The organism is Marinoscillum sp. MHG1-6 (assembly GCF_024714475.1).
In the GTDB taxonomy this organism is placed as follows: Bacteria; Bacteroidota; Bacteroidia; order Cytophagales; family Cyclobacteriaceae; genus JAMZMI01.
Genome location: NZ_JAMZMI010000004.1, coordinates 57,672 through 115,342 on the forward strand (window position 1 = coordinate 57,672; position 57,671 = coordinate 115,342).

Annotated in this window: 57 protein-coding genes (2 of these 57 cut by a window edge); 29 read left to right on the forward strand and 28 right to left on the reverse strand. The window is 41.4% G+C overall.

Annotated features, from left to right (window positions below; translation table 11 throughout):
- The 3 genes from NXR94_RS10320 to NXR94_RS10330 all read right to left on the reverse strand — a co-directional run.
- On the reverse strand, positions 1-157 hold the start of the coding sequence (locus tag NXR94_RS10320; RefSeq protein ID WP_258104550.1) for an enoyl-CoA hydratase-related protein. 635 nt of this gene lie to the left of the window's left edge; only the first 157 of its 792 coding nucleotides appear in the window; its start codon is at positions 155-157; its stop codon lies off the left edge, out of view.
- Between the two features lie 10 nt (positions 158-167).
- Complete coding sequence (locus NXR94_RS10325) at positions 168-1,769, reverse strand: carboxyl transferase domain-containing protein (protein ID WP_258104551.1); 1,602 nt, start codon at positions 1,767-1,769, stop codon at positions 168-170.
- A 212-nt stretch (positions 1,770-1,981) separates the two neighbouring features.
- Positions 1,982-3,904: an OmpA family protein gene (locus NXR94_RS10330; RefSeq protein WP_258104552.1), complete on the reverse strand. Its 1,923-nt coding sequence runs from the start codon at positions 3,902-3,904 to the stop codon at positions 1,982-1,984.
- A gap of 239 nt (positions 3,905-4,143) precedes the next feature.
- Between NXR94_RS10330 and NXR94_RS10335 the strand changes: the two genes are divergently transcribed.
- Both NXR94_RS10335 and hrpB read left to right on the forward strand, forming a co-directional pair.
- Positions 4,144-5,460: a WD40 repeat domain-containing protein gene (locus NXR94_RS10335; protein WP_258104553.1), complete on the forward strand. Its 1,317-nt coding sequence runs from the start codon at positions 4,144-4,146 to the stop codon at positions 5,458-5,460.
- Between the two features lie 56 nt (positions 5,461-5,516).
- The gene (gene hrpB / locus NXR94_RS10340) at positions 5,517-8,003 is read left to right on the forward strand and encodes an ATP-dependent helicase HrpB (protein WP_258104554.1); all 2,487 of its coding nucleotides are present in this window, start codon (positions 5,517-5,519) and stop codon (positions 8,001-8,003) included.
- 16 nt (positions 8,004-8,019) lie between these two features.
- On the opposite strand, the gene NXR94_RS10345 is transcribed toward hrpB, so the two are convergent.
- From NXR94_RS10345 to gndA, 3 genes are read right to left on the reverse strand one after another with little or no spacing between them, the layout of a single operon-like run.
- Positions 8,020-9,924: a DUF294 nucleotidyltransferase-like domain-containing protein gene (locus NXR94_RS10345; RefSeq protein ID WP_258104555.1), complete on the reverse strand. Its 1,905-nt coding sequence runs from the start codon at positions 9,922-9,924 to the stop codon at positions 8,020-8,022.
- A complete protein-coding gene (locus NXR94_RS10350) occupies positions 9,921-10,601 on the reverse strand; it encodes a 3'-5' exonuclease (protein ID WP_258104556.1) in 681 nt (226 codons plus the stop codon). Before NXR94_RS10350 ends, NXR94_RS10345 begins: the two co-directional genes overlap by 4 nt.
- 30 nt (positions 10,602-10,631) lie before the next feature.
- On the reverse strand, positions 10,632-12,029 hold the full coding sequence (gene gndA, locus NXR94_RS10355) for an NADP-dependent phosphogluconate dehydrogenase (protein WP_258104557.1): 1,398 nt from the start codon (positions 12,027-12,029) through the stop codon (positions 10,632-10,634).
- A 149-nt stretch (positions 12,030-12,178) separates the two neighbouring features.
- Between gndA and zwf the strand changes: the two genes are divergently transcribed.
- The 11 genes from zwf (at position 12,179) to NXR94_RS10410 (ending at position 23,294) form a co-directional block, all read left to right on the forward strand.
- The gene (gene zwf, locus NXR94_RS10360; protein WP_258104558.1) at positions 12,179-13,696 is read left to right on the forward strand and encodes a glucose-6-phosphate dehydrogenase; all 1,518 of its coding nucleotides are present in this window, start codon (positions 12,179-12,181) and stop codon (positions 13,694-13,696) included.
- 33 nt (positions 13,697-13,729) lie between these two features.
- Complete coding sequence (gene pgl, locus NXR94_RS10365; protein WP_258104559.1) at positions 13,730-14,437, forward strand: 6-phosphogluconolactonase; 708 nt, start codon at positions 13,730-13,732, stop codon at positions 14,435-14,437.
- A 68-nt stretch (positions 14,438-14,505) separates the two neighbouring features.
- The gene (locus NXR94_RS10370) at positions 14,506-15,333 is read left to right on the forward strand and encodes a translation initiation factor IF-2 N-terminal domain-containing protein (RefSeq protein ID WP_258104560.1); all 828 of its coding nucleotides are present in this window, start codon (positions 14,506-14,508) and stop codon (positions 15,331-15,333) included.
- Positions 15,334-15,392: 59 nt separating this feature from the next.
- Positions 15,393-16,139 carry a hypothetical protein gene (locus NXR94_RS10375; RefSeq protein WP_258104561.1) on the forward strand — a complete coding sequence of 249 codons (747 nt, stop codon included), beginning with the start codon at positions 15,393-15,395 and terminating at the stop codon, positions 16,137-16,139.
- A gap of 555 nt (positions 16,140-16,694) precedes the next feature.
- Complete coding sequence (locus NXR94_RS10380; protein ID WP_258104562.1) at positions 16,695-17,114, forward strand: hypothetical protein; 420 nt, start codon at positions 16,695-16,697, stop codon at positions 17,112-17,114.
- Between the two features lie 2 nt (positions 17,115-17,116).
- Positions 17,117-18,298 carry a hypothetical protein gene (locus NXR94_RS10385; RefSeq protein ID WP_258104563.1) on the forward strand — a complete coding sequence of 394 codons (1,182 nt, stop codon included), beginning with the start codon at positions 17,117-17,119 and terminating at the stop codon, positions 18,296-18,298.
- 56 nt (positions 18,299-18,354) lie between these two features.
- Complete coding sequence (locus NXR94_RS10390) at positions 18,355-19,248, forward strand: hypothetical protein (RefSeq protein WP_258104564.1); 894 nt, start codon at positions 18,355-18,357, stop codon at positions 19,246-19,248.
- A 13-nt stretch (positions 19,249-19,261) separates the two neighbouring features.
- Positions 19,262-19,669, forward strand: coding sequence for a hypothetical protein (locus NXR94_RS10395; RefSeq protein ID WP_258104565.1), 408 nt, complete (start codon positions 19,262-19,264; stop codon positions 19,667-19,669).
- Positions 19,666-20,913: a ComEC/Rec2 family competence protein gene (locus NXR94_RS10400; RefSeq protein WP_258104566.1), complete on the forward strand. Its 1,248-nt coding sequence runs from the start codon at positions 19,666-19,668 to the stop codon at positions 20,911-20,913. Before NXR94_RS10395 ends, NXR94_RS10400 begins: the two co-directional genes overlap by 4 nt.
- Before the next feature lie 446 nt (positions 20,914-21,359).
- On the forward strand, positions 21,360-21,623 hold the full coding sequence (locus NXR94_RS10405) for a hypothetical protein (protein WP_258104567.1): 264 nt from the start codon (positions 21,360-21,362) through the stop codon (positions 21,621-21,623).
- A gap of 72 nt (positions 21,624-21,695) precedes the next feature.
- Positions 21,696-23,294: an ABC-F family ATP-binding cassette domain-containing protein gene (locus NXR94_RS10410; RefSeq protein WP_258104568.1), complete on the forward strand. Its 1,599-nt coding sequence runs from the start codon at positions 21,696-21,698 to the stop codon at positions 23,292-23,294.
- Here the strand turns inward: NXR94_RS10410 and NXR94_RS10415 are convergent.
- Complete coding sequence (locus tag NXR94_RS10415) at positions 23,291-23,803, reverse strand: DUF2911 domain-containing protein (protein ID WP_258104569.1); 513 nt, start codon at positions 23,801-23,803, stop codon at positions 23,291-23,293. The two genes, NXR94_RS10410 and NXR94_RS10415, sit on opposite strands and share 4 nt — an antisense overlap.
- Positions 23,804-23,922: 119 nt before the next feature.
- On the opposite strand from NXR94_RS10415, the gene ppgK reads away from it, so the two are divergent.
- Together ppgK and NXR94_RS10425 are read left to right on the forward strand one after the other, a co-directional pair.
- The gene (gene ppgK, locus NXR94_RS10420) at positions 23,923-24,675 is read left to right on the forward strand and encodes a polyphosphate--glucose phosphotransferase (RefSeq protein WP_258104570.1); all 753 of its coding nucleotides are present in this window, start codon (positions 23,923-23,925) and stop codon (positions 24,673-24,675) included.
- Positions 24,672-25,607: a D-2-hydroxyacid dehydrogenase gene (locus NXR94_RS10425; RefSeq protein WP_258104571.1), complete on the forward strand. Its 936-nt coding sequence runs from the start codon at positions 24,672-24,674 to the stop codon at positions 25,605-25,607. Before ppgK ends, NXR94_RS10425 begins: the two co-directional genes overlap by 4 nt.
- Here the strand turns inward: NXR94_RS10425 and NXR94_RS10430 are convergent.
- The 5 genes from NXR94_RS10430 to NXR94_RS10450 all read right to left on the reverse strand — a co-directional run bounded on the left by NXR94_RS10430 (position 25,604) and on the right by NXR94_RS10450 (position 30,521).
- Positions 25,604-26,206: a hypothetical protein gene (locus NXR94_RS10430; RefSeq protein ID WP_258104572.1), complete on the reverse strand. Its 603-nt coding sequence runs from the start codon at positions 26,204-26,206 to the stop codon at positions 25,604-25,606. The genes NXR94_RS10425 and NXR94_RS10430 overlap by 4 nt on opposite strands.
- A gap of 8 nt (positions 26,207-26,214) precedes the next feature.
- The gene (locus NXR94_RS10435; RefSeq protein ID WP_258104573.1) at positions 26,215-28,650 is read right to left on the reverse strand and encodes a leucine-rich repeat domain-containing protein; all 2,436 of its coding nucleotides are present in this window, start codon (positions 28,648-28,650) and stop codon (positions 26,215-26,217) included.
- Positions 28,640-29,434, reverse strand: coding sequence for a hypothetical protein (locus NXR94_RS10440; protein WP_258104574.1), 795 nt, complete (start codon positions 29,432-29,434; stop codon positions 28,640-28,642). The genes NXR94_RS10435 and NXR94_RS10440 overlap by 11 nt, the downstream gene beginning before the upstream one ends.
- 38 nt (positions 29,435-29,472) lie before the next feature.
- Complete coding sequence (locus NXR94_RS10445) at positions 29,473-30,000, reverse strand: hypothetical protein (protein WP_374988005.1); 528 nt, start codon at positions 29,998-30,000, stop codon at positions 29,473-29,475.
- A 68-nt stretch (positions 30,001-30,068) separates the two neighbouring features.
- A complete protein-coding gene (locus tag NXR94_RS10450) occupies positions 30,069-30,521 on the reverse strand; it encodes a nucleoid-structuring protein H-NS (RefSeq protein WP_258104576.1) in 453 nt (150 codons plus the stop codon).
- A gap of 332 nt (positions 30,522-30,853) precedes the next feature.
- Between NXR94_RS10450 and NXR94_RS10455 the strand changes: the two genes are divergently transcribed.
- Complete coding sequence (locus tag NXR94_RS10455) at positions 30,854-31,231, forward strand: hypothetical protein (RefSeq protein ID WP_258104577.1); 378 nt, start codon at positions 30,854-30,856, stop codon at positions 31,229-31,231.
- Positions 31,232-31,246: 15 nt separating this feature from the next.
- On the opposite strand, the gene NXR94_RS10460 is transcribed toward NXR94_RS10455, so the two are convergent.
- On the reverse strand, positions 31,247-32,101 hold the full coding sequence (locus tag NXR94_RS10460) for a S1 RNA-binding domain-containing protein (RefSeq protein ID WP_258104578.1): 855 nt from the start codon (positions 32,099-32,101) through the stop codon (positions 31,247-31,249).
- A gap of 130 nt (positions 32,102-32,231) precedes the next feature.
- Here NXR94_RS10460 and NXR94_RS10465 point away from each other — a divergent pair, with 130 nt between their 5' ends.
- A complete protein-coding gene (locus tag NXR94_RS10465; protein ID WP_258104579.1) occupies positions 32,232-32,669 on the forward strand; it encodes a peptidylprolyl isomerase in 438 nt (145 codons plus the stop codon).
- 4 nt (positions 32,670-32,673) lie between these two features.
- Positions 32,674-33,024: a DUF5615 family PIN-like protein gene (locus tag NXR94_RS10470; RefSeq protein ID WP_258104580.1), complete on the forward strand. Its 351-nt coding sequence runs from the start codon at positions 32,674-32,676 to the stop codon at positions 33,022-33,024.
- Here the strand turns inward: NXR94_RS10470 and NXR94_RS10475 are convergent, their stop codons facing one another.
- Positions 33,025-34,560 carry a DEAD/DEAH box helicase gene (locus NXR94_RS10475; protein ID WP_258104581.1) on the reverse strand — a complete coding sequence of 512 codons (1,536 nt, stop codon included), beginning with the start codon at positions 34,558-34,560 and terminating at the stop codon, positions 33,025-33,027.
- A 149-nt stretch (positions 34,561-34,709) separates the two neighbouring features.
- Between NXR94_RS10475 and NXR94_RS10480 the strand changes: the two genes are divergently transcribed.
- On the forward strand, positions 34,710-35,987 hold the full coding sequence (locus NXR94_RS10480; protein ID WP_258104582.1) for a sterol desaturase family protein: 1,278 nt from the start codon (positions 34,710-34,712) through the stop codon (positions 35,985-35,987).
- A 49-nt stretch (positions 35,988-36,036) separates the two neighbouring features.
- Here NXR94_RS10480 and NXR94_RS10485 read toward each other — a convergent pair whose 3' ends face one another.
- Complete coding sequence (locus NXR94_RS10485; protein WP_258104583.1) at positions 36,037-36,453, reverse strand: ubiquinol-cytochrome c reductase iron-sulfur subunit; 417 nt, start codon at positions 36,451-36,453, stop codon at positions 36,037-36,039.
- 134 nt (positions 36,454-36,587) lie between these two features.
- Here NXR94_RS10485 and typA point away from each other — a divergent pair, with 134 nt between their 5' ends.
- Positions 36,588-38,366 (forward strand): translational GTPase TypA, encoded by a 1,779-nt coding sequence (gene typA, locus NXR94_RS10490; RefSeq protein ID WP_258104584.1) that lies wholly within the window; start codon positions 36,588-36,590, stop codon positions 38,364-38,366.
- A 53-nt stretch (positions 38,367-38,419) separates the two neighbouring features.
- Here the strand turns inward: typA and NXR94_RS10495 are convergent, their stop codons facing one another.
- From NXR94_RS10495 to NXR94_RS10520, 6 genes are read right to left on the reverse strand one after another with little or no spacing between them, the layout of a single operon-like run.
- Complete coding sequence (locus NXR94_RS10495) at positions 38,420-38,908, reverse strand: DUF6495 family protein (protein ID WP_258104585.1); 489 nt, start codon at positions 38,906-38,908, stop codon at positions 38,420-38,422.
- Entirely contained in the window at positions 38,908-40,380 is a 1,473-nt protein-coding gene (locus tag NXR94_RS10500) for a TolC family protein (protein WP_258104586.1), read from the reverse strand. Before NXR94_RS10500 ends, NXR94_RS10495 begins: the two co-directional genes overlap by 1 nt.
- Positions 40,373-41,725, reverse strand: coding sequence for an ABC transporter permease (locus NXR94_RS10505; RefSeq protein WP_258104587.1), 1,353 nt, complete (start codon positions 41,723-41,725; stop codon positions 40,373-40,375). Before NXR94_RS10505 ends, NXR94_RS10500 begins: the two co-directional genes overlap by 8 nt.
- 13 nt (positions 41,726-41,738) lie before the next feature.
- Positions 41,739-43,112: an efflux RND transporter periplasmic adaptor subunit gene (locus NXR94_RS10510; protein WP_258104588.1), complete on the reverse strand. Its 1,374-nt coding sequence runs from the start codon at positions 43,110-43,112 to the stop codon at positions 41,739-41,741.
- Between the two features lie 47 nt (positions 43,113-43,159).
- Entirely contained in the window at positions 43,160-44,071 is a 912-nt protein-coding gene (locus NXR94_RS10515; RefSeq protein ID WP_258104589.1) for an aldose 1-epimerase, read from the reverse strand.
- A gap of 14 nt (positions 44,072-44,085) precedes the next feature.
- Positions 44,086-44,688, reverse strand: coding sequence for a pseudouridine synthase (locus NXR94_RS10520; RefSeq protein WP_258104590.1), 603 nt, complete (start codon positions 44,686-44,688; stop codon positions 44,086-44,088).
- Positions 44,689-44,754: 66 nt separating this feature from the next.
- Between NXR94_RS10520 and NXR94_RS10525 the strand changes: the two genes are divergently transcribed.
- Positions 44,755-45,420 (forward strand): uracil-DNA glycosylase family protein, encoded by a 666-nt coding sequence (locus NXR94_RS10525; RefSeq protein ID WP_258104591.1) that lies wholly within the window; start codon positions 44,755-44,757, stop codon positions 45,418-45,420.
- Here the strand turns inward: NXR94_RS10525 and NXR94_RS10530 are convergent.
- From NXR94_RS10530 to NXR94_RS10540, 3 genes are read right to left on the reverse strand one after another with little or no spacing between them, the layout of a single operon-like run.
- On the reverse strand, positions 45,417-46,148 hold the full coding sequence (locus NXR94_RS10530; protein WP_258104592.1) for an MBL fold metallo-hydrolase: 732 nt from the start codon (positions 46,146-46,148) through the stop codon (positions 45,417-45,419). The two genes, NXR94_RS10525 and NXR94_RS10530, sit on opposite strands and share 4 nt — an antisense overlap.
- A gap of 35 nt (positions 46,149-46,183) precedes the next feature.
- The gene (locus NXR94_RS10535) at positions 46,184-47,686 is read right to left on the reverse strand and encodes an ATP-binding cassette domain-containing protein (RefSeq protein WP_258104593.1); all 1,503 of its coding nucleotides are present in this window, start codon (positions 47,684-47,686) and stop codon (positions 46,184-46,186) included.
- On the reverse strand, positions 47,687-48,307 hold the full coding sequence (locus NXR94_RS10540) for a histidine phosphatase family protein (protein ID WP_308706267.1): 621 nt from the start codon (positions 48,305-48,307) through the stop codon (positions 47,687-47,689).
- Positions 48,308-48,368: 61 nt separating this feature from the next.
- Between NXR94_RS10540 and NXR94_RS10545 the strand changes: the two genes are divergently transcribed.
- The 7 genes from NXR94_RS10545 to NXR94_RS10575 all read left to right on the forward strand — a co-directional run bounded on the left by NXR94_RS10545 (position 48,369) and on the right by NXR94_RS10575 (position 54,738).
- Entirely contained in the window at positions 48,369-48,833 is a 465-nt protein-coding gene (locus NXR94_RS10545) for a hotdog fold thioesterase (protein ID WP_308706268.1), read from the forward strand.
- A 3-nt stretch (positions 48,834-48,836) separates the two neighbouring features.
- Positions 48,837-50,030: an isochorismate synthase gene (locus NXR94_RS10550; protein ID WP_258104594.1), complete on the forward strand. Its 1,194-nt coding sequence runs from the start codon at positions 48,837-48,839 to the stop codon at positions 50,028-50,030.
- Entirely contained in the window at positions 50,027-51,712 is a 1,686-nt protein-coding gene (gene menD, locus NXR94_RS10555; protein WP_258104595.1) for a 2-succinyl-5-enolpyruvyl-6-hydroxy-3-cyclohexene-1-carboxylic-acid synthase, read from the forward strand. The genes NXR94_RS10550 and menD overlap by 4 nt, the downstream gene beginning before the upstream one ends.
- Before the next feature lie 53 nt (positions 51,713-51,765).
- Entirely contained in the window at positions 51,766-52,593 is an 828-nt protein-coding gene (gene menB, locus NXR94_RS10560) for a 1,4-dihydroxy-2-naphthoyl-CoA synthase (RefSeq protein WP_258104596.1), read from the forward strand.
- A 17-nt stretch (positions 52,594-52,610) separates the two neighbouring features.
- The gene (locus NXR94_RS10565) at positions 52,611-53,645 is read left to right on the forward strand and encodes an AMP-binding protein (protein WP_258104597.1); all 1,035 of its coding nucleotides are present in this window, start codon (positions 52,611-52,613) and stop codon (positions 53,643-53,645) included.
- Positions 53,635-54,312: a hypothetical protein gene (locus NXR94_RS10570; protein ID WP_258104598.1), complete on the forward strand. Its 678-nt coding sequence runs from the start codon at positions 53,635-53,637 to the stop codon at positions 54,310-54,312. The genes NXR94_RS10565 and NXR94_RS10570 overlap by 11 nt, the downstream gene beginning before the upstream one ends.
- Positions 54,313-54,390: 78 nt before the next feature.
- On the forward strand, positions 54,391-54,738 hold the full coding sequence (locus NXR94_RS10575; protein WP_258104599.1) for a DoxX family protein: 348 nt from the start codon (positions 54,391-54,393) through the stop codon (positions 54,736-54,738).
- A 4-nt stretch (positions 54,739-54,742) separates the two neighbouring features.
- On the opposite strand, the gene NXR94_RS10580 is transcribed toward NXR94_RS10575, so the two are convergent.
- A complete protein-coding gene (locus NXR94_RS10580; protein WP_258104600.1) occupies positions 54,743-55,786 on the reverse strand; it encodes a PA0069 family radical SAM protein in 1,044 nt (347 codons plus the stop codon).
- A 39-nt stretch (positions 55,787-55,825) separates the two neighbouring features.
- A complete protein-coding gene (locus NXR94_RS10585; RefSeq protein ID WP_258104601.1) occupies positions 55,826-56,377 on the reverse strand; it encodes a rhomboid family intramembrane serine protease in 552 nt (183 codons plus the stop codon).
- A 115-nt stretch (positions 56,378-56,492) separates the two neighbouring features.
- Here NXR94_RS10585 and NXR94_RS10590 point away from each other — a divergent pair, with 115 nt between their 5' ends.
- On the forward strand, positions 56,493-56,753 hold the full coding sequence (locus tag NXR94_RS10590) for a hypothetical protein (protein WP_258104602.1): 261 nt from the start codon (positions 56,493-56,495) through the stop codon (positions 56,751-56,753).
- A gap of 54 nt (positions 56,754-56,807) precedes the next feature.
- Here the strand turns inward: NXR94_RS10590 and NXR94_RS10595 are convergent, their stop codons facing one another.
- Together NXR94_RS10595 and NXR94_RS10600 are read right to left on the reverse strand one after the other, a co-directional pair.
- Positions 56,808-57,272, reverse strand: a complete 465-nt coding sequence (locus tag NXR94_RS10595) for a hypothetical protein (RefSeq protein WP_258104603.1) — start codon at positions 57,270-57,272, stop codon at positions 56,808-56,810.
- A 63-nt stretch (positions 57,273-57,335) separates the two neighbouring features.
- Positions 57,336-57,671, reverse strand: partial view of an endonuclease/exonuclease/phosphatase family protein gene (locus tag NXR94_RS10600; RefSeq protein WP_258104604.1) — the 3' portion only. 681 nt of this gene lie beyond the right edge of the window; 336 of the gene's 1,017 nt are visible here — the last part of the coding sequence; its start codon lies off the right edge, out of view; its stop codon occupies positions 57,336-57,338.

Below are 57,671 nucleotides of genomic sequence, written 5' to 3' on the forward strand. Positions count from 1 at the left end.
TAATTACACGGACCCGGTCATCGTTGTCAAGGAGATTGAGCGCATTCAGTAGCTCCTCGATAACTAATTCGTTGAATGCATTTCTCACCTCAGGGCGATTCAACCAAATTGTGGCTGTCCCATTATGCTGTTCTACCTCAATCAATGAATTGTTCATGATCGTTAGTTTACATCCTAAAAACGCCGTATTTGGTGTCTCCAATCGGCTTCTGCATAACCACCCGAAGGCAATGCATCAAGGTCTTTCGAGTGTCTACCGGGTCAATGACTCCGTCGTCCCAAAGGCGTGCTGTGCTATAGTAGCAAGAGCCCTCGGTGTTGTATTTATCTGTAATGCTGTTTTTTAATGTTTGCTCTTTTTTGGAGTCCAGCGTTTCATTCTTCGCAGCTAATTGGTCCTTTTTAATTGTTACCAAAACATTGGCCGCCTGTTCCCCACCCATTACTGAAATTTTGGAATTGGGCCACATAAACAGAAAGTGGGGATCATAGCCACGCCCGGCCATAGCATAATTTCCGGCACCGAAAGATCCTCCAAACACCAGCGTGATTTTGGGAACTTCTGTATTGGCGACCGCATGGATCATTTTAGCGCCATCTTTTGCCAATCCATTTTGTTCATAATACTTACCCACCATGAAGCCCGTAATGTTCTGAAGGAAGATCAATGGAATCTTACGAGAGCTACATAATTCAACGAAATGCGCACCTTTAAGGGCCGACTCCGAGAAGATGATGCCATTGTTACCAATAATCCCTACAGTTTGTCCTCCTATTTTTGAAAAGCCACAAATCAATGTCTTTCCGTAACGTGCTTTAAATTCCTGGAATTCTGAGCCATCCACAATTCTTGCTATCAGCTCACGAGAATCCATGACCCTTCTGGCGTCAGAATGCACCATACCATAAAGCTCCTTAGCATCGAAAAGAGGTTCCTTAAATTCAGGTGTTTCCTGCGACTTTGATGCGGGAATATTCGAAAAAATGGACCTACAAATACGCAAGGCGTCTTCATCGTTATTGGCCAGATAGTCTGCCACGCCTGATTTCGACGTATGCATCTCTGCCCCGCCAAGATCCTCGGCAGTGACATCTTCTCCGGTGGCAGCTTTAACTAGCGGAGGCCCGCCAATGAAGATCGTTCCCTGATTCTTTACCATGATGACTTCATCGCTCATGGCCGGGACATAAGCGCCTCCCGCAGTGCAAGAACCCATAACAACAGCGACTTGTGGTAACCCAAGTGCTGACATACGGGCCTGGTAATAGAAAAACCTTCCAAAATGAAAACGATCAGCAAATACATCTGCCTGATCAGGAAGGAAAACTCCCCCGGAATCTACCAGATAGATACAGGGAAGCATATTCTGCAATGCGATCTCCTGCGCACGCAGGTGTTTCTTAATGGTATATTCGATGTAAGTGCCACCTTTCACAGTGGCATCGTTGGCAATAACCACAACATGATGCCCTTGCACAATACCTAAGCCCGTAACAATTCCAGCTGATGGAAACTCATTGTCTTTTATGTTGATTGCAGCAAGCGTAGATAATTCAAGAAACTCTGTTCCCGGATCAATAAGGTGTTGGATACGTTCACGGGCAGTTAGCTTACCGCGTGATTTGTGTCGGATAGTATTTTCGTCTTTATCACGCTCTAATACCTGTTTTTTGTAAGTAGTAAATTGCTTAAGATAACGACGATAGGCCTTTTCGTTAGCTTTATACTCATCGGATTTTGGGTCAATCTTTGTCTTAATTGTTTCCATGCTCTTAGGGGTGTCGAACTTGAAACATCCTTAGTGTTTGACGCCAAGCTACGTGAATTTTTTAGAAACATAGCTCACTGCGTACACTTTGTGATGAATGGTATTCAATTAAACAGAAATAACTGACAAGAGGTTTCAGAAGCATTTTCGGAGAAACAAAAAAAGCGCAGCAGATGCTACGCTCTTAGGTATCTTAAAAGAAATATTATTTCCTAAAACTCTACAATTTCAAACTCCGTCCTACGGTTTTTCGCTTTTCCCTCCGCAGTACTATTATCTGCGATTGGTGTTGTTTCACCATATCCTTTGTACTTCAATCTCTCAGCAGGAACGCCCGCCAGCACCATATAATCTACCACTGCCTTAGCGCGTTGTTCTGAAAGCTTTAGATTCAATTCATCGGAACCAACATTATCAGTATGCCCTCCAATCTCAATAACCATTGTAGCATTCTCTTCCAAAAGCGTCACAGCCTTATTCAATTCGACATAGCTAATTGGTTTCAAGGTCGCTTTACCACTTTCAAAGAAGATGTTATTCAAGACCACTTTAGTTCCTTTCTTAATAGGCTCCAATGAAATGTCCATGGAGATTTCTTCATAGTTGGCATCTGAAGGAATATCAAAACTCTGAGAATAGAAGAAGAAGCCTTTACTGTTAGTAGAGACACTATAACTCCTTCCGGCTGGTAATACAATAAGGTACTCACCGGTCACAGAGTTACTTTTATTAATGGCAATGAGCTCTCCGGAATTGATATCCTCGATTAATACTACCGCTCCCAGTGGTTCGTTCGTTTCAGAATTGGATACGATACCCTGGATAACCACAGTTGGTTTAGGTTTCAGGTGATCAGGAAGCTCTACCTGATAGATGTCGTAATTTCCCGGATCAATCCTGGAAGAAGCAAAATAGCCTATACCCTCTGCCGAGATACTGAAATTGGTATCATCACCTGAAGAGTTTACTGGAGCACCCAGGTTGACCGGCTTGGACCATTTACCATTCTCAAACACACAGTAGAATATATCAGCGTTACCATATCCGGGGTGACCATCAGTAGAATAATAAAGGGTTTTACCATCCGGGGCCAGGTAAGGGCTTTTTTCATTTAGCGGTGTATTTACAGTGCTTCCAAGGTTTTGAGGAATTCCCCAGTCTCCCAGGTGATTTTTCTCTGACATATAAAGATCAGATCCACCATAACCACCTGAACGGGCAGAAGTAAAGATGATCCTCGTTCCATCTGAGCTAATGGTCGGTTGTGAATCCCAATCGCTGCTATTGATGACATTCCCCATATTGGTAGGTTCACTCCATTCAGTACCATTCAATTGAGTGATATACAGATCACAATTACCTACGCCCTGCTTTTCATCACCGCATCTTACGTAAACCATGGTTTGTCCGTCACCAGTAAAAGCTGATCCGAAATCATCTCTCAGGGAATTCAATGGTTGTGGCAAAAGCTCCGGAACACCCCATGAGCCATCTGTCATGGTAGAAACATATAGATCTTCTCCCCAATGCGCTGTCTGAGTGGTGTCTGAACGGTAATCAAACCCGCCTTTTCTTACACTTGTAAAATATAACTTGGTTCCTGTTGGGCTTACCTGAGGCATGTAGTCACCATATGAACTGTTGATAGCACTAACCTCCCGCGGCGTATCCATCGTTGTAGCCTGTTCCCTGATCTTCGGGCTTTTGGTAGCATATTCTACCCTGTTTTTTGCCATGTGTTCATTCATGGTAGTGTTAGGGCCCTTTGGTAAGCGTTGCATATAGTTGGACAGACACCATTGAGCATCTGAGAATCTACCAAGAGCGATCAAAGGCTTGCTCGCTTCATAATAGAATGTGTAGTCATAATTCGGATTGATTTTGGCTACCATCTCAAAAGCTTTGGCAGCATCTTCATATCGGCCCTTATAATTGCAGGCCATACCTAGAAAGTAAAAGGATTTCACGTCCCGTTGATTATAACGTGTAGCTTCCTGAAACTTCTGAATAGCCTCATCAAGGCGATATTGTTTATAATATTCCATGCCCTTGTTAAAGGCTTCCTGGCCCTGAGCAAAACAGACAGAACCGACCAGTAACATTAAGAAACTAAAAATGGCTAGCTGAGTTTTCATATTTGGTAGTTGGTATAGTGGATTAAATTGAATCTTTACTCTGGAAGTAAAACTTCATGAAATTATGAAAAATACCAGTAAATCAGGAAGTTCAGACTAAAAAATATTTAGTAATTCGGTTATCAATGAAATTTTGATTGGTAATTACCATCTTAATTGAAGGTTTTTATACCAACATTCTGAAGCCCATCTGGTTTAATTATTCCAAGTTATAAGCTATCTTTATATAAAGCCTAATCATGTACTTCATACTCAACAGAGCCCCTTTCAGAATGCTCCTCATTCTGATTATCACTGTTTTCAGTTTGAGGCTCACCGCACAGGATTCATTAAAAATCTACAAGGAAAAGGTCAAGTTACTGGAGCTGACAGAGCTTGTTCAGTCTATGACCCAAAGGTCATTACTCATCCCCGGCTATCAGCCCGAACTAAAGGCTTTGGTAGCTCGGCAGGCATTCAATTTTTGGCAGCAGAATGAAGAGGAAAAGTTGGTTTCACATTTGAATGTGTATGCATCCTTACATCAGGCTAATAAATTCCTTGAATATGATTCATCAATAATGTCCTACGGTTACAACCAGATATTAGGACATAGCCAGATGGTGGTGTCATTGGAGAAAGGTAGTGATCCTAACTACTTCTACTCCGCCGGATCTGATGGCCGAGTATTAAAATGGAACATTAATAGACCAAAAGGAATACCCACCACGATATACGAAGAGCAGGATCTCATCAGGTCAATTGATGTGAGTGATAATGATAAATGGCTGATGGTTGTGACGAAGAATAGTGGCGTGGTCATTGTAAACCAAGAAAGTAGTGCCGAAATTGATCAAACCATCCGGGACATGGAGTTGGTTCAGGCTGCAACCTTTTTACCCAACAAAGATGCTTACCTGACAGTCAACAAGAAGGGTGAAGTAAAAATCAAAGGCTATGAATATCCGGATGAGGCTGTGGGACAAATTGCATCTAAAGTACTTTCTGTAGTCATTAGCCCCGAGGATTACACCGCCTATTTAGGAACTGAGGCAGGTAATGTTGCCAAAATTCAGGAATCAACCGGAAATGGAGATCTAAGTATCATGTTTCCAAAAGCTTATGCGATCAACGCCCTCGATATTAGCCCAGATCACAAGTTACTGGCTATTGGGCGGGAGTTAGGTGATGTGGTGATTTGGGACATTGAAGCCAAAGAGCCGCTCCGAATAATCTCAGGTCACGAATCTGCGGTTACGGATGTTGAATTTAGTCCTGACAACACAATGCTGGTCTCTGCCAGCCGGGATGGAACAGCAAGAATTTGGGATATTCAAAACACAAGAAAATTGCCAATTGTGCTGGACGATCATGAGGACTGGGTGATGACCGTGTCTTATAGTCGCGATGGAAAACAAATCATCACTGGTAGTAAAGATAATTTCATCCGAATATGGCAGGTAGATCCCGAAGTACTGGCAGATCGCATATGTGATGCGCTAAACAGAAACCTTACCGAAGAGGAATGGAAAGAATATGTAGGTCAGGACATACCCTATCAGAAGACCTGTGAATAATCAATCGGAATCAGGTAAAAGGATGTAATTTCGCGATTTTACCAAGTATCCCAAATTTGTCCTACAACCCTTACGAAATTGAGCTTCCGGTAACGGAAATTATAGATGATGTTAAGCTTCATCTGAAAAGCGAGAATACCCTGATAGTTAATGCTCCTCCGGGTGCCGGTAAGAGTACCCTGCTCCCTCTGGCTTTAAAGGATGAGTCCTGGTTAAAAGACCAAAAGATATTAATGCTGGAACCCAGGCGTCTGGCAGCAAGATCAATCGCTTCAAGGATGTCTGACTTGTTGGAAAAACCTGTTGGGAACGAGGTTGGCTATAGAGTAAGGTTTGATAACAAAGTCTCTGATAAGACACGTATCGAAGTATTGACCGAAGGTATTCTTACCAGGATGCTACTCTCAGATAATAGCCTGGATGGTGTGGGAATGGTCATCTTCGATGAATTTCATGAAAGAAGTATTCACGCTGATGTAGCCCTTGCTTTTTGCCGTGAAGCACAGCAGGTACTCAGACCTGATTTAAGAATTATGATCATGTCAGCAACGCTGGATACCCCTACCTTGACCAGAACACTTAATGCAAAAAATATAACAAGTGCTGGCAGGCAATATCCGGTTGAAGTCATTTACTCGAAAGAAGAGCAGGACACTATTATGCTGGTGGAAAACTGTGCCCGAACAGTGGTCAAAGCCAGCAAGGAAAATGAAGGCGATATATTGGTTTTTCTACCAGGAGAAGGAGAAATACGAAAAGTAGAATCCATCTTAAGATCAAACCTAAAAGGTTTCGCCATTCATCCGCTGTATGGCCAACTTCCCCAAAACAAGCAGTATGCAGCTATTATGCCGGACAGAAATGGCTTGAGAAAGGTGGTTCTGGCTACTTCTATTGCCGAGACAAGTTTAACAATAGAAGGGATCAAGGTAGTTGTAGACAGCGGCTATGGACGAACGTCCAAATTTGACCCTAAATCCGGTTTGTCAAGGTTAGAGACCGTTCAAATCACCAAGGACTCGGCAGATCAGCGAGCCGGCCGTGCCGGCCGATTATCAGAAGGAACTTGCTATCGCATGTGGAGCATGGGAGCTCATCATAAATTCGTTGAGCACCGCACGCCGGAAATCATGGAAGCTGACCTCACCCCTCTCGTGCTTGACATGGCTCAATGGGGTGTGAAGGACATCAGTCGGCTTACCTGGCTTGATCAACCACCCAAAGGAGCACTAGCGATAGCATCAGAACTACTTCATGATCTCGGAGCCCTCGAAAATGGCCGAATAACAGAACACGGAAAAACCATTAACAAACTACCATGCCATCCTCGAATTGCCCATATGCTGGCCCTGGCCGAAGAAGAAGATCAAATTCCTTTAGCAGCAGATTTGGCTGCTCTATTGGAAGAACGTGATCCTATGGATCGCGACACAGGGATAGATATAAACCTTAGAATTGAGTTGTTGAGAAGGTTAAGGGACGAAGCAAGGCTGAATAAAAAGTTTGCTCGCATTGAAAAGGTGGCAAAAAGCTATCGAGATATGTTCAATGTTAAACCAGATAATGAAGCAGTGGATCCGTATGAAACTGGCATCATACTTTCATATGCCTATCCTGAACGAATTGCCTGTGCCAGACCGGGAAACAATGCTCAATTTCAACTTTCAAATGGAAAGCTCGCTATGGCTGGCCATCGTGATGATCTCGCTCATGAAGCATGGCTGGCAGTTGCACATATGGATGCTAGAGATGGGATGGGAAAGATATTTCTGGCCGCACCACTCAACCCAAGAGACCTCGCTCCTTTGGTGAAAGAAAAAGAAAATATTACCTGGAATAGTAAAAACGGTGGTCTCATTGCAAGTAAGGATCTATGCATTGGGAGAATTGTTCTAAAATCTACTCCACTACCTGATCCTGATCCTTCTCATCTTAAGAAGGCTATTTCTGAGGCGATTCGTAAAGAAGGTGAACGGCTTCTTGACTTTAATGAAGATGTGCATCAATGGCAAAGCCGAGTCATGTCTCTTCGCAAATGGAACCCACAGGAAGGTTGGCCGGAGGTAACCACTACCTCCCTGCTTCAAAGCAATGAAGAGTGGCTGTTCCCCTACCTTGATAACATCAAGAAACCTGAAGACCTTAAGAAAATTGATCTTACGAAAGTATTACATCACCACCTTTCATATGAACTCCAACAAAAGCTGGATGACCTTGCTCCGGAGTATATTCTGGTGCCAAGTGGTTCAAAAATACGGCTGTTGTATCGTATGGATGCTGAACCTCCAATTCTATCTGTCAGGCTGCAGGAAGTATTCGGGTTAGAGGACACTCCTAAAGTCAATGGAGGAAAAAAGGGTGTACTGATGCACTTGTTGTCCCCTGGATTTAAACCGGTCCAGGTGACTTCAGACTTAAAAAGCTTCTGGGATAACACTTATTTTGAGGTTAAAAAGGATTTAAAACGAAGATACCCCAAGCATGCATGGCCGGATGATCCATGGAAGGCAGAAGCTGTCCGCGGCGTCAAACGCAAAAAGTAAAAATGGCAGTCTACAATTAATTACCAAAAAGGCTTCGCGCAAACACGAGCTTCATCCTCTTCTGGAAGTTCTCAATCACCTTGAAAATCTCTGTGACGGTCACCACCTCAATCTTTGTAAGTGAATCGGGACCGACAAAGTTGTGTGGAGCTGTATGATCCTGAATGATCTGCATGGCCTGATACTTCAGCCTCATTCCCATGAGATAGTAGTAAGACTGCATCAGTTCCTCAAAATCTTCGGGAGAAAACACCTTTCTTTCTTTTAATTCAAGCAGCCGTTCACCTGTATTGGTTTTGAGGATTTTATGCTTCAAAGCAAAAGCTCTCACCAAATCTACAATCGGAGTCATCGCTTTCTTGATATCAAACACCTTTCTATCATCCTGTTCGATGGTTCGTATACTTCGAAAAAAGTTTAACGGCGGCTCATATTTCAATGCATTATTGGCCAACTGGACAAAAAACAAGTCATTCGGATTATCCAGTTTTTGCAATATGTATTCCTTCAGGTCATCTAGCAGTTGGGGGTCTCCATAGATCAGCCGACAATCAAAGAAGGTAGAAAAGTTCATAACTGCCTGTGCATTAGGTTGATCGATCCACTCGTCATAGTTGCGCTTCCAATGCGAAAGGGAATGAGTCCATTTCGGATTTTGTGCCATAAGATCACCCTGGCAATAAGTGAAACCAATTTCATTCAGCTGAGCAGAGACCAAAGAGGCAAAATGCAGAAAATACTTCCTGGTTTTCTCCCGAAACTCGTTGGCCTTGTCTTCATAAATGATCGCATTGTCCTGATCAGTCTTTAGTGTTTGCTCTCGACGGCCTTCACTACCCAAAGACATAAATACAAATCGAGCCGGGGGCTCTCCTACCTCATTAATTACATTTTCGATGACTTTAAGAGCAATCGTATCAGTAACTGAAGTGATCACCTGGTTGACAAGCTCAGATTTGACCCCTCGGCTAAGCAAGCCATACACAATCTCTGGCACCTGTGCCCATTTTTGCTTGAGTTCCTCCGTCGTGCGGGTGAGTCTTACAGATTGGATAAAAACAAATGGAGATTGCGCCTGATCAGAAATCAATTTATTTCTACTGACCATCCCGATGTCTTTCCCATTAGCCTGAACCACCAAATAGCGAATCTTGTTGGCAAACATCATCAAAACCGCTTCATAAATGAAGGAGGTCTGACTGATACGATAGATGGGACCTTCCATGATTTCTTCAACGGCTATTGAAGATGGCCTTTGCTCACTTACAATTTTGTTTCGAACGATGATATCGGTGATGTAGCCAGCTAATTCACCTTCATTTTCAACAAACAAGCAGCTCGTTTTATTTTCCTCCATCAGACGAGCGGCATCATGAGTTGGTGTATTAATCGGGCACGTTACGATTGGAAGCAGGTTGACACTTTCGATTCTTCTAACAAAATAGCGATCAAAAATCAGGTTGTCGGAGTCAACTACCTGCCGCGAAACATAACTGGAAAATCGCTCCTGAAGCATTTCCTTGCCAAAGGATGACAGGAAGTAATCATAAAAAGCAGTATTGGCTTTACAGAGGTTCCTGAATATTTGACCTGATAATTGATAGACCGTGGTGTTTTTCCTGACTTCTACACTTCGAATTGATTTACCATTATTGAGCAAAATTGAGAATGCTCCATAACAACTGGACGATTCCAGAGAATCTTCAAGTTCCTTTTTTCCATAACTATTGTAAAAGAATGTATTGTATCCACCCTCTTTGATAATATCCAGACCTGTCAGCGGAGTTTTGTGTTGCTCATAGATAACCTCCTTCTGCTCAAAGTACTTTAGCTTCAATTGCTTGCTTAGTTCCAAAAGGGTGTTGTCATCAAGATTATTGAATGGTTCTGTAAGCTTTAAGAAGGTGAATGCCTCATTCATAAAATCATCCAAAAAATTAAAATAAGTAACACTACAAAAGGCAGGCCGCAACCAAGGCTGCTTTTCCCTGGATTGGACTTAGTTTCTTGAGAAAATTGCCCTATCTCCAATAAGCGCTGTTCTGCGAGTTGAAAATAGCATTTTACCGTAGCCTGAACGTCCAATAAGGCATCATGGGTTCTATCGATCTTTGAAACAAAAAGTCTGTTGTAGAGTTCCTCTAGCTTCAGATACTTTCCTTTTTTGAAAGGGTTCATAGCCTTACTGGCAATCATCGTACAGAAACTACGTGCATCAGCTAGAATATTTTCAAGTCCCGAACGAATCATAGCGACCTGAAGCATTTTGTGATCCAACTCCACAAAATGTCCAACCAAAATGGGGTTGTAATAATTATAATCGGCTATAAACCTTTCAATTACCAGGCGACGTGGCTTGCCTTTAATTCGGAGCTCATCGAGGGTAATTCCATGAATTTTCTGAGACTCGATGTCAATAGAAATCCCCTCTTCATATACAAAATGGTTTTCTGTCTTAATGAGGTTCCTTTCAAAGTCGTAGATCTGCCAGGCTATCTGAATCAGATAGGGCCACTTATCTAGCCTGGTTATGGGGGATTTAATTGATGAAGGCATACCTGATGTTTCGACATCAACAAAAAGCAAGTACCCCTTCATCAATATTATTTTATATGTGGTTGAAACTTATCACCACTCGGTATGGAAGATGCCTTCCATATCCACTCTTTCATAGGTGTGAGAACCAAAATGGTCTCTTTGAGCCTGGATCAGGTTAAGCGGTAATCTTCCGGAGCGGTAAGAATCGAAATAGCTCAAACTTGCTGATAGACCTGATGCCGGAATACCTCCTGCAACGCTATAGCCAACTACTCTTCTCATAGCACCCGCATTCGCATTAAGCTCTGAAGCAAAACCTTCATCCAACAATAGGCTACTCAAATCATTGTTCTTAGAAAATGCTTTTCTCATTTCCTCCAATAACCCGGCACGGATGATGCATCCACCTCTCCAGATTTTGGAAATAACTTCCAGGTTGCAGCCATAGCCATATTCCTTAGAAGCAGCGACCAGCTGGGTCATCCCCTGCGCATAAGTGATGATGAATGCGAAGTATAAGGCATCTTCTACATCCTCAACAGTCAAGCCTACGGAAGGGATGGCCGGAGACTCATATAGCTTTTCAGCAGCTACACGATCATCCTTCAACGCAGATATTTCTCTCATGGAAACAGAAACATCGATAGTTGGAACAGGAATGCCTAAATCCATGGCATTCTGTGACGTCCATTTACCTGTACCTTTTTGTTTTGCTTTATCCAGGATCAGATCAACCAGATGCTTTCCGGTCTTATCATCCATCTTAGTGAAGATTTCTGAAGTGATCTCAACCAGGAATGATTTCAACTTTCCCTGATTCCATTTGGTGAAAGTCTCATGAAGCTGCTCGTTGCTCAGACCTAAGCCTGTTTTCAACACCGTGTAAGCCTCAGAAATCAACTGCATCAAGCCATATTCGATGCCATTATGAACCATTTTTACGTAGTTTCCAGCAGATTTTGTACCCATGTAATCAACACATGGTTCACCATTCACTTTAGCAGATACAGCTTCGAAAATTGGTTTTACCAGTTCATAAGCCTTCTGATCTCCACCTGGCATAATGCTGGGACCAAATCTTGCTCCTTTTGCTCCTCCTGATACCCCGGAACCAATGAAGTAGATCCCTTTTTCATTGAGGTAATCCCCTCTTCTATCTGTGTCGGTAAAAAATGAATTACCGCCATCTATAATAAGGTCACCTTCATCTAACAATGGTAACAGGTCCTCAATAACTGCATCTACAGGTCCTCCCGCAGGAACTAACAACATAATTTTACGTGGAGCGGAAAGGTTTTCAATAAACGCTTTCTTATCAATGGTGCCATCAACCGGCTTGCCTTCACCTTCCTGCTTTAATGCAGCAACTTTTTCCGGGTCCGTATCAAGGCCGAAGGCAGAAAAACCATTATCCGTTACATTCAAGATAAAGTTTCGTCCCATTACACCAAGACCTACCAGGCCAAAATCATAAGATCCTTTACTCATTGTTTTTATAAATTATTATCCTAACTATGCGCTTCTAAGTAGTTTTACTGAGAAATCAGGCTCGAAGTTTAACAATATCTTCGGCTTTTCCACCTGATTTCAACCAATTATCAAAATATTTGCAAGATTTTTATCGAATCAGACAATTTATGGCAAATGTAAAAATAGAGGATCAGATATTAGTCATTTTTGGCGCTTCTGGTGATCTGACCTTAAGAAAATTGATACCAGCTGTCTTTAATCTGTACAAAAGAGGTTATTTGACAGAGAATTATCGCATCCTTGGTGTGAGCCGGACAAGTTACACAGACGAGGAATATCAGAAGATTGGTGTATTGGACAACCCGCACCTGGCCAAGGAAGATGCGGACGAATTGTTAGATTTTTCCAAACACGTCCAATATGAGTCTATAAGTACTTCTGAGCTTGCCGGATATGAGAAGTTAAATGATCGACTCCAACTTATTTTCAAGGAAACAGGTACCACTAACTGTATTTTCTACCTTTCTACTCCTCCTAGCCTTTATGAAGTGGTAAGTAAGAATCTCGCGCAGGTTGGACTTAGCGATGAGTCTAAAGGATGGAAAAGGTTAATTATTGAAAAGCCTTTCGGTTATGATTTGGCTACAGCCAAAGACCTGAATGCCAAGCTACTAGAATGCTTTGAGGAAAATCAGATCTATCGTATCGACCACTATCTTGGTAAGGAAACGGTTCAAAACCTATTAGTAACACGTTTTGCCAATAGCATATTTGAGCCGCTTTGGAACCGAAATTATATTCACAGAGTGGAGATTACCTCAGGGGAAAGCGTAGGTGTTGAGAAAAGAGGTGGCTACTATGACAAGTCAGGTGCGCTAAGGGATATGATCCAGAATCACCTCCTTCAGTTGGTTTCACTTGTGGCGATGGAGCCTCCTGCCAGAATGGATGCTGATTCGATCAGAAACGAAAAGACTAAACTTTTTCAATCCTTAAGACCACTAACGGATGAGGATATCAGAAAGAATGTAATTCGCGGACAGTACACCGGTTCGTCTTACAAGGGAGAAAAATTTGCCGGATATAGAGAAGAAGAAGGTGTTGATCCGCAATCACGCACAGAGACCTTTGCGGCCATTAAGTTCTTTATTGACAACTGGAGATGGGCGGACGTTCCTTTTTACGTAAGAACGGGGAAGAGACTTCCAACTCGGGTATCAGAGGTAGTTATACATTTTAAACCTAGTCACCACCACCTTTTCAGCAATAGAAGACTGGCAAACAACCAAAACGTATTGGTATTCAGGATTCAGCCTAATGAAGGTGTTTTGCTTAAGTTCGGTCTGAAGGTTCCTGGCGCCGGCTTCAATGTCGAGACGGTAAACATGGACTTCCTCTATGATGAGCTTACAGATTCTTATGTTCCTGAAGCTTATGAAAGATTGCTTTTGGACTGTATGCAGGGAGATGCTACCCTTTATGCTCGTGGGGACAGTGTTGAAGCAGCTTGGGATTTTGTAGACCCTATTTTGAAGGCCTGGAAAACAGAGGATATACCGGTATATGGTTATCCGGCAGGAACATGGGGACCAGAGGCCGCAATCAACATGATCGAAGGTGAAAACATGAGTTGGAGAAACCCGTGTAAGAACCTGACCAATGATGGCGTCTACTGCGAACTATAATCACCAAAATTTCTATTCTCGAAATCATTAATAATGAATAAATACATTTTTGATTCATCAGCAGAGGTTGCCAAGGCCTTTGCTGATTTTTATCTGGAGCATTCAAATGATGCTCAACCTTATCACGTCGCATTGTCAGGCGGCTCCACTCCTAAAATCCTGTTTGACCTGATTGCAAAGGACTACGTAGATAAGTTTTCCTGGAGTAACATTCACTTCTGGTGGGGTGATGAAAGATGTGTAGCACCTGACGATGATGACAGCAATTATAAAATGACCAAAGAGCGCTTGTTGGACAACATCGATATTCCGGAAGCCAACATTCATAGAATATTAGGTGAAAATGATCCTGCAGGTGAAGCTGTGCGCTATGGACAGGAAATTGAGCAATTCCTTCCTCAAACGAATGGATTGCCAAAATTTGACCTGATCATATTAGGTATGGGACCTGATGGTCATACGGCCTCCATATTCCCTCACGAAATGGAACTTCTGGATGCGGAATCAGTTTGCGCCGTAGCGACTCACCCTGAATCCGGACAAAAGAGAGTGAGTTTGACAGGTAAGGTGATCAATAATGCTGCACAGATAGCATTTCTGGTAACCGGAGCCAACAAATTCGAAAAGGTTGATTCCATTTTTGAGAAAAAAGAAGATCACAAACTTTATCCTGCTGCGTATATTCGGCCATCTAATGGTGAGTTAAGTTGGTTTTTGGATCAGGCCGCTATCGGAAAATAAGGGCTTACCTTTTTCAAAGCCTCGAGGGTGATTAATTTTGCTCCAACATTTAATTACTTCAAGAACGAATGAGGCTAGGTCAGTTAGCAAGGAAATTTGACGTTACTCCGCAGGAAATCATCAGTTATCTAAAAACAAAAGGGATAACTGCAAACCCACACCCCAACTCAAAGCTTGACGAAGAAGCTGAGGCGTTGGTTTTGGAGCATTTCGATATTTTACCTGAACAACCCATTGAGATGGAATCGGTGGATACTGCAGCTGATGAGTCGAATGTTCCAGAAGACCTGGATGTGCCTATTTCACATGAGACCATTGACGAAGTTGAAGACAATCCTGAAGAGGATTTAACGGTCACGAGTGAAGTTGTCTCAGAACCTCAAGAAGAAGTTACTTCCCCTATCAGAACGGCTACAGTAGGCGAAATTCTTGAATCTGAAGAAGAGGGTTCTGAATTGGATGTGCACTTGATCAAAGCACCGAAAGTTGAGCTCGACGGTCTGAAAGTAGTCGGTAAGATTGACCTACCTGAGCCTAAACCAAAATCTGAAACTCAAGGCGCCGAGCAAGAAGATAGGCCCGGAAGAGAACAACGGCAAAGGGGTAACAGAAAACCCAGACTTTCTGAAGAAGAACGCGAAAAGCGCCGCCTGAAAAACAAAGAGTGGAAGAAAAAGCGTGAAGCCTGGCAAGCCAAAAAGCAAAAAGAAGCCGAAGAGGCCCGCATCAAAGCTGAAAAAGAAGCACATTATCGAACCAAAATAGCCCAAAAGGCCACCAGTCCCTCAAAAGGCAAAAAAGCTACAAAAAAGAAGAAGAAAACCGGGGAAGCTGTTCCTGAACGACCTCAACCCAAGACTGCACTTGGAAAATTCTGGAGGTGGTTAAACACCTAGATTGATCAAATTCTCTACAGCCCTTTTAAATCGGTCCGGTTTATTGATAATTTTATAGAATGAATTGGTTTTTCTCGCTTATATGGACCGCTGTACTTTTCTGCTTTTTTTTGTTCCCTGAACTGTCTAACGCGCAAAACACTTCCTATTTTGTTGGAATAAAGGAACAGGGAGAACTAGTCGCGGAGACTATAGAGCTGAGAAATCCGGGTACTGAAATCGAACATTTACTTGTCAATGGAGAAACTGAAATCCCTATTGAAGAAGTAAACTATTTTCAGTCTCACGAAGGCTTTTTTTTGGTAAAGCAGATTGAACCGCTTGGATACGTTAAGTTAAAAAACATTATACAGGGACCAGTTTCTGTATATCACCTGTCTACAAGGTATTTCAGGCCAGGCCTTCAAGGTGGTCTCCCCATAGGGTATCATGATATTTCAGAATATTATTACCTGAAAGACGCCGAAATGATATCCCTCACTCCTCAAAACTTGAAAAGAGACCTTGCCAGTGATGAGCAAACTGTCAAAGCAATTAAGCGACTTCGGAGGCGTAAGCTTACCAAGGTGGTTTTAGCTGCTGCTGGTGTTTCCCTGATGGTAGTAGGAATAAATAAAATGTTTACTTCAGAAATCACGAACGGAACTTACAAGCAATTTCAGTTTTCGATGAATCCTCCATTTCTTATTGGGCTTCTAATGGTGGCAGTCCCACTCACCGCAATGAACAACAAAGATGAACCTACAGTTTTCGATATTATTGAAGACTACAATTCACGAAAGGCAGCTTCTTCGGAACAGAATTAATTTCCGTGTAAGCAGGAAAGCAAGTCTCGCTATTTCATCTCTCCTTCTAACTTAAGACAAGGAATGGGAAAGGGTGTTAGTTCCTATTTATTGGCATCAATATCGATTCCTTGATCAGGAATTACCCATTTCATATACCTATTTTTTTATTAGGAGAACTCTATGAATTTAATTGTTGAGTGGCAACCTGCCTTATCCCACCTAACTAAAAACCTCAATTTTATCTTGATTAAATGCAATAATTTATAGTTAAAAATGCCATAAAAGGTCATTAACAAGGTAAAATACCATTTTTTAGGTATTCAAAATACCTCTGAAAATGGCTACATTACTCATAATTAATTCCGTTTTATATCATTTGATATAATTGGAATGTTGAACCTAGTCCCGATCGCCTATGACCTCTTTGTCCGGATTATTCAGAATTGACTCCTCTCCTCTTGAAGAATACCTCTCAAAGTATTTGGGTGGCATCTGGGATTTCTCAAAAAGCCTTACAAGGAAAATAATAATGCCTTCACCGAGTGGTCAGGGTGTCAACCAAACTAAAATAACATGCCAAATGAAATTACTTTCAACCCTACAGGGGAAAAACTTAATGTTGATATACAAGTCACTGGGCTTGTGATAGTGTCTTATTCTTTAAGACTTTGGAGTGTCTCTCCCCCTGAAGAAAAGGTAGTCCAGGAGGAAATCGGAAATAACCTGCAGTCTCATGATGACTTCTTCTGGCTGAGAAATAAATCTCAGGATCATCTCCCCGAGGAAGTAGCAAAAAATAATGGACGAATAGTAGAACTTATCTCAACTGTTAATACCAATAAGGATGAAGTTGAGTACACCATTAAGATGGTCTTTTCACAAGGTGATAACCGAGATCAGCAGACTCCTCTAGAAGATGTTTTTATTAAGAGGACTATAAAGAAGTCCGATGGTCATCATCCTTCTCTCTACGCAATATTAAAAGCTCAATGAATATGAAAAGATCAGTTTTATTCATATGGTGCGCCTTGCTTGGATACGAAGTAATGTCACAAGACTTTGAAAAGAGTTGGGGAAAGTATGAAGTCGACACCTTACTGTTGGATTTTGTTGTGCCGGATGTTCCTGCTTTTAAGGCGTTAGGAACAGACCCCAGTAACATATTAAGGCCTTCTGATGTTCAAAAGTTTGCCATCGCCTTTGATCCTTTTTTTGACGGTTCGAATGCTGTTATCCCAGACAACTTTGCCGTCGACTTTGCACCATGGAAACTGCTATCAGGTGGCTGGACACTTGAATCCTATAGAGAAAATTGGATTAAACGTGTAGCCTACAATTCAAGCTTCAGTATAGGTACGCTCAAGGATAATGAAAGTGGTGAATTTAAAGCGGCCTTGGGCTATCGAGTAAAAATAGCTGGCAAAAATGCTGACCTACTCACCTCCGAGTACATAAATGAAGTTTATGTAAAACAGGCTACAGAAACTGAATTGGCTAAGTGGGCATATGATCAATGGAGAAAGATGAAAGATCTGTCAATGATCGAAGTAAGTAATCTCGACTCTGCCGCATTAGCTGAGAGAGAACAATATTTTGAGGACAACCTTAACCTATTTGCTTATCTCAAGGATAAGAAACTCACTTTAAAAGATTATAACAAATCGGATTCTTTAAAAGCCGAATTCAAGAAGAGCAATTATGAATTCGTGAATGTCTCGAAAATGATTAGTGATTTCAATAATTCCGGCTGGAATGCCACAAGGACTGACCTTGCAGTGGCCATGGTAGGTGTCTCTGCCGATTCATTGGTCAAAAACATTCAATATGCCAACCTCAATCTTTGGGTGACCCAATCTCTAAGATTAGGCAAAAAAGGACAGCTATTGATCGGTGGTAATCTGAATGTGCCAGATGCAGGTAATGCCGAATTTACGCTTAGCGCTAGGGCCTATGTGGGAAACAATAAGTTCAGAGCTTATTCCGAATACCAGTTTATCAACCAAAATGATGTGAATGAACCTTCAGCACTTATCAATCTCGGTGCGGAGTTCAATTTCATATCCAATTTCTGGTTTCAGTTCTATGCGGGCGTTGAGGATGTATTGGGTGAATCAGGTGTATCTCAATTCAGATCCTCTTTAAATCTTAAGTATTCCTTTAATGAAACCGCGAAGTAATCTTAAATCATAGAAACCTTGTCAGCAAGGATGAATCCGTCTTAAAACAAATAAATATGGACGCCGAAGAAATCAACCTCAAAAAAAGAGAGCAAATTTTCAGCTTTCTTAAGTTTTTCCTTGGAACATTTATCCTGGGGGCGGCTGCAGCCTTATCCACTCACTTCCTGAAAGAGGGAGAACTCAAGTTAAAAATCAGCGAGGCAGAACAGAGCAATAACAAGGATTTTGTAGATCGATACATGCAGTACCTGGATAAGAAAAATCGCCAGTCTTTTGTGCTTTTCATGTCCAAAGTAAGCGCTATCTCTGAAGAACGCACCCGCTATGCGGACCTATATAATTATCTGGATAGTCTCTATACTATTGAAGAGCTGGAGAGCAATAGAATTGATAGTCTAAAGAGCTTAAATGAAAAGATCTTCGAAAGGTTCAATGATGTGGCCATGACATTAGAAACTGCCGCACTATCTTCTGAAGAACGAGAACAAAAGGAAGAAGAGTACAACGAACTCAAGAACAATGATGTCATCAAGACAGCATTACAGAGCCAGAAGGTAGTTCAGGACATTGCTCAAAGCACGAACCTGAGTCCCGCCACTCAAATCCAAAACGAAGTACAGGAGAATGTTTCCAGTCGCTTCACTAACAAGTGGTTGAAACAAGGTTATTATAACCCTTACGGTGATTATTATCTGGCTGTACTAAACCTTGACCCTAAGTCTCAAATCGTGACCTTTCAATTGAGAAAGAGCCGCAATCTCGATGAGTCAATCATTGGGGAGAATTTCATTTTGAAACCAGGAGGTAAACAGGCCTTTGAAGACCCATCCACCAATCGTATAATCGTTGTTTACCTCAATAGTATAGATGCAGCCGGAAGAAATCCGCTTACCAAAGCTGCCTATTTCGACCTACTTATAAAACACAAAAATGCCTACTCACCCTAAACCAATCTAAATCATGGAAACACCACAATGGCTGGGTATTGTCATCGTACTGGCACCCATCATTATCTTTATCCTGACTATGATAGTCGTCCGTGCGCGACTCAAAGATCAGAATGTCTCACTTGCCGATCTGCTTGCAGAAACAGAGATAGAATTGCAAAAACAATCAGGCACCCCTCCTACCTCAGGTCAGCCAGCAACTCCTGTGAAGCGTAGTGCGAGCAGATTGATCCTGTTTCTTTCCGGGGTGACCAGCCTTATATTAGGAGTATGCATCACTACCTTCTATTTTTATATGAACATCTACTGCATCAGCTGTACAGGAGGTCTGGATCTTTCCGACTTTACCAATGTAATTCTTGCCCTGGGTATTGGTGTGGTGCCCTATTCAGTGAACCAGGTCAAAAAATTTAAGCTATGAGAGCCTTCATTATTCTACTGATACTTTGTTTTTCTCTACAGCTCCGTGCAGACTACCTGATAGCCTATCGTAACACTACGCTGAAGAAAAAACCCCAAAGCAGTGCCAACCCTGTCATTGGAGGCGCAGTAAAAGAAGGAGACATCCTTGAGTTGCTGGACAGTGCCAAACAAACCAATGGATATTATCATGTGCAGCTTATGGGTACCAGTATTGACGGATATATCTACCGCTCACTGGTTAGAAGAGAATCTGGAGACATTCCGGGATTTCTGAATGCCGGTGGCACTCTGGAAGTAACAGTAGTAGACGTGGGTGCAGGTTTGGGATGCATCATCAAAACACCCGGCGACCAGTACATCATTTATGATGGCGGAAATGGTAACATGGTCCACACCTTCCTTAAAAGCATCTACCCTGTGGGCAGAGATATCGCATATGTGATCGCCAGCCATACCGATTCTGATCACTGGGGCGCAATCAAAGAAATCGCAGAAGACTATAAGGTCAAAAAGTCACTGATCACCAGTTACCGACCGGATGGCCTGCCCGGTACCGTATCTGATGGCATCCTAGAACTCAAGAAAGATGGAGGCATGCAAGACCTGGCGAAGGTCTCCATTGCTCCGGGTACGGTCATATATCAGGAAGGAGATCTGAGATTGAGATACCTCTCCGGTTTTGGAAAACGAGATGATCGATTCGCTAAAGAGCTGGGCAATGAAGCCTCCAAACTACGAAATGCAGCCAGTATTGTCCTGCGGCTAGAGTATGCAGACAAGGCAATCCTATTTACAGGTGACATCGTTGGGCTGGAAGAATGTAAGAAGTCTAAATGCGACTGCGACTACAAGTGTATTTCCTCAGAAAAGTACCTGATCGATTCTCTGAGTGGTTTTCTGGAAGCTAATGTGATCATCGCCCCTCACCACGGCGCTCGTAACGCTAGCTGTCCTGACTTTATCGAGAAGGTAAACCCTGACTATGTGATCTTCTCCGCCGGGGACAAGCACAAACATCCACACGACCTCACGGCTAACAACTATCTGGCCGCCGGAGTGCCTTTGAAGAACATCTTCCGTACCGATATTGGTGCAATACCTGAGGATACGGATACCAATTTGTGCAACAATGAATGGGTAGGTACCAATGAGGACCGTACGGATGACGACGGCTCTTTTGACGATCACATTAAAATTCAGATTACCAGTGAGGGCAGACTGCTGGTGGGGTATTTGGAGTAAGAATGTTTTAACCGTTATGATGCTCAATAAGAATAATTTAACCGGAAAAGAAGAAAAGACCTCTCGAATGGAGTGGTAAAACCCTAAAGGGAGATACTTTTCAACTCGAAGTAATTGGGAAATATTAGATGAGGGCGTTCCTGTAATCTGGAGTATTATCGATAAAGATGGGTCAGAAACAGAATACAAAATTGTTGATATTGAGGAAGCTGAAAAACGGATAAAAGACAATCCTCATAGAAATGGATATAAGGTTTTATCAGAGGGCAAGCTTCAACCAATAGTTCCACTAAATAAAGGAGGTTGAGGACTTAATTGAACCTTCGACGATTGATTCTGCGATTAGTAAAGCCAAAGAAAAAGAATACATCCAGGCAATAATAAATTCTGAAGAATATCATTTTATCAAGGCCCTTGATAAATATGAAGAATTCAAAAGTTTCTCGGTGAATCCCAAACAAGAGTTTAACGTTAGAAACCTATACGGCGAAACAACTACAGTTTTTTATGATGTAGCTTTGATTAGACTGCAAAAGCACTTCAACGAGAATCAAGGTCAAAAGAATAAAAAGTCTGAGCAGATTTATTCTACTTTTCTCCAATCTCTTGACAATGTAAAAGAATTGCATGAATTCTTCGTGCTAATTGGCGAGTTGATTGCTTTCATAGACAAGAACGCCTATAATAAAACAAAATTTCTGGAATCTTAAAGAAATCATTTTTAGCAATTGACTGCATTGGTCATATCCTTGTTACCTTTGCGGCTCAATTAAAATGATAGCATGATAACAGTTAGTAATGTCTCTCTGAGGTACGGGAAAAGAGTATTGTTCGATGAAGTCAATATCAAGTTCACTCAAGGGAATTGTTACGGTGTGATTGGAGCCAATGGCGCCGGTAAATCCACCTTCCTGAAAATACTTTCAGGGGACATCGACCCTAACAGTGGATCTATTGCGCTTGATCCCGGCAAAAGAATGGCGGTGTTGAAGCAGAACCATTTTGAGTTTGACGAGTGTACCGTACTGGATACTGTAATGATGGGACATGACAAACTATGGAAGATCATGCAGGAGAAGGATGCTATCTATGCGAAGGAAGACTTTTCTGAGGAAGATGGTGTCAGGGCTTCAGAACTTGAAGGTGAATTTGCCGAAATGGACGGATGGAATGCTCAGTCTGATGCTGCTGCCCTATTGAGCGGTTTGAACATCGTGGAATCTGATCATTATAAGCTCGTTAAGGAGCTTGAGGGTTCAGAAAAGGTACGTGTGCTCCTGGCTCAGGCATTGTTTGGTAACCCTGATCTCTTGATTCTGGATGAGCCTACCAACGACCTTGACATCAAGACCATCTCATGGCTCGAAGACTTCCTACTTGATTTTAAAAATACGGTCATTGTCGTTTCTCACGACAGACACTTTTTGGATACGGTGTGTACCCACATCGCCGATATTGATTTCGGTCACATTAAGCTATTCACCGGTAACTACTCCTTCTGGTATCAATCAAGCCAGTTGGCACTAAGTCAACGTGCCTCAGCGAACAAGAAGGCTGAGGAGAAGAAAAAAGAACTACAGGAGTTCATTGCACGATTCAGTGCGAATGCCTCTAAATCGAAGCAAGCAACGAGTAGAAGAAAGTTGTTGGACAAAATCAATGTTGAGGATATCCAACCTTCAAATAGAAAATACCCAGCGATCATTTTCAATCAAAACAGAACAGCCGGAGATCAAATCCTCGAAATCGAAGGATTGAGTAAAACTTTGGGTGATGAACTGATGTTTTCGGGAATTGACCTGTTTGTAAACAAAGGTGACAAAATCGCTGTGTTGGCCGATGACCACAAAGCCGTAACGGCATTTTTTCAGATTCTCAATGGTGAAGATAAAGCAGATAGCGGTCAGTTCAAATTTGGACAGACCATCACGCATGCCTACCTTCCTAACGAAAACTCGGAATTTTTTGATAGCAACCTGAACCTCATTGATTGGTTGAGACAGTTTGCTGAGGGTGAAGCAGATGACGTTTACATCCGGGGATTCCTGGGTAAGATGCTTTTCTCGGGAGAGGAAACCTTCAAAAAAGCGAACGTATTATCCGGAGGGGAAAAAGTCAGGTGTATGGTTTCGAGAATGATGCTAAAAGGTGCCAATCTTCTCATGCTCGATGAACCGACCAACCACCTTGACCTGGAGTCAATTACTGCTTTTAATAACGCATTGAAAGATTACCCAGGAACCGTATTGTTCTCAAGTCATGACCACGAGTTTACCCAGACGGTGGCTAACAGAATCATTGAACTTACCCCTGATGGCATTATTGACAAGCTAATGTCATTTGATGAGTACCTGGAATTTAAAGAAAGTGTAGGCGCTTAACTTTGCGCCTTCACGTATATTTCTAACCTCACGTCAGAAAAGGCTACAATAATAGTTATTGAGCCATCTTGTGGAGATTGCAAACTTATCGTATGCTGTTCGGTGTTTTTGCCATTTATGACCGGTATTGATGTGCTCAAGATGTCCAAATCATGATCGGCTTCTTCATACCCCCAATCTCCTAAGGAAGTATTTAGCAATATTTCAAACTCATCCTCTCCAGGGATTGCATACATTTTATAAGTTCCGGCTTCAACGGCTTGTCCATTAAACATCACGTCCCCGCTGAAAGTAATTTCCGTAGATTCATTCGCGCCCAGTCTCCAGTACTTCCCCCATGGCTGTAGGGCTCCTTCTGATTCCGACCCAAAGATCAATCTTCCCTTTACCGATGGACGACTATAGCTTACCGAAACGGTCAAATCTCCCGACTTTATCTTATCACTTCCAGGTGGACTCAAAGTCCGATTCCTATGATTCAGGTACATGCTTCCTGCACCTAAAATCATAATGATAATGCCTATAGTAATGAATATTCGTTTGGTTAGCGGGGTTAAATTCATCTTATGCGTAAAATGTACACATTAAAAATAACCTAAAAAGATCAGAATGTTTATGTTTGAACCTTATGGAAATACTCGGAATTGACATAGGTGGAACAGGTATTAAAGGAGCCATCGTAGATTCTAAAAAAGGCAAACTACTCACTGACAGACTAAGGATGCCTACCCCCGCTCCCGCTACTCCGGAATTGATGCTCGATACCGTAAGAGAATTGGTGAAAGAGTTCGGATGGAAAGGACCTATTGGATCTGGTTTTCCTGCTGTAGTTCAACATGAGATTGTTAGGACAGCGAGTAATATAGATAAGAGTTGGATCGGTGTGAATGCTGCTAAAGAAATCGAGAAATTGACGGGTTGCCCTACTCATCTGGTAAATGACGTGGATGCAGCAGGAATGGCAGAAATGAAATTCGGGGCTGGCAAAAAGGAAAAAGGAGTTGCTATTATAATTGCAGCCGGAACAGGAATTGGCTCAGCTCTCTTTATCAACCGAAAGCTGGTACCAAACACTGAGCTAGGATTTGTGTACGTAAATCAAATGCCTGGTGAGCACTATGCGGCCAACTCTGTAAGAGAAAACGAAGGGCTCAGCTGGGAAGAATGGGGCGGTCGATTCAATGAATATCTTCAGAGGCTGGAGTTCCTGTTTTGGCCGGACCTACTCATTTTAGGCGGAGGTGTAAGTAAGAGATTTGATGAATATAAGCAGTACTTTGACCTCAAAACCAAATTAGTCCCTGCGAAGGCAAAAAATAATGCAGGTATCATTGGTGCTGCTCTGGCAGCCAAGGAGGCTGGATTAAAGGGTAAGAGATGAATATTGTAATACTCGAAGCTTATCATTCTAACCCGGGAGATTTGTCCTGGGATAGTATCACAAGATTGGGAAATGTAACAATTCACGAACGAACCAGTCAGGATCAAATCATTTCAAGATGTGTGGATGCGGATATTATCGTAACCAATAAACTTAAAGTCACCAGGGAAGTTATGGATCAGTTGCCCAAACTAAAGTTGATCCATCAGCTGGCTACAGGCACGGATAACATCGATAAAGTCGCCGCATCAGAAAAGGGCATCACAGTCAGGAATGCTGTTGGCTATAGTACACACGCGGTATCACAACACACATTTGCGCTCATATTGGAGTTATTTAATCATGTTGGCATTCATGATAGAGAGACAAAGGGTCAGGGGTGGACAAAATCTGGTGACTGGTGTCACATGATCGCTACTCCCCGACAACTCTACGGAAAGACTTTAGGCATTATCGGGTTTGGAAAAATTGGGCAGGCTGTAGCCAATATAGGTCTGGCTTTTGGAATGACGGTAGTTGTTTACAGCAATCATGCATCCCAAAATCAATACCCAAGCATTAATTTAGTTGACCTTAAAGAATTAGCCGAATTAAGTGATGTTGTAACTATTCATGCACCACTTACCGCTGACAATAAAAACATCATTGACAAGTCCTTCCTGGCTCGGATGAAACCCTCGTCTATATTGATCAATACAGCAAGAGGTGGCCATATTGTAGAATCCGATCTGTATGATGCCCTAAAGTCCGGAGCGATAAGAGGAGCCGGATTGGATGTTATGGATCATGAACCACCCGAGTCGGACAATCCCCTACTCCAACTTGATAATTGCATAGTCACCTCACACATGGCCTGGACAGCCTATGAGTCGAGAAAAGCTTTAATTGAAATTGTAGCAAAAGGTATATCGGACTTTATCCAGGGTACTTAAACCTGAATTCCGTTGTCATGAAGTTTGTTCATGGCAGTTTGCAATTCGCGCTTGATTTTAACCTCACGTTCTCGTGCTTTTTCCTTTTGAACGTCAAGCTTCAGTTTAACCTCTTCTAGCTCTTTACGCGCAGATCTGGTTATTACATGACTTCTTTTAAATAAGTAATAGGTAAAGGCCAGGAGCCCTACCAAAGCCAGTACGATCGTCCAAACAAGCACATTGTAAGCTATTTTGGTGAACTCAACACCCATGAAGATAATCTGGTCATTCAAAGCTTCACTGCTGTTTAGATTAGTGCGCAAGCTGGCAACGGTTACATTGGTCGAATCCAACAACACATTAAGCTCTTTTACTTCCGTACGCAGAGAGGATATCGTTCTTTCCTTAGTTGCTATCGTATCACCCAATGCCTTTCCAAAACCTTCTAGTTTGGTGACCGGAACAACTTTGTATATCTCCCATGTGGCGTGTTCCTTCATGATCTCATCAAAAGCTCCCTTAATATCTTTTGGCTGCGCCTGAGAAATAAAAGAAATAGCAATTAGAAATGCAGCTAAAAGTTTGGCGGTATGATTTTGAAACAAATTTTTAATCATAACAAGGACTAATAATAGGTAATTTGACAGTTCGGATTTAGTACTTTAAACTCTTCGATCTTATGAGCTCTTAGGCGGGTATTGTAACAAATAATTTCGGTAATGTCCGGAATCTCTGAAAGACGGTCAAGCCTCCAGACACGAGTATTGGACAAATTTAAGGTATGTAATTCATATAATGTGGATAACCCTTTAAGGTTTTTAATGTTTGTGCCCGAACAATCAAGGTTTTGCAAATTCCGAAGCTCAGAAAGTGGTCTTAGAGAGGTAACAGGAGTATTTGAAATATTCAAAGATTTCAGATTTTTCAAAACGATTAACGGTTCTAGTTCCTCTACCGGAACCCTCGTAAGCTCAAGTGTTTCCAGGCTTTCCAAAGAAGCGAGATCCTGAATACTGGTTGCCAATACATTACTCACTTTCAAAGACTTGACATTGATGAGCCACGTAAGGGGTTCAAGGCTCGTGATTCTACCTCCATCCAATTGAAAATTCCGTAACTCGATCATGCGATGAAGATCTTTCAAATCAGGCTTCCCGGACTTTTTAATATTGCTCAAATAAGCCTTTTGCCAATCATCGCTCAACTCGTCCCACCATGCCTCCAATATGTCTGATTTGTACTGGACCACAAGCTGCTTGTTAGCATCAACCAGCTCAATGATATCTGATTCAATAACCGGATTACCGTCTACATTGACGTATTGAAGTCCCGGGTGAGACATTAGTGGAGTCAGGTTAGATAAAGAAATATTCTTCAGTTCAAACCTCACCAAATTACTAGTCTCTTTAAACGCTGTTATGTCCTCAACCGGTAGATCATTTCCAATGAACACTTCAAGATCATTCATCTCGGATACGAAACTGATATCAGAAAAGAGGTTCCCGGAAATGTTCAGGTATTTAAGTCGTTTTAACCGCGCTAACGGCGTTCCATCCAATAACTGGTTTCCTGACAAATTGAGTGAATCAAGGTTCACAAGTTTCACCAGGGCATCGAGGTTAGGATTTTCACTTGAAATCCCTACTCGATCGCTAAATGCCATTTTCCAGGGAGCACTTAACGCCGACCACCAATCCTTTAAAGCCGAGCTATTAGTCAAAACAATTGATCCTCGCCTTTTTGACATCCATTCAGAGGCTTGCTTTTCGGTTATGCGCGTATCATCACAATAAATCTTACGCAGCGACTTCAGGACTAACAGTGGTCTGATATCAGTGATGTAAGTACTGTTTATATAAAGCTCCTTCAATCCGTTAAGGGAGGACATTGGCTCCACAGTATTGACCATGGTATTACTTAAGTTCAAAATCTCAAGATCCGGAATGGACACTTTTGGCCATTTGACAATATTCGTTCCTTCCATTTCAACATGCCGTAGGTTAGGTAATTGATTCAGGAAATCCGTATTGAATACCTTACTCTTATTCAATTTGAGCACCTCCAGTGAGGGGCAATCCCCCAATGGGGCAAAATTCTGAACCGGAGTTTCTGTGAGATCTAGAGATTTTAGGTTTTTAAGATTCTCTACCACGGAAATATCATCAACCGATGTTTTCGCAATATTCAGTTCCTCCAGTGCCGATAGATATTTCAAATATTCCAGATTGTCGACCTGGCTACCTTCTGCGTTGATTCGTCTTAGCCCAATCAGATTACGGACACCCTCCAGACTGGGTATGGCTGTATGGCTGATGTTGACAGATTTTAAAGTTTTTACCTGGGCCAGAGGGTCAAGGTCTATAATATACAGTGCACCACTAAGATCAAGGGAATCAAGAGAAGTAACCTTGTTTAAATATGATAAAGAAACGGAGTCCTCCAGGGGCACACGATTCATAAAGACCTGTTTCCATGCCAATGAAAGTGTTTCCCACCAAAGCCTCAACTCTTTATCGCGATCAGGTTTAGTAGTATATACGCTAACGATCTTAAGGTCATTTTCCTCTTCACGAAAATTGATCTCAATAAACCGGTCAGACACTCGTTCCACCTGATTGCCTTCTATGTCCGTACCCTTAACAATATTGGTGAAAGCCGCTTTGAAGTAGGTTTGACCGTTATCCCTTTCGGACTTTTCAACATTTATATCCTGAAAATCAAACCTGACCTCGTTGAAAAAGAAATCAACATCTTTCAAATAGGCGATCACATCTTTATTGGTCACTACCTTGCGCTCGTTGTCAAGGTCGTCCTCAATTTGAACGCGATCATCCCTGAACGCCTTTTTAAAACTTTGGGTAACAATTACTTCTTTGTCCCGGGCGCTGGTTTTTGGGTTTCCTAAAGTATTGAGCAAGTACTGATAAAAATTAACCAGCCCCAGGACTTCACTATATTCCTCATCATGGGAAACGTCCTTAGATGCTCCTTGTGAAAACCCTTTATATGTAAATGTGAATAAGAAAAGCAGAGCGAAAGCTACCGCACTCCTACCTGCCATAGATATATCCTTTTATTAGTTCCTTTTGATTTAAGTTGGCTCTTGTCAAATTAGAAATGAGCCAACCTGAGTTTTTTCCGGGCCTGTTGAATTTCGATACCTCAAAGTACCATCCTTCCAAATCAAAAAAATGAAACTTCACGTTTCTAACTGTTTCAAATTGTAGTCGACCTGATTTCAATTCATACAGAAACAAGGTAACATAATCTGGGGTGTAGCCATCTTTAGTAAAAGATTCAGGATTAACATCGGGACGAAAAGCCTTCCGTAGATTCATAAAATCAAGTTCATGACTCATAGGATGCATAAACGGTTTGGAAGCTGTGGTGTCCTTATCAAACAATCTGGTAAACGGATCAAACTGGACATCTGAAATGATCCACTCATAACCCTGCCCTTGTGGCTGTAGTTCCATAAACAGCGTGACGGGTCGTGTCCTGCCATTAAATAAAAACTCAGTTTGAACTTCGGCAAACCAGGTATTTTGATGAAACTGAAGGTACTTCGGACTTTTTCTGTCGGTGACCTCATCTACAAATTCTTTACGCAGATCAGAGCCAACGCTCCCCTGTAAATCAAAAAGGAAAGAAACGTAATCCCTTCGTAATTTGTGATCATGGTAGTCTCTGTCCCCTTCATAAAGCCGATCACCATTGAGCGTTTCCTCACCATTGAATCTCCGGAAAAACTGATTGACCTGTTTCGTATCGGCCAGTAGTTTTTCCTCATGGGACTGCATTTCATCAAGAAGGTTTCCCTGTCCTGAGACCAAGGAAACCTTCATGATAAGTATTGTCAATAAAAGAAGTGTGCCGCTTCTGATCATATAGTTGTTTCTGCTACACGAATATCACCAAGGAGCACATCCCAGAAATCTATCACTCTTCCTGCGATTTGAGTACTCTTCTTCTCTACGTAAATGGTAATATCCTTTTTGGTAGTATCCTTATAACTAAGTCCATCTTCAGAGGTTCCCTCAAATCTTTGATAGATAGTGATCACCCCTACAAATTTTCCATCCGGTTGCTGCTCCAAATCACTGATGTAGTGAATGTCATACCATTTGATCTTTACCTTATCGTAGTTGAGGGCCATAAGCCTTTCAAAATATTCACGAACCTTATAGTAATTGATTTCCTCTGAACTCAGCGAGGAAACACCCATTTCACTATCCGGAGCAAACAGCTCTTCAGCGCGATCCATAACCCTTGTAGCTTCGGAGTAAGGAGTCTCCTTATCTCCAATGAGTGAAATGTACTTACTTAAATCTTTGACTTTTTCCAGTGCAAGCGAATCGATAGCCTGCTTTCTTTTGGGATTGATTTTGGTGCCTTGAGCATAAACCTGCATTGCCAGCACGGTTAATACAGCTGCTATAAATATTCCTTTGTTAAACTTCATTTCTTACAATTTTGAGTTTAGAGATACTTTCTAAGAACCAGTTCTTTTACTTTACCGTTGCCATCGTAGACAATGTCCTGAACTTTATTCATGTTCTTTTTTTGATCTTTTAGATAATTGAGATACCTGGAAATGGTTGTAGGCTCATCATAGTCAACCTGTCCGTTGGAATTGTATATTTCAATAAGTACTACCGCTTCAGAGGTAGAAAACATGGTCAACGCCTCATTGATATTATTATTTGCTTCTGGGATACTCGAAGCACTTGCTATGGCTTGAAAGTACTGACTCAATTGTTCTGAAGTAGAGAGCGAAGGCTCCTCATAAGTCGCCTCTGCATCTGCATTTTTCATTTCACTCTCAATATCCTGAGACACCTGCTGCGGATCAGAAAGGTCTGAGGCTTTTTTCTTGTTTTTACAACTTACTGCTAATAACAAAACCAATAGGAACGGAAGTCCTATATTCATAATTCTTGTTTGACTCATTCTTGTAATCATTGCTTATGTTGAGTTTTTGTTTTGATGCCGGACATACCTGTCCATGCTGCGAACATTGCAGCAAATAACATTCCAATTTTTATACTTCGACAAATATCTGATGCAATTCTCTAAAGACTTTGAATTTAGTCAAAGAAGATTCCTAAAATAAAAAGCTATTCTCAAATTGAGAAGACTATTGCAGTGGTGGATCAAACCTTCTTCTCTATTTCTTTGTTAACTTTGTAAATAAGAAAAGGATTTCTAGCAGGATTTCACAATGTTAGGCCCTCAAAATTCATACATTCATAAAAAACAAATACATGCTACTTGAATCAAGAAAATCAGTTTCCTATGAATCGCTGCTAGCCAAGGCTGTTGGCAAAATAGAGCAATTGGGATATTCAGAAATACGGGCTGATCTCGAAGATTACGAGAAGCCATTCGAACTTAAGGGAAAGACCAACGACATCAATTTTGTGCCTGACCTGACTGCTCGAAAAGGAAACAGCAAAACATATTTTGAGATTTCACAGAAGGTTGAGGACACAAGGGAGTTGGTGAACAAGTGGAAGCTATTGGAAACCCTCTCGAAAATGAAAAATGGCAACTTTAAAATCTTCGTGCCACATGGCCAAATGAAGTTTACTCAGGAGTTGATTGAACAACATCAGATCCGAGCAGAACTCGAAAAAATATAAATAGAAAAGCCAGAATCACTTCTGGCTTTTTTTAATGATTTCAATTCCTTCCTCTCCAATGAGAATTAATTTCTGCTTAAATAAAGAACCAATAGCTTTTTTAAAGTTCTTTTTACTCATTTTTAGGGTGTCATAGATTTCCTCCGGGGCGCTTTTATCATGAAGGTTCAGTACTCCCCCATTATCTTTCAGCTTTTGATAGATTATCTCCGCATTAGGCTCAATGCTCGCAGCTCCTATTTTTTGAAGGGAAAGATCAATCTTTTTGTCCTCGCGAATCCGCTTTACATACCCCTGAATACGATCACCGGGTTGTACTGATCCAAATATCTCATTCTTGTAGATAAGCCCCTTGTACTTATTATTAATGATCGCCTGAAAACCTAATTCTGTATCATTAGAAATCAAAAGCTCCACTTCCTCACCTTCCTCCAGGTCAATCTGTTCATGCTCAAGAAACTTATTTAAATGTGATGACGCCACCAGACGATCAGTCACCTCATCCAGGTACATATAAATGGTATAGCTTTTACCTGCTTCCATTCGGACGACCTGCTCTTTGAACGGAACAAGCAGGTCCTTTTCAAGCCCCCAATCCAAAAAAGCTCCTATCGAACTGGTTTGACTTACCCTGAGATGAGCAAATTCATCTCTCACAACCTTAGGAGTCATGGTGGTGGCTATCATCCGATCACTTGAATCGGCATATATAAATACCTCTATCATATCTCCCACTTCAGTACCTTCAGGAACCCATTTGGTGGGCATCAATACTTCTTCAACCTCATCTCCAACATAGATTCCAAAGTCTGTTCGCTTTAACACTTCAAGCGTATTATACTTGCCTATTTCAATTATGGGGATCGCCATGTAAGTTGGTTTAATTAGAGCGCAAAGGTATCTGAATTATATGAGCTGATTTATCTTCGCATTGGATTCTAAAAACCCGGTTTTTTTGATCCGGATCACTTAATGGAAAAACTATTAATTAGTATAAACAATGAAGAAAGCAGAAATACATACCAATAAGGGTGTTATGAAACTGGAGTTTTACGAAAAGGATGCCCCTGGAACGGTGGAAAACTTTGTGAAACTTGCAAAAGATGGATTTTATGATGGACTTACCTTCCATCGTGTGATCCCTGATTTTATGATTCAGGGTGGATGTCCAAATGGTATCGGTAACGGAGGCCCGGGCTATCACATCCAGTGTGAATTAGATGGGGACAATCAATACCATGATCGAGGTGTGATCTCAATGGCCCACGCAGGGCGTGATACCGGAGGATCTCAATTCTTCATCTGCCACAATAGAGAAAACACGCAGCATCTGGATAGAAATCATACAGTTTTCGGAAAAGTGTATGAAGGTCTGGACGTGATCGATGATATCCGAAAAGGTGATATCATGGAGAAAGTTGTGATCATCGAAGAGTAATACCTTGTATTTGATAGATGAAAACCTACCTCCTGTTTTAGCTGAGCTATTCAGGAGATTTGGTTTGGATGCAAAACATATCAACGAATTTGATCATCAAAAGCCGATTAAAGATGATGGAATCAGAAGATATGTTTTGCGTTTCCCTGAGACTGTTGTTGTGACCAGAGATGATGATTTTGTTAAAAGCTACTTCAGTAGAAAAGTACCGGAAAAGGTGCTTTATGTTTACAACCTACAGGTAAAGCAAGAAATTCTCACCGCATTTGAATCTCATCTCGAGGAAATAGCTCATCTGTATCCCGAAAAGGAACTGGTTGAGCTAAACCCCGATGGATTAAAGATTCATTCCTGATTATCTTCTCCTTCTGGACAAGTGTCGCTTGCTCTTTTTGCTTTTATCGCCACCACCTGAGTTGGAAGAGTCTGTATTTTTTGGTGCTCCCCCTTTACTTCCATGAGATTTTTTCTTGGATTTAAAGGAACCACCATGACTGCCGTGTCCACCGTGTCTTGATCTTCTACGAGATTTACCTCTTTTACCGTCCTGGTACTGATCGTCCTGAGGGTAATGAGATGGCTCTACGATTTCAACCTGCTTGAGATTCATTTTCTCGATTTCCATCGCCACCAGTTTTTCTACCAACTCCTGCTTACTCATGGTAGCCAGCTGACTTACTACCTCGTCCATAATGTCTTGGCTTACATCCGCTTTAGCAGCCTTGATGTCCTCTACCCAATTCGCTACACGCTGCATGGATACGTCATTCAAAGTAGGTACTTGCTCTTTAGAAATACCCACTTTTAATGTTTTACTCAGATGGTCGATTTTCCGTAGATCTCCCCTTGTAGCCAATGCTAAAGAAACCCCTTTGTTACCTCCACGAGCTGTTCTTCCACTTCTGTGAGTATAGTACTCAGCATCGTCCGGAAGTGAATGATGGATTACATGAGAAAGGTTCTTTACATCAATCCCTCTGGCAGCCACATCCGTTGCTGTTAAAAGTCTGATTTGATGTGTTTTAAACTTTTGCATCACACGATCCCTTTGATTTTGGTTCATGTCGCCGTGCAAAGCTTCTACCAGATATCCCCTACCCGATAGTTCATCCGCCAATTTCTGAGTTTCAATCTTCGTCCGGCAAAAGATGATTCCGGTCATGACTTGCTCACTATCCAGAATCCTCATCAGGGCTTCGGTCTTATCATCCCTGTTCACCAAATAGTAGTGATGAGAGATATCCTGGTTAACGATGTTCTTAGGTTGGATTTTGACCTCCACCGGATCAACCATATAATTATGGATGATATCGCGTATTTCTTTCGGCATTGTGGCACTAAAAAGCCACGTATTAGAATCTTCAGGAGTATACTTCAGGATGGTGTCAATATCATCCTTAAAGCCCATATTAAGCATTTCATCTGCCTCATCCAAAATGAGCGTTTGAATGCCGCTAAGGTCAATCACCTTTCGCTTCATAAGGTCCATCAACCGACCCGGTGTAGCAATGATGATTTGAGGAGATTTATCTTTTATTGAATGAATTTGCTTCATTATTGGAGCACCACCATACACCGTGTCCAACTTCAAGCCTTTAACATACTTGCCAAAAGCGTCCAACTGAAGACCTATTTGCTGTACTAGCTCTCTTGTAGGAGCAAGTATTAGCGCCTGAGTATATTTTGCCCCTGTATCAATATTATCTAATAGAGGAAGTCCAAAGGCAGCCGTTTTCCCAGTCCCGGTCTGCGCCATGCCAATAAAATCTCTTGTTTGTCCTACCAGAAATGGAATAGCCTGCTGTTGTATTTCGGAGGGTTCGTCAAATCCGATCTCAGTCAGGACTTTGAGGATGGGCTCTGAAAGCCCTAGTTTTGAAAATTTTGTCAATGAATTCTTATTATATCAACTGCAAAGTTAGAGTAATAAATGACCGTGATAGGGAAATTTTCGTTTTATTTCATGGTTAAGGTGCTTACACAGATATCGATTGATTTTGGTATTTTTATCCCGACCCAAACAACATTACACCCCTAAAGATGGAGAGATACGCTGCCGTCCTTAATTATGCCATTCCCTTTTTCATGTCCTTGCTCGTGATTGAGAGGCTTGTCGCTCACTTTAAAGGGGTCAACGTCATCCACAGTTTGGATACTTTGTCAAGTCTGAGTTCAGGCGTTACAAATGTGATTAAGGACGTTCTCGGACTCACTTTCATCATTATATCCTATAAATGGTTTCTTGATCATCTCGCGATCATTCAGTTAGAAAGCACCTGGCTTATATACACACTGGCTTTCATAGGGCTTGATTTTGCGGGTTATTGGAATCACAGACTACAGCATAAGGTTAATTATTTCTGGAATGTTCATATCATTCATCACAGCAGCGAGGAATTCAATTTAGCTTGTGCTCTACGACAACCGATTTCATCTATTTTCTCAACAATTACCTTCTTTTTGATCCCTACAGCTCTTTTGGGAGTCCCCCACGAGGTTGTTGCCATTGTGGCTCCATTACATCTGTTTGCTCAATATTGGTACCATACAAGGCTCATTGGAAAATTGGGGTTTCTGGAAAAAATCATTGTCACCCCTTCACATCACCGCGTGCATCACGCGATTAATAAGGAGTATCTGGATAAAAACCTGAGCCAGATTTTTATCATCTGGGATAAGTTGTTTGGAACATTTCAGGAAGAGCTTGATAATGTGCCTCCTGTATATGGAGTTAAGCGACCGGTTAGAACATGGAATCCGGTTATTATCAACTTTGTTCACCTTTGGCAACTCGTAAAAGATGCGTGGTATACACGATCCTTTTGGGACAAATTAAGAATCTGGTTTATGCCTACAGGATGGCGACCCAGAGATGTAAAATTTGAACGGCCCATTCAACTTATTGAAGATGTATATGGCTATGAAAAATATCATCCACGACTTTCTAATCGAGCTCATATCTGGTTATGGATTCAATTTGTGATGGTCTTTGTAATGATGATGCATCTGTTTGGCAACATCTCACAACTATCTTTTTATCAATCTGTTATCTATGGCGTATTCATTTGTATGGCTATCTTTTCTTATGCCACCTTGATGGATAAAAATGGATATGCATGGGTCTCCCAATTAATTGTGGCAGCTATTGCTATGGGACTTGTACTTTATCAGAAAGATTGGTTTTTGCTTAATAGCCTAATGAAAAATGGTCACCTTCTTGTCATTATCTATTTCTGGTTATCGGCCATTATTACGACTTATTTTGTCTTCAATGAGGTAGAAAAAAACAACCCATCAACAGTCAAAGTCGCTCAATAACCTATTGCAGATTAAACATTGGAAATCAGAAATTGATGTATCTCTATTGCTAGGCAACCACAACGATATCTCCATTGATGGTAACCGATTTACGGATTAATGACTGCTTCGCAGGACCCTGCACCACGTTGCCATTCTGATCGAATGTGGAGCCATGACAACCGCAAACGGCATTTTCTCCAAAAGTCCATGCGCTGGAACAACCGAGGTGAGTACAAACACTTGAAAACGCCATTATGGTACCCTCTGCATTTACCAGAAGCAATGACTCGGACTTGACAAGTATCCACTCTCCTTCAGTATTTAATGAGTTGTAGGGGTGATTATTTAGATCAAATTGAAAGTCGCTACTGGTGTCTCCTCCTGGTTCCGGGAGTTTCTCACTGGAACAATTACTGATTGTAAATCCTAAAGAGGCCAATATTGCAGTAGCACCGGCGGACCTTATAAATTCTCTTTTATCCATTTTGAGCTTATTTATTAAGATACGAGTGCCGGCACCATTTTAGATTTATGAATTAAAATAACATTCTTTTAATACTCCTAAACTCTTTTTCATTTTAAAGAGACTAACTTTGCGCTCTTTTACAATACCATTCAATGGCAGACATCAGAAATATTGCAATTATTGCACACGTTGACCATGGTAAGACTACCCTGGTTGATAAGATCATTTATGCGGCTCAGGCAAATGACGCAAAGCGATCACAAGATAACAATGACCTCATCCTTGACAACAATGATCTTGAGAAAGAACGTGGCATCACCATTCTTTCTAAAAACGTTTCTGTCAACTATAAAGGCACTAAGATCAACATTATTGATACTCCCGGTCACGCCGATTTTGGTGGTGAAGTTGAACGAGTATTGAGTATGGCTGATGGCGTTTTACTTTTGGTAGATGCCTTTGAAGGTGCAATGCCACAAACTCGATTTGTTTTGGGTAAAGCATTGGGACTTGGATTGAAACCTATCGTAGTCGTAAATAAGGTGGACAAAGAAAACTGTCGTCCTGACGAGGTTCACGAAGAAGTTTTCGATTTGATGTTCAATTTGGAAGCTACTGAAGAACAATTAGATTTCCACACACTGTACGGTTCATCTAAGCAAGGTTGGATGAGTGAGGATTGGAATAAACCTACAGATAATCTGGATGCGTTACTTGATACCATTCTGGAAGTAATTCCTGCTCCCCCACAAAATGAAGGTGTTTTGAGAATGAAAATCACTTCTCTGGACTTTTCTTCATTTACAGGTAGAATTGCTATTGGAAGAATTCACCAGGGCTCTATCAAAGTAGGCCAAAGTTTAGGTCTAACTAAAGCAGATGGAAAAATACAGCGGGTTAGGATCAAAGAACTTCATGTTTTTGAGGGCCTTGGAAAAAGAAGTGTAGACGAAGTGGGTTGTGGAGATATCTGTGCCGTGACTGGAATAGAAAGTTTTGATATTGGTGATACTATCACTGACTATGATAATCCAGAACCACTAGAAAGAGTTGGTGTAGATGAGCCAACTATGAACATGCTCTTCACTATTAACAACTCTCCTTTTTTTGGTAAAGAAGGAAAATTTGTCACCTCAAGACATTTGAGAGACAGATTGATGAAAGAAATAGAAAAGAACCTGGCGCTAAAAGTGCAGGAAACCGATACAGAAGACAAATTCCTGGTTTATGGTAGAGGAGTACTTCACTTGTCAGTTTTGATTGAAACGATGAGAAGGGAAGGTTATGAGCTTCAAGTTGGACAACCACAGGTAATCTACAAGGAAATAGACGGCCAAAAGCATGAACCTATTGAGCATCTTGTAATTGATGTTCCTGAGAGCGTTTCCGGTAAAGCCATTGAGCTGGTTACCAAGAATAAAGGCGAATTGACTGTAATGGAGCCAAAAGGTGATGTGCAACATTTGGAGTTCAACATCCCAGCCAGAGGATTGATCGGATTGAGAAACCAGGTGCTTACCGCAACAGCTGGTGAGGCCGTAATGACGCATAGATTCAACGGATATGAGCCGTATAAAGGTGAAATACCTGGAAGATTGAACGGTTCATTAGTGTCTATGGAAACGGGTTCCGGAACTGCCTATGCAATAGACAAACTTCAGGATAGAGGTATTTTCTTCGTTGATCCAGGAGAAGAGTTGTATGTGGGGCAGGTAATCGGAGAGCATTCACGTTCTAACGACCTTGCAGTAAACGTTCAGAAAGGAAAGCAGCTCACCAACATGAGAAAGTCAGGAACCGATGCCGGCATGAAAATCGCACCTGCTAAGAAATTCTCTTTGGAGGAAGCGCTGGAATATATTAATGAGGATGAGTATGTGGAAGTAACTCCACTCTCACTCCGAATGAGAAAAATCAATTTTAAGGGATAATAATACTGATTTTTAAAATGTAAAAAGGCTGTGCTTATCAAAGTACAGCCTTTTTACTTTGATGCCATCGCCAAAGAGAGCGCCTTGAACAATCTGCCATCAGCTATTTCGCAACCATTATTGATCATCTGAAATAGCTCCTCCTGACGATCACTATTATAGGCCTTTTCAGTCGTGTAAACTTTAATGCCCTTTGGAGGCTTGGCCAGCGACTGAGATAGGAATTGATCATCACAGAAATCTGCTGACGGGTCAGCCGTCATCATACCCACCAAAACCATCTTATCATCAAGACACTGGAAAGTCTTTACATCGTCTTTCGTACGGATTTCCAGGAATTTCACCTGACGAAGAACCCCTTCAAGAACCACATCACTGAAAAGGGTAATCATGTCCTCAGCCTTCGACTTGTCCTCTTCCTTGATTTTCACCCACTGATCTGCGGTTATTCCGTTCACAACCAGGAAATCGACAAATTCCTTTTCCAATTCCTGAAGTTCAGACTGCGTCAGGATTCTGTATTTGGGTTCAAGAGGACTCATTAGTCATTTTCTGTATAGAGTAGTTCATCATTGAGAAAATCATACAGTGTTAACCTTCTCAATTCAAAATAGGAATTCCAAAATTGGCGCAGCGCATTCAGATATCCTCTTTTTGCTTCATCTTTTTGTCCCTGGGCCAGGGTAAGATCAGTTACTGTGGCTTTTCCACCGAGATATCTGTTTTGAGTGACATCATAACGTTCCTGAGCCACCTCATCTGTCCTTCTCGATATTTCGACATTTGCTCTATAGACTTCAAAACGTCCTACAAGAGATATAATCTCCTGCTCAAAATTTTGTATTTCCTGGTCTAATGTATACTCAGTTAATTGCTGATTCGCTTTAGCTGTTTCTATTCGAGACTTGCTTCTTCCCCAGTCCAGAATCGGCATTCTCAATGAAACATTTACCACTTGTTCCCCATTAGGGTCGACATAGGCTTCAGGTAAATTGTTAGCTGCCTGATTATATCCAAAAGATGCATTTAAATTGGTTTCAAATCGTTGAGACTGAGCTCTGGAAACATCTCTTTGAGCCTCTATTCTCCTTCTTTCGTATTGCAGGAAATCTGATCTGTTGGCACGGGCAAACTCAAGGGCCTTTTCTAAAGGAATATCAAATTCGGGAAGTTCACCCGGAGCGATTAACTCCATTTTGAGTTCTGACCCTTCCGTTATTCCAATGTAACTTCTTAGTTGCAACCTTGCTATCTGCAAATCCAGGTTGGCCTGAATTACGGCCCGTTCAGAACTTAATTTTTGCAGTTCAAATTGGAGCAAGTCATCTTTAGTCACTGTACCTATATTGAACCGACCTTTCTGAATTCTATAATTTGAATCATTGATAGCCTGATTAAAAGTGGCAATTTGAAGACTGATTTGGGCATCAAGGTAATTGAAATAGTGGGTGGTAGCCTCTTGTGAAACACGCTCCATATCCTCTACAAATGACCTCTTGGACTCTTCATACTTGAGGGGTTCTATTCTCTTATTCCACTTTAGCTCATTGAACCCAAAAATGGGTTGCTCCAGCCTAACGTTAATGAGTGTAGTCCGGTATTGATCCTCAAACCCATCACCTATCAGGTTTCCAAATTGATTCAAAGAGCTATTGACACTTATCGATCCTCCGGTCAAAGCGATATCCTGCTTTAGTCCCAAATTGAGTGTAGAAGAAACCTGTTGTATGTCCGTATAATTGGTTGTACCGTCATTTTGTTCAATCCCTTTATAAAGGCGGGAATAGCCTGGTAGGTTGCCATTCAGATTCAACGAAGGATTATAGTTAGCCCGGTAGGTCCTGTATTGCCAATATCTATTTTCTTTTCTTGTGACAGCTGATTTAGCTGCGGTAGAATTTTCTTTGGCCAAATCAATAACATCCAGCAATGTAAGCTGATGCTCCTGTGCAATAAGGTTAAATGATATTAAGGCTAGTAATGCGACTGTGAGCAGTGAATACTTATTATTCATATCTTAATGATTGAATGGGGTCTTGAGAGGCTGCACGCCTGGCCGGGGTAATACCAAATACTAACCCAACGGCCGCTGAAACACCAAAGGAGAGAATTATAGAACTGAGGGTGATTATTGTAGGTATATCTGCCAGTAAGCTGATAAGAACAGCGATCAATATTCCAAAGACGACACCAATCAAGCCTCCCGTGACACTTATCATCATAGATTCAAAAAGAAATTGATTAATGATGTCGGTTTTCTTGGCTCCAAGTGACATTCGCAGGCCGATTTCTTTGATTCTTTCCAGCACCGATGCCAACATAATATTCATGATTCCGATACCTCCTACCAGTAGGGAAATTCCCGCAATTGCACCCAAGACGTAATTGAAAATGTCGTTCGTCCGCTGTTGTTGTTTAAGTAGCAATTCTGGGATTTCTATTTCAAAATCCACCACGTCATAATGCTTTCTTTTTAGCATTCTGGAGATGACATCGGCAGTAGCTTGAAGCATTTCAGTTTGATCTACCTGTATCACCAACCTGTCCAGTTGGTGGTAATTGGTGGGTTGACCACTCTCCTCTTCATTTCCATTACCATTTTCATTACTCCCTCTATTCGCCATTTCAATCATGCTCCGAGTCAATAATGAGCGATTTTTAAACCTGATCAACATCGTCTTGAGTGGTACATACACATCCATATTATAGTCCCGAATTCCGAGGTTATCTATAGACGCTGTACTTATGAGTCGTTCTTCTAATATTCCAATGACCAACAACCAATTATTTCCACATTTAAGGTATTTACCCATTGGATCCTGAGTGGGAAAAAACTTTGTCTTGATGGATTTACCTATGACACATACTGCCTCACCACTCTCAAGCTGGGTTTCAGAAAACATCTGACCCTCCGCCAATTTGAAATTGAAAATATCAAAATAAGGGGGCTCCACTCCTACAATTTTTGCAGAACGCCTTATCCCATTGTTGATAATATGACTTTCAACTAATATCTCTGGACTGACTTGAGTAATTCCAGGGATAACTGCCTTGATACCTTCTGTATCCTGTTGCGTTAAACCTGTGGAGAATTGGGATTTTTCATTCTTTTCAGTTGATCCCTCTCCCGCTAATTTCTCCTCAGTCTGTTCAACAATAGGTTTGATGACAATATTATTCACTCCAACAAGTTTGATCTGCTCCAGGATTTCCTGCTGAGCACCATTACCAATGGCCAGCATTGATATGACCGCAGCAACACCAAAAATAATCCCCAGTGCTGTGAGTACAGATCTAAGTTTGTTTGCCAGCACCGCTTCAAAAGCGATGCTCAAATTCATAAGTAATGTCTTATTCATCTTATGAATTTTTTTATTTATTATATTTCTTCTGTCGTTGTTTATCTGGCGATTCTGAAGGAACAGAATCGGTCACTTGTTTCTTCGGAGCCTCATTTCTTTTTCCATCAAGCTCCTTCAGCAATAATATCTCACCTTCCTCATTGGTTGGGGTGGAAAGGTAAATTCTATCTTGTTCTGAAAGTCCCATAAGTATCTGTGCTGAATTTGCATTAGTCTCACCAACTAATACTTCATGTTTTCTATAACCTATATTAGTAGATATATATACATAGCTAATGCTGTCAGCCTGGCTGTGAAGACATTCTAAAGGAATGTAAATAGCGTCCTCTATTTCCTTAGTTATTATATTGTTACTGGTGGTCATGCCTGGACGTGTTTCATCATCTATTTTATCAATAGCAACAGTCACTTTAAATACTTTGGCATCAGAATTTGGTCTTTGTTCGCCTACATTAGCCACATCAGTTACCTTTCCTGTCAACTGTTTATCTGGAAAAGCATCAAGACCAATAGTCACCGCTTGCCCAACCTTAATTCGTCTTATATCAACCTCATTTACATAGGTAATTGAGTTCATGGTAGAGAGGTCGGGAAGTGTAGCGACTACTAAGTCCCAGGCATTAATTTGGCTACCTTCTTTAATAGCTCGACCGCCATAACCCTTTCTGTATATAATCATACCATCTTCTGGAGCCTTAATCGTAAATTCTCGTTGTAGCGCCTTCATATCTTCAAGATCTCTTTGTACCCTGAAAAGATCTGATTTTGTTGAACGCATCTTACTTTTGTTCTGTAGGCTCTTCAGTTGATAATTTTCTTCTTCTTGTTTTAAAGCCCTCAAGGATTTGTCCAACTCAATTTCAGCTTTTTTGATCGTCGCCGGAGCCTCAAACTCTGATTGATCTAATATGAGCTGCTTCTCTTCAACTGCGTATTTCAAATTGATGAGTTTGTTACGTGCCTCCTTCATCTGAAGTGCTGTATCCAGCCTTGTTTCCTCCACCTTGGCTACCAATTCCTCGATCCTTTCTTCAGTGTCCTTAATACGTCCATTTATTTCTGAAGGGTCAAGAAATGCCACAAAGTCTCCTTTTTGCACATAAGTACCCTCAGGAATGATTTTCTGTATGGTGACATTCCATATACGGTACCTTCGCAGGTTGTTGGGGCCCATAATTAGAGTGGAATTTCGCGCCTCCAGTTCACCCGTGGTATTAACTTCTACCACAAACTTCCCCTTTTCAACATCAACGATAATGTTAGCCCCATCGGAGGTGCCCTGTCCTCCAAGAATAAAAAATAGGGTTATGGCTAATAAAATTCCTCCGACGGAGAGAAAAATCGCCCTTTTGCCCTTTAGCCTTTCCAATAGCGATGAATCCATAGTGAGACAGCAGATTATTTTATGAGTTAATGTTTATATGTCCAATATTAATGTTCGATTTTGAAGAAAACTTGAAAGCTTTCATTCGCATCGAGATAGCGGATACCTTCTTTATTATTATAGACATTGACCCCTGAAGTCATAGGTTCTATAGCAACTGTCCCAAACCCTTCAGGGGTAAATAGTTGCAAGTACCTATACTCTGGTGAACCACTCATCTTTAATTCCAGGTCCCCATATTTAAGTGTACAGAACATACCTTCCTGCTTTAGACGGAAACAATCGTCAAGTGGCCACTCTGACATCTCAAGTGATGTATGAGTGAAAGGACTTTCTTTTCCTGTTGGTAAATTTCTTTCTCCAAGGACCAAATGATCCGTCTGAGGGATGTCAAGGGTGACATTTTCCAAGGTATCGGATAGTTTTAAATATGGATGCCATCCTAATCCAAAAGGCAATGTTTCATTTCCAGTATTTGTAACATCGAATTGAATTTGAAATCCTTCTTTGAACCCATAACTGTAGGTCACCCAAAAGTCAAACGCAAATGGATAGTAAGTATTGTTTCCATCATAACTGTATTTCAATTTTACTAAAGCGAATTCTTTTGTTTTCTCAGACTCAACAATCTCAAATGAGGCTTGAGTAATCATTCCATGCAAAGCATTGTTATTCGCTTTCTCATTAATTGGTAACTGGTAGGTTTTACCTCTATATTCATATTTGCCGTCTTCAATTCGATTTGGCCAGGGAAACAAGATTTCATTTTTTGACCAAGCTCCGGTTTTACAATCTTCCGGAGACACTTCCCAAAGTACATTGACGGGCTTGTTGTCTGCAAGAAATGCCAGCTGTGTTAATCTTGCTCCATGTGCAGGAGCTAGCGCCATCAAATCAATATTATCATGCTTCAAAATCAGATGTTCAACATCCTCCAGGATCACTTTTTCAAAATGCATCTTACTTTCTCTATTTATGTGGTTGGTTGTATTCTTAATTTTTTTAGTATGACATTTTCTGAAACCTGAGTAATGCCGCCTGATGCCAAAGGTGCTAATTGCAAATCCTCAATCGCCACCCTGATTAGTCGTAAAGTTGGATGACCAATGGCAGCGGTCATCCGTCTTACCTGCCTGTTCTTCCCTTCAGTTAATTTGATTTCCAGCCAGCACCGGACAGGATGCTTGGTATAATTCACAGGAGGATTTCTTTCCGGTAAATTTACTTCTTTCAGAATCTCGACTTCAGCAGGAAGGGTTATGTAAGCCTTCCCATTGATCTTAATAGTCACTCCCTTTCTAAAAACATTCAAGCTTTCCTCAGTTGGGATTCCCTCTACCTCTGCCCAATAAGTTCGTTTATGTGCCTGTTTTGGATTCAAAAGTTGATGATTCAGCTTCTTGTCATTAGTGAGAATCAACAGTCCCTCACTGTCCAAATCCAATCGCCCGACAGGATATATATCTTTAGGTAGTTGGTACAACTGACCTAACCCGGGATTTTCATTTTCATCAGAAAACTGGCTCAGTACTTTGTAAGGTTTATGAATAACGTAATAAAGACGCTTATGTTTCATTCTGCACGAAACTAAGAAATTCCTTTTCTTTCAAGAATAAAAGACGTGGAAACGTAAATTGCGACCATGATTCTTGCAGAAAAAATCATAAAATTTTACACAAACCTCAACACTCCCAGCCACCTTCCTGAAAATGTGGAGGTTATGAACCCTTACCAGAATGGCGATTCGCTCGAAGTCGCTGGCGCCTTCTATAAGAAATACTATAGCGACAATAATGAACGCACAGTGTTATTTGGAATAAACCCAGGAAGATTTGGTGGTGGTGTGACCGGAGTTCCATTTACTGATCCGGAAAAGCTTGAAACATATTGTGGAATTTCGAATCCCTTTGATAAAAAGCAGGAGCTTTCTTCAAAGTTCATTTATGATATGATTATTGCCTATGGTGGACCGGAGCTTTTCTATTCGAAATACTATATCTCGGCCATTTCTCCTCTTGGTTTTGTTAAGGATGGAAAGAACTTAAATTATTATGATATAAAGGAATTTAAGGAGCTTATTACGCACTATGCTCTTGATACTATCAAGGCACAAATGGCCTTCCCTCTAAGCACCAAAGTTGCCTATTGCATCGGACAGGGACAAAACCTCAAATTCCTTGAACTGCTGAATCAGGAAGGCAATTTCTTTGATGAGATCATAACGGTTCCCCACCCGAGGTGGGTAATGCAATATCGGCTTAAAAGAAAGGCTGAGTTTATCCGCGAATACCTAGACAAGCTTGATTAAAAGTCAACCTCCATCCCGTCTTTCATGCGGTCTATTTTCAGGTCATTGGCATGAATCACCGCAGAACCCATATGATTGATCATCAATCTTTGAGTTTTTAGTAACTGGGTCTTTTCTATTAAAGTATGGTAAGAAATATGACCTGGCCCATCCTTATCCAGAAAATTACATTCACAGACAAATAGATCCGTGTCTTCAGCCAATGGACGCAAATTGTCTGTCCATTCCGAATCACCTGAAAAGCCAAATACTTTATCCTCAAACTCCAGTTTGATCCCATGTGGATTAGATGGAGGAGAATGAATGACGGTTTTTGAAAACACCCTGATATCTTCAGCACCTAGCCAGGCATCAGCAATGAATTCTTTAAATGAAATGGGTAATTCATCTAACAATGGCCCAGTCCCCGGATATAAAGCCTCCTGAAGAGCATGTGCTTTTTCCTTAATGCCTTCCGGCCCCCAAATGGTCAATGGTTTGGAGCGTTGATGTTCAAAGTGATTGCTTATGACTAAAAAAGGTAGTCCTCCATAATGATCCCCATGAAAATGAGTAATGATAATCTGATCAATATCTTCGGCTGTGTAACCCTCCTGCTTCAACCGTATTAAGGTACTACCCCCACAATCCACAAGGATTTTCTGGGTATTTCCCAACAACAAAAAAGAGGTATTGAACCTGCCTTCTGAAGCAAAGGCATCTCCACAACCAAGAACTTTCAATTTCATAACCAACCAGTTTAGAGACTTTCAAATATTGAACTTTAAAGACTCAATTCCAATCGTTTATTGATGCATTTAGGTAACTGCTCCTGATAGTGAGTAACATATATTAAAGTGGTCTTGCTCAACTCACATATATGATCGATTATTTGTCTGAATTGTTCCTGATGAGAATGATCCAATCCCTGACATGGTTCATCCAGGATGAGTAATGCCGGTGCTTTCACTAATGCCCTGGCCAGCAAACAAAGCCTTTGCCCACTTGACGATAACTCATTTAATTTGAGGTACTTACATTTAGTCAAATCAAGTGTATCCAGCCAGAATTCGGCCTGTTTCACCTGCTCGTCAGTTCCCTTTTTCTTTACTCCTAATGCTTCATAGAAGCTGGAAACCACCACCTCCAGACAAGTAAAGTAGGATGGAAAATACTGATAAAGTTCCGGAGACATGAAGCCAATATTTCTCTTGATATCCCAAATACTTTCACCAGATCCACGCTTTCTTCCAAAAAGCCTGAGATCACAGGCATACGCTTGCGGGTGGTCTCCATTGATCAGGCTTAGCAAAGTCGATTTCCCGGCACCATTAGGACCTGACAGCGCCCAACACTCCCCCTGCTCTATTTTCCAGTTAATGTCCTTTAGAAGATAGAGATCGCCGTATCGGACATTTGCCCGTCGCATATCCACGATCGTATGAAAAGATGAAATCTGATGTGAAATAATTTCCTGATCCAGCGCTTTGAAATCAACATCATGCTTTTCCGTCGGACAGTCCATCTCGGGATCAAACGAACTCTTGTCGACTTGTTTTATTATCCTGCATTTATCCAGAACGAGAACATTGGTAATGCATGAAGGAATCTCATATGGATTGCAGACCATGGCCAGATTTATCCCTGATTTTATGATTTCGTTAAAGAGTTGATCAAAATAGGCTCTGGTTGCAACATCGAGTCCTGCAAATGTATTGTCAATAAGCAGCACCTTCGGATGCTTCAATAAGGCTGCCGCCAATCTTAGCCGTTTTCCCTCTCCGTTAGATAGCTTGATAACCGATTTTTCCCATAGATAGCCAAGATTGAATCGTTGTTTGACCAGTTCCAAAGACCAGTAAGTCTGTCTTGAGACCTCCTTTTGTTGCTCGGAAAGATATTCGCTTACAGTTGGTGCGTCATCAGCGTCGTCACTGTTATAACGCTGCTGAAAGTAAAACTCCTTAAGATTGGACTTGTTTCTAAACTCGTGCCTGATATCAACGAGTTGAATGAGGTCATGATAGGTAAAAAAAGAATTCCCTGGCTTTTCGATTTCTTCAAAGGGAATAGAAAAAGGATGTCTTAAGCTCCCATTCCCAACAATGAATTTGCCGGCAAGTGTCTGCAGTAATGCGCTTTTACCACTCCCATTGCTCCCAACTATCGCCCAATGCTGTCCAGTGGGCCATTCAAAGTTGAGATTCTCAAAGATGGTTTGAGCGCGAAATTTGATAACAGCATCCTTCGCTATGATAAGAGAATTCACCGGATCAGAGAAATTCAATTATTTAGCCAGTACCTCCAGATGGGCAATATCATTATGAGTTTCAAGGGAGAAATTCCCATTCTCATAATCCAATACATACAGCCCTGTATTTGAATGTCCGAAATCATCCATTTCTGACAGTGGTTTACCCAATATCCAGCAAAGCATGATACGCATGGCACGACCGTGACAACAAATCAATGCCGTTTCCCAGTCTTCATTCAAAATATAGGCGATAGCCTTCTTTTGTCTATTCATGACATCAACAGGACTTTCCCCACCAGCAATCTTAGTATCAATTTCACCGTTAGCCCATTTTTCTGTAGCAATTTGGTAAGCCGTTGAGGTTTCTGGTGTGAAGGGCACTCCCTCCTGATCTCCCCAACTGATTTCTTCTAACCCATCGACAACCTCATAAGGCAAACCATCATCAATAAAGCCCTGAACCGTTTCTTTTGTTCTGACTAGTTTACTGATGAACACTTTATCAAATGGCATCTCGCGGTACCTTTCATAAAAAGCCGCTCCCTGTGCTCTTCCTGTATCATTTAGGGAAGCATCAATGCCTGAACCCTGAACCATACCTTTCTTGTTGTAATCTGTTTCCCCATGCCTGATGAGGTAAATCCTTTTATTCATAATGACCCAATTATCATTCAAACTTATGACTTCCTACTCAGAATGACCAGTCTATCATCAATTGTATGATCTTTTATTGGTAATTTCGGGACTGTCTTTTATCACAGCTATGATTCCTGAAAGTGTTGACCTCAAAGCCGTAAATGAATTCAGCCAAAATAGCATGGTTGGCTATTTGGGTATCGAATTTATTGAAGTCGGAAAAGACTACCTCAAGGCGCGTATGCCTGTGAATGTGAAAACTATTCAACCTTACGGGCTGTTGCATGGAGGAGCTTCGGTGGTGTTGGCTGAAACTCTTGGTAGTAAAGCGTCTGATCTGATACTAAGTGAGGATCAGTTTCCGGTTGGAATTGAAATAAACGCCAACCACATAAAATCCGTAAGGAGTGGTTATGTGTATGGCACAGCGACACCTGTTCATTTAGGACGAAGGACTCATGTGTGGTCTGTTGAAATAAAAGACGAAGAAGATAATATGATTTGTGTAAGCCGGCTTACCGTGGCCGTGGTGGATAAAAAGTAAAGGATGAGTTTTACACTTACTCAAAAGGATCTCTCACTAGAAATTAACGAACTAATACTGCGACTGATTGGATCCAGATATTCGTTTGCTGTATGGCGGGTACCTAATACCGAAAGGATCAATTTGATCATCGAAGTGGACCAGTACCGGCAGAAAAGATTGACCGAGAACTGGGAGCTCGAAAATCTCACAGAATGCTTCATTATCAATGCTTATGATGATTCTCATCCACCTAAACCTCTCATGGTGAATGCAGACATTATCATGTCTTATGAGTCAGGGGAAGTAGAAACCAGTATTAGTCCCCGTACCTCCGGGACAGCAGTAGATGAGTTTTACCAATACATAAAAAATCAGCCAAAATTTGCGTTTGAACATACCTCACAAATAGAAGAGCCAGCGGATTCATTTATAAACAATACAAAACACGCTATTGAGAATGTCAGAAGTGGGACATTACAGAAAGTAGTCATGAGCCGCTCAAAGGATATTCCCCTACCAACGGGGTTTCACCCCTACCAAACATTTAGAAAAGCTGCCGAAAATTACCCGAATGCTTTTTGCTATTTGACTTATACACCTGAATATGGAACGTGGATGGGTGCAACACCCGAGCGACTGATCACGATAGAAAAAGGACGCCACTTCAGGACGGATGCCTTGGCAGGAACGCAGACACTTCATCCCAACACCTCATTAGCTGAAGTTGCGTGGAGGCAAAAGGAGATTGAGGAGCAGGCTATGGTTACCAGGTATATCATCTCGTGCTTCAAAAAAATTAGACTTCGAGAATACGAAGAGATAGGCCCAAGAACCACAAAAGCAGGCAATTTGGCTCACCTCAGAAGTACTTTCACAGTGGACATGGAAGCCACTCAGCATCAAAATCTTGGGAGTGTCATGTTGGACTTGCTCCACCCTACCTCTGCGGTATGCGGTTTTCCCAGGGAGGCCGCACATGCCTTTATTAAAGATCATGAAAGTTTTGAGAGAGAATTGTTTGCGGGCTTTTTAGGCCCCGTGAATATTGACAGTGCTACCCGACTATTTGTTAATCTGCGATGTATGAAAATAGATATGGACCGTGTGAGGCTCTATGCAGGAGCAGGAATTACGTCAGATTCTGACCCGGAGAAAGAATTTGAAGAGACAAATCAAAAGATGAATACACTCCTATCGGTCTTACTCTCTAAATGAACCAAACAGTTTTTAACATATCCAAAATCTTTTCTCTCAAAGGGATTTCAAAAATGGTGTTATCCCCTGGATCGAGAAATGCGCCATTGACGATTTCCTTTGCCCGTAATCAGGACATCACCACCTATAACATTGTGGATGAGCGTTCGGCTGGATTCATTGCATTGGGTATGGCGCAAAAAAGCAATGCACCAGTTGCAATTTGTTGCACCTCAGGGTCCGCTTTACTGAATTATGCTCCGGCGGTATCAGAGGCCTATTACCAAAACATTCCCCTGATCGTGTTGTCAGCAGACAGGCCACCAGAATGGATTGATCAACGTGACGGGCAAACCATCAATCAGGATAAGGCACTGCATAATTTCGTAAAAGGAAGTTTCAATCTTCCCGTTGATTTGGAACATGCGGATGCTCAGTGGGAGTTTGAAAGAAAAGTCAATGATGCCATAAATCTCGCTACAACCGCCCCCTACGGGCCAGTTCACATCAACGTTCCATTTAGAGAACCCTTCTATCCAAAAGAAGATCAGGAGTTGGAATTCGGGGAAGTCAGGATCATCAACCATTACGAATCCAATAAATCTACAGGCTTAGAAGAATTAGTAGATCGATGGAAAGATTTCCCTAAAAAGCTCATTATTCAAGGACAGAGAAGTAGCCATGAGTCTGCGCTATCTGTTCCGGATGATATTCCCGTGATTGCTGATGTTATCAGCAATTCTTCTCAGCAAGATGCCGTACGCACTCATGATCTTTTCCTTGGAGCTCTAACGCAAGATCAGCTGGAAAGCCTACAGCCGGATTTACTTATCACCACTGGTAAATCGATAATTTCAAAAAACTTAAAGCTTTACCTTAGAAACTTTAAACCCAGGGCTCACTGGCATTTTGAAGACGCTCCTATCGCAGCGGATACCTTTCAATCACTGTCAGATCATTTTAGGTTTCCGCTTAATGACCTTCTGGATGTAGCCCTTTCAAAAGAGCCCAATGAATTTAAAAAGCAACTTGGTAAAAACTTCAAGCAGAGCTGGTTTACCATTGATAAGCTGAGTCGAGAGGCCATTGATCAATCTATAGAGGAAATTGGATTTAGTGAGGCTAGTGCCTATTTCAAAGTATTGAATTCAATGCCTGATACTTTGGATCTCCATTTTGCCAACAGCATGGCTGTGCGTTATAGTAACTTTTTCCATTACACCACATCCAATCAATCTGTTTATGCCAACCGCGGAACCAGCGGGATTGATGGAACTAACGGCACAGCAGTGGGGAACGCTATTTTGGCGGATCGGCCTGTAGTATTACTTACAGGTGACCTTAGTTTTTTCTATGATCGTAATGCCTTCTTGCATAACTATGACCTTTCCCATTTAAAGATCATTGTTTTTAATAATCAAGGTGGAGGAATTTTCAGAATGATTAAGGGACCTGCAGCCCTTCCCGAACTAGAGCAACATTTTGAAACCAGGCACAATCATTCGGCCCAATTCGCTGCAGCAGAATATAGGATGGATTATATCAAAGTAAAAGATGTAAATACTCTGGAGTCCGGGCTGGCTTCTTTATTTGCAGACAATAAATCACCGAAGATTATGGAGGTTTTCACTGATCCTGCAGAAAACAAGGAGGCATTTGCAATGCTTAAGCAGTCAATTTCGGATCGATTAAATACCCATTAAGCATTTGAACATTAGCTTTGCCGAACATTTTTGAAACGAACTAATACCAATATATGAGCACTTCAAAATTTGATTGGAAACCGATCAAAGAATACAAAGACATCAGATTCGAATTGTTTGAGGGGATTGCAAAAATCACCATCAATAGGCCGGAAGTCTACAATGCTTTTCGGCCAGATACCAATATGGAAATGATCGAAGCCATGGACATTGCCAGAGAAATGGAGGATGTAGGTGTGGTTGTCCTGACTGGTGAAGGTGATAAAGCATTTTGTTCCGGAGGAGATCAGAATGTAAAAGGTATTGGTGGGTACATTGGCACAGATGGAGTACCTCGACTCAATGTTCTAGATCTTCATAAAAGAATAAGAGAGCTCCCTAAGCCTGTTATCGCTATGGTCAATGGCTATGCTATCGGTGGAGGGCACGTGCTGCACGTAGTTTGCGACCTGACCATCGCATCTGAAAATGCAAGATTCGGACAGACCGGACCTAAAGTTGGAAGTTTTGATGCTGGGTTTGGCTCTTCTTATCTGGCCAGACACGTAGGTCAGAAGAAAGCCAGGGAGATTTGGTTCTTGTGTGAGCAATACACTGCTAAAGAGGCAGAAGACATGGGGATGGTTAACAAGGTAGTTCCATTGGAAGAACTTGAAGCCACTACCGTTTCATGGTGCAGAACGATCATGCAAAGAAGCCCGATGGCTATCAGAATGATCAAAAGAGGTCTAAACGCGGAGTTGGATGGTCAGCGAGGTTTGATGGAAATGGCCGGAGACGCTACTTTGATGTTCTACCTGATGGAGGAAGCCCAGGAAGGTAAGAATGCGTTTCTGGAAAAGCGTAACCCCGACTTCAAGAAGTTTCCAAAATTCCCTTGATTATTTCCTTTTAGGATATGCAGCTCAATCTGAATGGACGGGAGGTTATCCTGGATAAGGTATATGATGACCTTACCAAAGCAGAAAACACTGTCTTTCAGATTATCAAAGACTGGCTCAACGGTAAAGCACTATTTTCATTTACTACCTCAGGGTCTACTGGTCCACAAAAGTCCATAGAAATACACAGAAGTATTCTAGAATATAGTGCCAGTTGTACCCTTGATAAGCTCGATCCTAACAGGAACTTTAAATCAAGTCTCATATGTATCAACCCTGAGTTTATTGGCGGTTTCATGGCCATTGTGAGAGGGGTTCTTGGAGGTCACAGCATTACATTTATGGACCCGCAATCCAATCCCCTCAAGCTCGTACCTAATGAGAAATTCGACCTGGTCTCGATGGTGCCCATACAGGTTGAAACGCTCTTCAGAGAATCTTCGGAGTTACTGTCTCAGGTAGATACGGTTATCATAGGAGGAGCCAAAGTAAACCAGCCGACCCTCAATCATATTCGGCAAAATACGACTACTCGCTTTTATCATAGCTACGGCATGACCGAAACGGCGTCCCATTTTGCGCTGCAAGACCTTAGGTTGGAGGAAGTATTTGAAGTTATAGGAGATGCAAAAATTGGGAAGGATCACGACAGCTGTTTGAATGTAAAAGGAACGGTGACAGGACAAGCACTCATCCAAACAACTGACCTGGTCGACATCATCGATTTAAAACATTTTAGGTGGCTTGGAAGGGCTGATAACATCATAAACTCTGGTGGCATCAAGATTAGTCCGGAATTAGTTGAGAATATCCTGCAAGGACAAATTGAAGTTCCCTTTTTTGTTGCCGGATTACCCGATGAAAAGTTAGGATCGAAGGTAAGTCTAATTATCGAGTCGAATAAGTCCTTCGACTTGGGGCAATTTGACTTTTCAAAACTTAGCAGATATCAGCAGCCAAAAGCCATCATTTCAATTCCTAAATTTGTTTATACAGCCACAGAAAAAATAAACAGAGCAGAAACGTTAAAACGATTACAATTTGGAAGTTAAATTTTCATACCAGACACTCACCACCCCACCACCCTATGCTTTCGCATACACGCTTGAGTTGGAGATTTCTAAATCAAAAGTCAAAGTTCAGTTTGATTTGGAATATGTGAATAGAGAGGAGTTAACCGATGAAGAAATTCTGAGTGAAGGCTTTACCAAAGAAGACGATGTTAGCTGGACGGGAGAATTGGAATCAATATGGGGAGATTACCTCACTCCGCTCATTGACAAAATCGAATTAATCCCTCAATCCGAAGACGTAGATACCTGGCTACATGTTGAAGTCAACAACGGCTCCACCAAATCAGGACTTGTCAAGGATTTGGTTTTCTGGGATTACCAGCTTCAGGAGGTCATACAAGCTATTTACGAAAGTGCAAAGTTTGAGCATCCACTGAAAATACAATTGCTGCATAATGCGGAGACAAACGTGTATTTTGAAATGGAAGGGAGTTTTGGACAAAGATCTGCGAGTGTCAATAAGAAAAGTATTTCCTGGGAAAATTTTCAGGCTTTATTAAACGCCATATACAATATTGATGAAAGCAAAAAACCAGCGAATAAGCCAAACAAAAAAGGTCTTTGGATAGATATTAATAATGATCAGAGTTGGTTTCAGGTTCAGGGAGAAATCGGTGAGATACTTTCAATACTGAACCATAAGTAGTTACGGGTTTGTTATTAAGTACTGATTTAAATAATTTGTCAGAAATTATTTCTGCTATCTATAAAAATCGATCTGCTTATGAGTTTCATTGGTAAGCTTTTATATGCACTACCGCTATCCATGTTTGGGTTTTTTCACTTCATGAACGCATCAGCTATGGCTGGCATCGTTCCTTCTTTTTTACCTTTTGCACAGTTTTGGGTCTATTTAACAGGCACAGCATTGATACTGGCTGCTGTGGCAATTATCATTGATAAGAAAGCCAAATTAGCCACAACATTGCTTGGGATCATGCTGGCAATATTTGCGGTCTTTGTACACTTGCCGGGTTTTCTTGATATGGCACAACCCGCATCTTCAATGTTCCTCAAAGACACTGCACTTTCCGGGGCAGCATTCTTCTTTAGCGCTCACCTAAAAAATTAAAAAATTAGAAAAGCTGATAATGTCCTCCCCTTCTGAAGGCATTTAAATTAAGGGGAGGCATTTTTCTGTTATCATAATATCGCTTTTTGGTTACTAGAAAGAGTTCTCTGATCATTGTAGAGAACTCACCTTCCCCCGTCAACCTCATTTTCCACCTGGAATCATTCAGGTGACCTCCGTGAACCCTCTTTACCTGGCTGAGTACTTTGTCGGCCCTATCGGGAAATGCTTTGCGCACCCATTCTTCGAAAAGCTGTCCTATCTGCCCATTTAATCTGACTACATTATATCCAATGTCCCTTGCCCCTGCTTCGGCTGTTGACTTGATTACCAGGGGCATCTCGTGATCATTTAATCCGGGAATGATCGGCGCATTCATGACCATGACAGGTATGCCATTTTTAGAAAGTTCCTCAATCGTATTCAGTCTACGTCGATAGCTAGCTGTTCTAGGTTCCAATAAACTCCTTAGTTTTTCATCCATGGCCGTAATAGAAAGACAAACAGATACCAGGGAGTTTTTGGCCAGTTCTTGTAGCAGGTCTATATCTCTTAAAATCAAAGAATTCTTGGTAATGATAGCTATGGGATGTTGGTACTTAAGCGCCACCTCAAGTAATGATCTGGTCAGCTTGTATTTTCTTTCAAGTGGTTGGTAGCAGTCTGTATTTCCGGACAACATGATCGGCTGAACCTTCCAATCTGATTTAGAAATTTTTCTCTCAAATTGCCGCGCTACATCTTTCTTCACCACAATTTTACTTTCGAAATCCAACCCGGCACTGAATCCCCAGTAAGTATGTGAATTTCGAGCGTAACAATATACGCAGCCATGTTCACACCCCTGGTACGGATTGATCGAATACTCAAACCAGATATCCTGGCTGTTGTTTCTACTGATTACGTTTTTGGTAGTTTCTTCAAATACCTCAACGCCAGGCTTTTCTTCGTGTGTGAATTCATCAATTCCCTCAAGATGTTCAATGGACATCGAGTTTTTGAAGAATGGATTAGCTGGATTTGATTGTGCACCTTTTCCTTTTAACATCCCTAAAAATAGCTAATAATATTAGTATTACTAAATTTATTAGCTATTTACTTTCCTCAGTTTGCTAAGTCCAAACGCAGAACCAATACCCACAATAGCGCCCATCAAATGGGATTCCCAACTGATGTTGGGGTTGCTCGGAAGAATACCATAAACCAACCCTCCATAGATCAGGATGACTATGAGCGAAATAATGATGGCTCTCGCCTCCCTCCGGAATATCCCGAAGGATATCAGGAAAAATGCCAGTCCGTAAACAAGCCCACTCGCTCCAATATGATAAAACGGGCGACCGAAAAACCACACCAGTATATTGGTAAAGAAATAGCAATGGATCATGACCTGGGTAGCTATGGGCTGATAGAAGTAATAAACCATGGTACCCAAAAACAGTAGTGGTAGCGTGTTGGACATCAAATGTGAAACACTGCCATGGATAAGCGGAGCCAGAAATACCCCAACAAGACCGGACCCTTCTAAAGGAAGGATACCCAGGAATCCCATGTCCACTCCAGAGTAAACCTGAATAGAATAAAAAAGCCACATGAAGAATACCAGCCTCAAGGGAGGCAGCAAAGTAGATCGCCTCAAATCAATTTCAATTAAGCGAGTAAAATAATGATGAATAAGTGAGGATCAAGAGACAACATTGAATTAATTCAATCAATTAGTTATCTTCCATTTTAGAACTTTCAATTCACCCGCTTTGGAAAAGAAGATTAGAAAACGCTACAATTGGGCCATCGTAATTCTATCGATATTAGTTATCTGGATTACGGTCAAGGCCCAGCTACTAATTGGATATGCAGAGGAATACCAGGCGATGGCTGATGAAGAAAGAGAAAAAAATGACGAGCTAAAAACTTATCAAAGAAGTCTGGAGGACCAACTTAATGAATCTAATAAACTCATTGAAAGCCAGAAAAAAAGATATGAGGAGCTCCTTTTAGAGTGCCAAGGAAATTAGACAGAAATAAAAAAAGCTGCCATTGGCAGCTTTTGAATATCATTTCGGATCCAATTACTTAGCAGGATCATTAATCATTCTCAATTCCATGAGCTTTGATTCTTCATAGGACACTGATAGGTATCCCAACAAACCACCAGATGCCTCTGCAATCTTCTTAGCCAGGTCTTTCAAACTGGCGTACAAGGCAACTCCAAAACTTTTATCAATTTTCGGAAGGATAAAGTTCAACTTTCTAAGCTCGGCCGTGATAGCCTTATTTCTCTCCTCAACACCACTCGGAAGTTCGCTCACCAACGCAGTGAATTTTCCTTCGAAGTCTTCCCCTACAGCCTTATAAAACTCAACGAGTTGCTCTCTCGCCCTACTTTGCTTACTTCTGGCAATATCAACTGCTTCTTTAGTCTCAGACTTATCGATATTTCCGTCTGCACCGGCAATTAGAATGGACACATAGACAGGCGCTTTCATGAGCACCTCTATTTCATCTTCTCGTAAAGCTTCAAATTCTTTGATCATTTCTAGGCTATTTCAAAATCTGCTCGAAAATAATAAAAATTGAATGGAACCTTCTCCAAAAACTCATTCAATTTCTTCTGTAAATACAACCTTACAAAAAATTGGAAAGTGATCTGATATTTCTCCTGCTTCATCTATCCTTTTTACTTCTACGCAATCCAAAAAATTATCATTAAACAAAACATAATCAATCATAATTTCCGGTGCACCCGTACTGAACGTTAGTAGCTCCCTTTTATTCCCATCATAGTAATTCTGGCTAACACAAGAAGCGATATGATTCGAAGTCATGATTACCTTCATAGCTTCACTCTCATTTAATTCAAATTCCGGAGCACTATTAAAATCACCCATTAAGATGACAGGCATCAAATCACTCCAACTTTCAAAAATTTCTTT

Bases quoted from the DNA above. Each gene is read 5' to 3' on its own strand.
- NXR94_RS10325 (WP_258104551.1), bottom strand. From the start codon at position 1,769: ATGGAAACAATTAAGACAAAGATTGACCCAAAATCCGATGAGTATAAA.
- NXR94_RS10330 (WP_258104552.1), bottom strand. From the start codon at position 3,904: ATGAAAACTCAGCTAGCCATTTTTAGTTTCTTAATGTTACTGGTCGGT.
- NXR94_RS10335 (WP_258104553.1), top strand. From the start codon at position 4,144: ATGTACTTCATACTCAACAGAGCCCCTTTCAGAATGCTCCTCATTCTG.
- NXR94_RS10345 (WP_258104555.1), bottom strand. From the start codon at position 9,924: ATGAATGAGGCATTCACCTTCTTAAAGCTTACAGAACCATTCAATAAT.
- NXR94_RS10350 (WP_258104556.1), bottom strand. From the start codon at position 10,601: ATGAAGGGGTACTTGCTTTTTGTTGATGTCGAAACATCAGGTATGCCT.
- gndA (WP_258104557.1), bottom strand. From the start codon at position 12,029: ATGAGTAAAGGATCTTATGATTTTGGCCTGGTAGGTCTTGGTGTAATG.
- zwf (WP_258104558.1), top strand. From the start codon at position 12,179: ATGGCAAATGTAAAAATAGAGGATCAGATATTAGTCATTTTTGGCGCT.
- pgl (WP_258104559.1), top strand. From the start codon at position 13,730: ATGAATAAATACATTTTTGATTCATCAGCAGAGGTTGCCAAGGCCTTT.
- NXR94_RS10370 (WP_258104560.1), top strand. From the start codon at position 14,506: ATGAGGCTAGGTCAGTTAGCAAGGAAATTTGACGTTACTCCGCAGGAA.
- NXR94_RS10375 (WP_258104561.1), top strand. From the start codon at position 15,393: ATGAATTGGTTTTTCTCGCTTATATGGACCGCTGTACTTTTCTGCTTT.
- NXR94_RS10380 (WP_258104562.1), top strand. From the start codon at position 16,695: ATGCCAAATGAAATTACTTTCAACCCTACAGGGGAAAAACTTAATGTT.
- NXR94_RS10385 (WP_258104563.1), top strand. From the start codon at position 17,117: ATGAAAAGATCAGTTTTATTCATATGGTGCGCCTTGCTTGGATACGAA.
- NXR94_RS10390 (WP_258104564.1), top strand. From the start codon at position 18,355: ATGGACGCCGAAGAAATCAACCTCAAAAAAAGAGAGCAAATTTTCAGC.
- NXR94_RS10395 (WP_258104565.1), top strand. From the start codon at position 19,262: ATGGAAACACCACAATGGCTGGGTATTGTCATCGTACTGGCACCCATC.
- NXR94_RS10400 (WP_258104566.1), top strand. From the start codon at position 19,666: ATGAGAGCCTTCATTATTCTACTGATACTTTGTTTTTCTCTACAGCTC.
- NXR94_RS10410 (WP_258104568.1), top strand. From the start codon at position 21,696: ATGATAACAGTTAGTAATGTCTCTCTGAGGTACGGGAAAAGAGTATTG.
- NXR94_RS10415 (WP_258104569.1), bottom strand. From the start codon at position 23,803: ATGATTTTAGGTGCAGGAAGCATGTACCTGAATCATAGGAATCGGACT.
- ppgK (WP_258104570.1), top strand. From the start codon at position 23,923: ATGGAAATACTCGGAATTGACATAGGTGGAACAGGTATTAAAGGAGCC.
- NXR94_RS10425 (WP_258104571.1), top strand. From the start codon at position 24,672: ATGAATATTGTAATACTCGAAGCTTATCATTCTAACCCGGGAGATTTG.
- NXR94_RS10430 (WP_258104572.1), bottom strand. From the start codon at position 26,206: ATGATTAAAAATTTGTTTCAAAATCATACCGCCAAACTTTTAGCTGCA.
- NXR94_RS10435 (WP_258104573.1), bottom strand. From the start codon at position 28,650: ATGGCAGGTAGGAGTGCGGTAGCTTTCGCTCTGCTTTTCTTATTCACA.
- NXR94_RS10440 (WP_258104574.1), bottom strand. From the start codon at position 29,434: ATGAAGGTTTCCTTGGTCTCAGGACAGGGAAACCTTCTTGATGAAATG.
- NXR94_RS10445 (WP_374988005.1), bottom strand. From the start codon at position 30,000: ATGCAGGTTTATGCTCAAGGCACCAAAATCAATCCCAAAAGAAAGCAG.
- NXR94_RS10450 (WP_258104576.1), bottom strand. From the start codon at position 30,521: ATGAATATAGGACTTCCGTTCCTATTGGTTTTGTTATTAGCAGTAAGT.
- NXR94_RS10455 (WP_258104577.1), top strand. From the start codon at position 30,854: ATGCTACTTGAATCAAGAAAATCAGTTTCCTATGAATCGCTGCTAGCC.
- NXR94_RS10460 (WP_258104578.1), bottom strand. From the start codon at position 32,101: ATGGCGATCCCCATAATTGAAATAGGCAAGTATAATACGCTTGAAGTG.
- NXR94_RS10465 (WP_258104579.1), top strand. From the start codon at position 32,232: ATGAAGAAAGCAGAAATACATACCAATAAGGGTGTTATGAAACTGGAG.
- NXR94_RS10480 (WP_258104582.1), top strand. From the start codon at position 34,710: ATGGAGAGATACGCTGCCGTCCTTAATTATGCCATTCCCTTTTTCATG.
- NXR94_RS10485 (WP_258104583.1), bottom strand. From the start codon at position 36,453: ATGGATAAAAGAGAATTTATAAGGTCCGCCGGTGCTACTGCAATATTG.
- typA (WP_258104584.1), top strand. From the start codon at position 36,588: ATGGCAGACATCAGAAATATTGCAATTATTGCACACGTTGACCATGGT.
- NXR94_RS10495 (WP_258104585.1), bottom strand. From the start codon at position 38,908: ATGAGTCCTCTTGAACCCAAATACAGAATCCTGACGCAGTCTGAACTT.
- NXR94_RS10500 (WP_258104586.1), bottom strand. From the start codon at position 40,380: ATGAATAATAAGTATTCACTGCTCACAGTCGCATTACTAGCCTTAATA.
- NXR94_RS10505 (WP_258104587.1), bottom strand. From the start codon at position 41,725: ATGAATAAGACATTACTTATGAATTTGAGCATCGCTTTTGAAGCGGTG.
- NXR94_RS10510 (WP_258104588.1), bottom strand. From the start codon at position 43,112: ATGGATTCATCGCTATTGGAAAGGCTAAAGGGCAAAAGGGCGATTTTT.
- NXR94_RS10515 (WP_258104589.1), bottom strand. From the start codon at position 44,071: ATGCATTTTGAAAAAGTGATCCTGGAGGATGTTGAACATCTGATTTTG.
- NXR94_RS10520 (WP_258104590.1), bottom strand. From the start codon at position 44,688: ATGAAACATAAGCGTCTTTATTACGTTATTCATAAACCTTACAAAGTA.
- NXR94_RS10525 (WP_258104591.1), top strand. From the start codon at position 44,755: ATGATTCTTGCAGAAAAAATCATAAAATTTTACACAAACCTCAACACT.
- NXR94_RS10530 (WP_258104592.1), bottom strand. From the start codon at position 46,148: ATGAAATTGAAAGTTCTTGGTTGTGGAGATGCCTTTGCTTCAGAAGGC.
- NXR94_RS10540 (WP_308706267.1), bottom strand. From the start codon at position 48,307: ATGAATAAAAGGATTTACCTCATCAGGCATGGGGAAACAGATTACAAC.
- NXR94_RS10550 (WP_258104594.1), top strand. From the start codon at position 48,837: ATGAGTTTTACACTTACTCAAAAGGATCTCTCACTAGAAATTAACGAA.
- menD (WP_258104595.1), top strand. From the start codon at position 50,027: ATGAACCAAACAGTTTTTAACATATCCAAAATCTTTTCTCTCAAAGGG.
- menB (WP_258104596.1), top strand. From the start codon at position 51,766: ATGAGCACTTCAAAATTTGATTGGAAACCGATCAAAGAATACAAAGAC.
- NXR94_RS10565 (WP_258104597.1), top strand. From the start codon at position 52,611: ATGCAGCTCAATCTGAATGGACGGGAGGTTATCCTGGATAAGGTATAT.
- NXR94_RS10575 (WP_258104599.1), top strand. From the start codon at position 54,391: ATGAGTTTCATTGGTAAGCTTTTATATGCACTACCGCTATCCATGTTT.
- NXR94_RS10580 (WP_258104600.1), bottom strand. From the start codon at position 55,786: ATGTTAAAAGGAAAAGGTGCACAATCAAATCCAGCTAATCCATTCTTC.
- NXR94_RS10595 (WP_258104603.1), bottom strand. From the start codon at position 57,272: ATGATCAAAGAATTTGAAGCTTTACGAGAAGATGAAATAGAGGTGCTC.